50 protein-coding genes, 1 pseudogene and 1 other annotated feature (1 of these 52 only partly in view) are annotated in these 57,671 nt (G+C 46.9%); of the genes and pseudogenes, 47 read left to right on the top strand and 4 right to left on the bottom strand.

Features of this window, described 5'->3' with window-relative positions:
• Positions 1–120 precede the first annotated feature (120 nt).
• The 3 genes from AC58QD_RS12615 (at position 121) to AC58QD_RS12605 (ending at position 3,772) form a co-directional block, all read left to right on the top strand.
• Positions 121–1,095 (top strand): ABC transporter permease, encoded by a 975-nt coding sequence (locus AC58QD_RS12615; RefSeq protein ID WP_497333641.1) that lies wholly within the window; start codon positions 121–123, stop codon positions 1,093–1,095.
• A gap of 21 nt (positions 1,096–1,116) precedes the next feature.
• Complete coding sequence (locus tag AC58QD_RS12610) at positions 1,117–1,998, top strand: carbohydrate ABC transporter permease (RefSeq protein WP_497333639.1); 882 nt, start codon at positions 1,117–1,119, stop codon at positions 1,996–1,998.
• Between the two features lie 88 nt (positions 1,999–2,086).
• Positions 2,087–3,772, top strand: coding sequence for a type 2 periplasmic-binding domain-containing protein (locus AC58QD_RS12605; RefSeq protein ID WP_497333637.1), 1,686 nt, complete (start codon positions 2,087–2,089; stop codon positions 3,770–3,772).
• A gap of 99 nt (positions 3,773–3,871) precedes the next feature.
• Here the strand turns inward: AC58QD_RS12605 and AC58QD_RS12600 are convergent, their stop codons facing one another.
• Positions 3,872–5,077, bottom strand: a complete 1,206-nt coding sequence (locus tag AC58QD_RS12600; RefSeq protein WP_497333635.1) for a right-handed parallel beta-helix repeat-containing protein — start codon at positions 5,075–5,077, stop codon at positions 3,872–3,874.
• 153 nt (positions 5,078–5,230) lie between these two features.
• Between AC58QD_RS12600 and AC58QD_RS12595 the strand changes: the two genes are divergently transcribed.
• The 41 genes and pseudogenes from AC58QD_RS12595 to AC58QD_RS12395 all read left to right on the top strand — a co-directional run bounded on the left by AC58QD_RS12595 (position 5,231) and on the right by AC58QD_RS12395 (position 52,784).
• The gene (locus tag AC58QD_RS12595; protein ID WP_497333633.1) at positions 5,231–7,918 is read left to right on the top strand and encodes a beta-mannosidase; all 2,688 of its coding nucleotides are present in this window, start codon (positions 5,231–5,233) and stop codon (positions 7,916–7,918) included.
• Between the two features lie 15 nt (positions 7,919–7,933).
• Positions 7,934–8,551: pseudogene (locus AC58QD_RS12590) on the top strand (thiamine pyrophosphate-binding protein); the annotation flags it as partial.
• A 15-nt stretch (positions 8,552–8,566) separates the two neighbouring features.
• The gene (locus tag AC58QD_RS12585; RefSeq protein ID WP_497333972.1) at positions 8,567–9,130 is read left to right on the top strand and encodes a thiamine pyrophosphate-dependent enzyme; all 564 of its coding nucleotides are present in this window, start codon (positions 8,567–8,569) and stop codon (positions 9,128–9,130) included.
• Positions 9,120–10,904 (top strand): hypothetical protein, encoded by a 1,785-nt coding sequence (locus AC58QD_RS12580; protein ID WP_497333631.1) that lies wholly within the window; start codon positions 9,120–9,122, stop codon positions 10,902–10,904. Before AC58QD_RS12585 ends, AC58QD_RS12580 begins: the two co-directional genes overlap by 11 nt.
• A gap of 15 nt (positions 10,905–10,919) precedes the next feature.
• Positions 10,920–11,369, top strand: coding sequence for a hypothetical protein (locus AC58QD_RS12575; protein ID WP_497333629.1), 450 nt, complete (start codon positions 10,920–10,922; stop codon positions 11,367–11,369).
• A gap of 294 nt (positions 11,370–11,663) precedes the next feature.
• Positions 11,664–13,307, top strand: coding sequence for a peptide ABC transporter substrate-binding protein (locus tag AC58QD_RS12570; protein ID WP_497333627.1), 1,644 nt, complete (start codon positions 11,664–11,666; stop codon positions 13,305–13,307).
• Between the two features lie 182 nt (positions 13,308–13,489).
• Positions 13,490–14,425, top strand: coding sequence for an ABC transporter permease (locus AC58QD_RS12565; RefSeq protein ID WP_497333625.1), 936 nt, complete (start codon positions 13,490–13,492; stop codon positions 14,423–14,425).
• A complete protein-coding gene (locus tag AC58QD_RS12560) occupies positions 14,425–15,369 on the top strand; it encodes an ABC transporter permease (protein ID WP_497333623.1) in 945 nt (314 codons plus the stop codon). The genes AC58QD_RS12565 and AC58QD_RS12560 overlap by 1 nt, the downstream gene beginning before the upstream one ends.
• 30 nt (positions 15,370–15,399) lie before the next feature.
• Positions 15,400–16,398, top strand: coding sequence for an ABC transporter ATP-binding protein (locus tag AC58QD_RS12555; RefSeq protein ID WP_497333621.1), 999 nt, complete (start codon positions 15,400–15,402; stop codon positions 16,396–16,398).
• Positions 16,395–17,351 (top strand): ABC transporter ATP-binding protein, encoded by a 957-nt coding sequence (locus AC58QD_RS12550; RefSeq protein ID WP_497333619.1) that lies wholly within the window; start codon positions 16,395–16,397, stop codon positions 17,349–17,351. Before AC58QD_RS12555 ends, AC58QD_RS12550 begins: the two co-directional genes overlap by 4 nt.
• Before the next feature lie 163 nt (positions 17,352–17,514).
• Positions 17,515–19,149 carry a bacillithiol biosynthesis cysteine-adding enzyme BshC gene (gene bshC, locus AC58QD_RS12545; protein ID WP_497333617.1) on the top strand — a complete coding sequence of 545 codons (1,635 nt, stop codon included), beginning with the start codon at positions 17,515–17,517 and terminating at the stop codon, positions 19,147–19,149.
• Between the two features lie 41 nt (positions 19,150–19,190).
• Entirely contained in the window at positions 19,191–20,453 is a 1,263-nt protein-coding gene (locus tag AC58QD_RS12540; protein ID WP_497333615.1) for an adenosylhomocysteinase, read from the top strand.
• 176 nt (positions 20,454–20,629) lie between these two features.
• On the top strand, positions 20,630–21,679 hold the full coding sequence (locus AC58QD_RS12535; RefSeq protein WP_497333613.1) for a DUF4349 domain-containing protein: 1,050 nt from the start codon (positions 20,630–20,632) through the stop codon (positions 21,677–21,679).
• 134 nt (positions 21,680–21,813) lie between these two features.
• Entirely contained in the window at positions 21,814–22,251 is a 438-nt protein-coding gene (mraZ, locus tag AC58QD_RS12530; RefSeq protein ID WP_497333611.1) for a division/cell wall cluster transcriptional repressor MraZ, read from the top strand.
• 15 nt (positions 22,252–22,266) lie between these two features.
• Positions 22,267–23,232, top strand: coding sequence for a 16S rRNA (cytosine(1402)-N(4))-methyltransferase RsmH (rsmH, locus tag AC58QD_RS12525; protein ID WP_497333609.1), 966 nt, complete (start codon positions 22,267–22,269; stop codon positions 23,230–23,232).
• Between the two features lie 19 nt (positions 23,233–23,251).
• The gene (gene ftsL, locus AC58QD_RS12520) at positions 23,252–23,689 is read left to right on the top strand and encodes a cell division protein FtsL (protein WP_497333607.1); all 438 of its coding nucleotides are present in this window, start codon (positions 23,252–23,254) and stop codon (positions 23,687–23,689) included.
• A 13-nt stretch (positions 23,690–23,702) separates the two neighbouring features.
• Complete coding sequence (locus tag AC58QD_RS12515) at positions 23,703–26,015, top strand: penicillin-binding transpeptidase domain-containing protein (RefSeq protein WP_497333605.1); 2,313 nt, start codon at positions 23,703–23,705, stop codon at positions 26,013–26,015.
• 129 nt (positions 26,016–26,144) lie between these two features.
• On the top strand, positions 26,145–28,073 hold the full coding sequence (locus AC58QD_RS12510) for a stage V sporulation protein D (protein ID WP_497333603.1): 1,929 nt from the start codon (positions 26,145–26,147) through the stop codon (positions 28,071–28,073).
• An 84-nt stretch (positions 28,074–28,157) separates the two neighbouring features.
• Complete coding sequence (locus AC58QD_RS12505) at positions 28,158–29,648, top strand: UDP-N-acetylmuramoyl-L-alanyl-D-glutamate--2,6-diaminopimelate ligase (RefSeq protein ID WP_497333601.1); 1,491 nt, start codon at positions 28,158–28,160, stop codon at positions 29,646–29,648.
• Positions 29,645–31,039 (top strand): UDP-N-acetylmuramoyl-tripeptide--D-alanyl-D-alanine ligase, encoded by a 1,395-nt coding sequence (locus AC58QD_RS12500; protein WP_497333600.1) that lies wholly within the window; start codon positions 29,645–29,647, stop codon positions 31,037–31,039. The genes AC58QD_RS12505 and AC58QD_RS12500 overlap by 4 nt, the downstream gene beginning before the upstream one ends.
• Positions 31,040–31,063: 24 nt before the next feature.
• Positions 31,064–32,020 (top strand): phospho-N-acetylmuramoyl-pentapeptide-transferase, encoded by a 957-nt coding sequence (gene mraY, locus AC58QD_RS12495; protein ID WP_497333598.1) that lies wholly within the window; start codon positions 31,064–31,066, stop codon positions 32,018–32,020.
• Between the two features lie 10 nt (positions 32,021–32,030).
• Entirely contained in the window at positions 32,031–33,491 is a 1,461-nt protein-coding gene (murD, locus tag AC58QD_RS12490; protein ID WP_497333596.1) for a UDP-N-acetylmuramoyl-L-alanine--D-glutamate ligase, read from the top strand.
• A gap of 50 nt (positions 33,492–33,541) precedes the next feature.
• Positions 33,542–34,639 carry a stage V sporulation protein E gene (gene spoVE / locus AC58QD_RS12485; RefSeq protein WP_497333594.1) on the top strand — a complete coding sequence of 366 codons (1,098 nt, stop codon included), beginning with the start codon at positions 33,542–33,544 and terminating at the stop codon, positions 34,637–34,639.
• A gap of 7 nt (positions 34,640–34,646) precedes the next feature.
• Positions 34,647–35,711 (top strand): undecaprenyldiphospho-muramoylpentapeptide beta-N-acetylglucosaminyltransferase, encoded by a 1,065-nt coding sequence (murG, locus tag AC58QD_RS12480; protein ID WP_497333592.1) that lies wholly within the window; start codon positions 34,647–34,649, stop codon positions 35,709–35,711.
• Positions 35,712–35,930: 219 nt separating this feature from the next.
• The gene (murB, locus tag AC58QD_RS12475; protein WP_497333590.1) at positions 35,931–36,836 is read left to right on the top strand and encodes a UDP-N-acetylmuramate dehydrogenase; all 906 of its coding nucleotides are present in this window, start codon (positions 35,931–35,933) and stop codon (positions 36,834–36,836) included.
• Between the two features lie 56 nt (positions 36,837–36,892).
• Positions 36,893–38,161 (top strand): UDP-N-acetylglucosamine 1-carboxyvinyltransferase, encoded by a 1,269-nt coding sequence (murA, locus tag AC58QD_RS12470; RefSeq protein WP_497333588.1) that lies wholly within the window; start codon positions 36,893–36,895, stop codon positions 38,159–38,161.
• Between the two features lie 319 nt (positions 38,162–38,480).
• Complete coding sequence (locus AC58QD_RS12465) at positions 38,481–39,293, top strand: cell division protein FtsQ/DivIB (RefSeq protein WP_497333586.1); 813 nt, start codon at positions 38,481–38,483, stop codon at positions 39,291–39,293.
• A 202-nt stretch (positions 39,294–39,495) separates the two neighbouring features.
• Positions 39,496–40,734: a cell division protein FtsA gene (gene ftsA / locus AC58QD_RS12460; RefSeq protein ID WP_497333584.1), complete on the top strand. Its 1,239-nt coding sequence runs from the start codon at positions 39,496–39,498 to the stop codon at positions 40,732–40,734.
• Positions 40,735–40,785: 51 nt separating this feature from the next.
• Positions 40,786–41,901: a cell division protein FtsZ gene (ftsZ, locus tag AC58QD_RS12455; RefSeq protein WP_497333582.1), complete on the top strand. Its 1,116-nt coding sequence runs from the start codon at positions 40,786–40,788 to the stop codon at positions 41,899–41,901.
• A gap of 284 nt (positions 41,902–42,185) precedes the next feature.
• Positions 42,186–43,109 (top strand): sigma-E processing peptidase SpoIIGA, encoded by a 924-nt coding sequence (gene spoIIGA, locus AC58QD_RS12450; protein ID WP_497333580.1) that lies wholly within the window; start codon positions 42,186–42,188, stop codon positions 43,107–43,109.
• Between the two features lie 103 nt (positions 43,110–43,212).
• The gene (gene sigE, locus AC58QD_RS12445) at positions 43,213–43,935 is read left to right on the top strand and encodes an RNA polymerase sporulation sigma factor SigE (RefSeq protein ID WP_497333578.1); all 723 of its coding nucleotides are present in this window, start codon (positions 43,213–43,215) and stop codon (positions 43,933–43,935) included.
• Positions 43,936–44,065: 130 nt separating this feature from the next.
• On the top strand, positions 44,066–44,848 hold the full coding sequence (gene sigG / locus AC58QD_RS12440) for an RNA polymerase sporulation sigma factor SigG (RefSeq protein WP_497333576.1): 783 nt from the start codon (positions 44,066–44,068) through the stop codon (positions 44,846–44,848).
• Positions 44,849–45,018: 170 nt separating this feature from the next.
• Positions 45,019–45,318 carry a YlmC/YmxH family sporulation protein gene (locus AC58QD_RS12435; protein WP_497333574.1) on the top strand — a complete coding sequence of 100 codons (300 nt, stop codon included), beginning with the start codon at positions 45,019–45,021 and terminating at the stop codon, positions 45,316–45,318.
• A gap of 94 nt (positions 45,319–45,412) precedes the next feature.
• A complete protein-coding gene (pgeF, locus tag AC58QD_RS12430; protein WP_497333572.1) occupies positions 45,413–46,273 on the top strand; it encodes a peptidoglycan editing factor PgeF in 861 nt (286 codons plus the stop codon).
• A 34-nt stretch (positions 46,274–46,307) separates the two neighbouring features.
• Entirely contained in the window at positions 46,308–46,994 is a 687-nt protein-coding gene (locus tag AC58QD_RS12425; protein WP_497333570.1) for a YggS family pyridoxal phosphate-dependent enzyme, read from the top strand.
• Positions 46,995–47,034: 40 nt separating this feature from the next.
• A complete protein-coding gene (locus AC58QD_RS12420) occupies positions 47,035–47,475 on the top strand; it encodes a cell division protein SepF (protein WP_497333568.1) in 441 nt (146 codons plus the stop codon).
• Between the two features lie 5 nt (positions 47,476–47,480).
• Positions 47,481–47,771 carry a YggT family protein gene (locus tag AC58QD_RS12415; RefSeq protein WP_497333566.1) on the top strand — a complete coding sequence of 97 codons (291 nt, stop codon included), beginning with the start codon at positions 47,481–47,483 and terminating at the stop codon, positions 47,769–47,771.
• Positions 47,772–47,791: 20 nt separating this feature from the next.
• On the top strand, positions 47,792–48,574 hold the full coding sequence (locus AC58QD_RS12410; protein WP_497333564.1) for a YlmH family RNA-binding protein: 783 nt from the start codon (positions 47,792–47,794) through the stop codon (positions 48,572–48,574).
• A 96-nt stretch (positions 48,575–48,670) separates the two neighbouring features.
• Entirely contained in the window at positions 48,671–49,162 is a 492-nt protein-coding gene (locus AC58QD_RS12405) for a DivIVA domain-containing protein (RefSeq protein WP_497333562.1), read from the top strand.
• Positions 49,163–49,280: 118 nt separating this feature from the next.
• Positions 49,281–49,547, top strand: a binding site (T-box leader).
• A 61-nt stretch (positions 49,548–49,608) separates the two neighbouring features.
• Complete coding sequence (ileS, locus tag AC58QD_RS12400) at positions 49,609–52,368, top strand: isoleucine--tRNA ligase (protein WP_497333560.1); 2,760 nt, start codon at positions 49,609–49,611, stop codon at positions 52,366–52,368.
• An 83-nt stretch (positions 52,369–52,451) separates the two neighbouring features.
• Positions 52,452–52,784: a DUF5665 domain-containing protein gene (locus AC58QD_RS12395; protein ID WP_497333558.1), complete on the top strand. Its 333-nt coding sequence runs from the start codon at positions 52,452–52,454 to the stop codon at positions 52,782–52,784.
• Positions 52,785–52,809: 25 nt separating this feature from the next.
• Here the strand turns inward: AC58QD_RS12395 and AC58QD_RS12390 are convergent, their stop codons facing one another.
• Positions 52,810–53,541: a TraR/DksA C4-type zinc finger protein gene (locus AC58QD_RS12390; protein ID WP_497333556.1), complete on the bottom strand. Its 732-nt coding sequence runs from the start codon at positions 53,539–53,541 to the stop codon at positions 52,810–52,812.
• A 123-nt stretch (positions 53,542–53,664) separates the two neighbouring features.
• On the opposite strand from AC58QD_RS12390, the gene lspA reads away from it, so the two are divergent.
• The 3 genes from lspA (at position 53,665) to AC58QD_RS12375 (ending at position 56,346) form a co-directional block, all read left to right on the top strand.
• Complete coding sequence (gene lspA, locus AC58QD_RS12385) at positions 53,665–54,183, top strand: signal peptidase II (RefSeq protein WP_497333554.1); 519 nt, start codon at positions 53,665–53,667, stop codon at positions 54,181–54,183.
• The gene (locus AC58QD_RS12380) at positions 54,152–55,102 is read left to right on the top strand and encodes an RluA family pseudouridine synthase (protein ID WP_497333552.1); all 951 of its coding nucleotides are present in this window, start codon (positions 54,152–54,154) and stop codon (positions 55,100–55,102) included. The genes lspA and AC58QD_RS12380 overlap by 32 nt, the downstream gene beginning before the upstream one ends.
• Before the next feature lie 83 nt (positions 55,103–55,185).
• Positions 55,186–56,346: an aminotransferase A gene (locus AC58QD_RS12375; protein WP_497333550.1), complete on the top strand. Its 1,161-nt coding sequence runs from the start codon at positions 55,186–55,188 to the stop codon at positions 56,344–56,346.
• Positions 56,347–56,421: 75 nt separating this feature from the next.
• Here AC58QD_RS12375 and AC58QD_RS12370 read toward each other — a convergent pair whose 3' ends face one another.
• Together AC58QD_RS12370 and dapD are read right to left on the bottom strand one after the other, a co-directional pair.
• Positions 56,422–57,564 (bottom strand): N-acetyldiaminopimelate deacetylase, encoded by a 1,143-nt coding sequence (locus AC58QD_RS12370; RefSeq protein WP_497333548.1) that lies wholly within the window; start codon positions 57,562–57,564, stop codon positions 56,422–56,424.
• Between the two features lie 27 nt (positions 57,565–57,591).
• Positions 57,592–57,671, bottom strand: the 3' end of a protein-coding gene (gene dapD, locus AC58QD_RS12365; protein WP_497333546.1) for a 2,3,4,5-tetrahydropyridine-2,6-dicarboxylate N-acetyltransferase. Its footprint extends 631 nt past the window's final position; only the last 80 of its 711 coding nucleotides appear in the window; its start codon lies off the right edge, out of view; it ends in the stop codon at positions 57,592–57,594.

Here is a 57,671-nt window from a genome sequence, read left to right as displayed (position 1 = left end):
CTCAGATGCTTTTTTAGTTGCATCTGTTTAATTTCCTCACAGTAAAGAACAACTTTGTTAGATATAAGGCTTGAACCTTGTTGCGATATAATGATGTAAACAGAGCAAAGGAGATTTGATGTGAAGACCAATACTGCTGATCATATGAGACAAGACCAACCTTTGAAGAGAATGAAAGCGCATCAAATAAATAGGATTTGGAAGAGGATTAAGAAGCAGCACATCTTGCTATGGATGTCTGTTCCGATCATCTTGCACCTGATTTTGTTTCAGTTTGTCCCGCTGTGGGGATGGTTGATGGCGTTCAAGGACTACAGTATAGGGCAAAGCTTATGGGAGGCTGAATGGGTAGGGCTTAAACACTTTAAAACATTGATGACGCATGACGATTTTCTTCGGGCCCTGCGCAATAACATCGTGATGAACACGATGCAATTGGCACTGGGTACAGTATGCGCCATAGGCTTGGCAGTTGTGCTGAGCGAATTGAAATCCAAATGGTTCGTACGCACGGTCCAAACGATGACGTATTTGCCCCACTTCGTTTCCATGGTGGTCGTGGCTAACATTGCAGTTATGCTCCTGTCTCCCGACAACGGTGTGATTAATATGCTATTGATCAAACTGGGTTTGATCGATAGTACAATCTTCTTTTTCGGTAAAGCGACATGGTTTTGGGTTATCCATACCCTTGTCCTGACATGGAAAGGGTTCGGCTGGAGTGCCATCATCTATTTGGCGGCAATAGCCGGGATTGATCCGACGCTCTATGATGCGGCGCAGGTGGATGGGGCGAGTCGCTGGCAGCGGATAAAATACATTATTATACCTTGTATTGTACCTACGATCGTACTGCTGTTGTTAATATCAGTTGGGAGTTTGATGACTGGCGGATTTGAATCTCAATTCTTATTAGGAAATGTCATTACCTCGGAATACTCAGAAGTAATCTCGATTGTAGCATTAAGGTTGGGGCTTAACGAAGGCGACTTTTCATTCGGAACCGCAGTCGGGGTGTTCAATTCAGTCGTCGGCGTGACCTTGGTGCTGATGGTCAATGTGATTGCCCGAAGGTATAAAGCGAACCTATTTTAAAGAATGGAGAGATAAAAGACAATGCTTCTTCATAGATCAACAGGCGAACGAATTGTCGATGCCGTGTTATACGTATTACTAGGCATCGTCGCTATATCTACGGTGTACCCTTTTATTTATTTGCTAGTCATATCCCTGAATGAGACATCAGATGCGATGAGAGGTAACTTATATTTCTTTCCCCGTAAGTTTACGTTAGATAATTATCTATATGTTTTTCAAAACGAACAACTGCTGAGAGCATCGATTAACTCTGTAGCGAGAACTGTGATCCAGACGGTATTGAACGTTTTCTTGTGCGGTATGATGGCTTATGTGCTAAGTCGCAGGGAATTCATGTTCCGGAAACTGTTCAACTTTCTTCTCGTCCTCACGATGTACGTAAGCGGCGGACTGATTCCTACTTACTTGCTTATTAAAAGTTTGGGCTTGATGAATACATTCGCCGTCTATATCGTCCCAGGTCTGGTAAGCGCATTTTATGTTTTCGTCATGAGAACGTTTTTCGAGCAACTGCCTGATGGGCTTATTGAATCCGGTTACATCGATGGTGCGAATGATTTTCGGATTTACACGTCCATCATTTTGTTAGTCAGCTTACCCGTCGTCTCAACAATCGCGCTGTTCGTGGCCGTAGCCGAATGGAACTCATGGTTCGACAACTACCTGTACAACAGTCGTAATCAGAATTTGGCCGTATTGCAATATGAATTGCAAAAAATGATTCAAACCGTTGAAGTGAGCACCAACAACGATGATGGCAGTGGCGAGGCTAGAATCATTTCACCTATGACAATCAAGTCGACATTGACCATTCTCGTTACCGTTCCAATCCTGTTTGTTTATCCTTTCCTGCAAAAATATTTTGTAAAGGGTTTGACACTGGGTGCGGTTAAAGATTGATTTTACGCTGTTTCCGACGTACACCCGGGAAGTCGGAAACAGCTTGAAATATATAGCAATATAAACAATTTTGGGAGGTCAAGAGCAAATGAGGAAGCGAATGAACAAGTTCAGCCTGTTAACCGCTCTATTATTAATGAGCATGGTAGTGCTTGCTGCATGCGGAAAAAGTGAATCACCTACTTCATCATCGTCGCCATCACCATCACCGTCCGCAGGGCCATCTAGTGCACCTGCAAAAACGCCTTTCACTTTCACCATGAACATGGATAATCCTAACATTAACTGGACTAGCGAAGTAGCACTGGAAATTACGAAACGTACGGGTGCGACGATCAAGTGGGACATCATTACCGGCGATTTCCGGACCAAAATGAACGTTTGGCTTGCTGCAGGAGACTACCCTGAAGTCATTAATATTCACGATAATACGTTAGAATCGTATGTCAAAGCGGGCGCTGTGTTGGACTTGGCCCCATTGATTAAACAACACGCTCCGAATATTATGAAGGCGTATAATAACGACTTGTCATTACTTCAACACCCGGATGGAAAAGTTTATGGATTACTCCAGCCTCCTACCAATAAAGTAGTTAGCCTTAATCAAACCGGATGGGTTAGTATTCAGGCAGCGGTATTAAAAGATGCCGGTTATCCTGCCATCAAGACACTTGAAGATGTCCGTACTATCGTGAGCAATTACATGAAGAAGTATCCAGAAATTGGTGGTGGCAAAACGATTGGCTTCTCCAATTATGGCGCTGCCAACCAGCTTTATAACATATTCGATACTGCCGCACGCAGCTATGTAGGTTTCCCTATAACAGCGCAATATTTCATCGATGATCAGAAAAATGCCAGACTCCGTTTCTTTGAGCCAGGTTATACGGATGCATTCAAGTTTTTCCAAAAGATCAACGCTGAAGGATTGTTCGATCCTGAATCGTTAGTACAGACGCAAGAACAGTTCACCGCGAAATGTACTCAGGGTCGTGTACTTGTAATATTCGGCGGCGGCGGTAATTGCACCTCTTCCCTTGAAAAGAGTATGATAGATCGCTCCTATATCCCGTTTGATATTGTTGCGCCTGGTAAGACAAAGCTGGTTGTAAAACCTTCCCAAACTGCAAGCAGAGGGGGCGACATGTGGCTTTCGATTACCAAAAATGCGAAGGATCCTGTTCGTATCATCCAGTTTTATGACGACATGTTTAAGCTTGAAAATCAAATTTTAGTGGGTTGGGGTATTGAAGGCAAATACTATAAAGTGGAAAACGGCAAACGGGTAGTAACGGATTGGTTCATGGATCAAATTAAAGCGAACCCAAGCAATTATTATGAAATATTGGGTATTGGATACGCTCGTCCTCTTTCGACCAACTATGCTTCCGGCTTTACATTGAGTGATGGTGATTTTGCGAAATTCGGCGACTCGGAATCCTATATTATGAGAAATTTGAATGCTGTTCATAAAGAAACGCTTGTTAAATACAATGCCAAGACGTTTTCTGATTTACTAATTAAAGGAACTGAAATGGATTATAACTTCAATCCATCAGTTGCGAAATGGACCGATGACATTAAGAAATTCAATACGGAAGCCATTGCAGAGTGGGGTAAGGCGGTCCAAAAGTTTATTTTTGAGAAAGATGCGGCCAAATTGGATGGGGTCTGGAATGACTTTCAGAAGACGCTCAAAGATAAGGGACTTGACAAACAAAATCAGGATGTTACGAAACTGTACAAAGATGACTTAGCTGCAGCGAAAAAATAAGCAACTAAAACCTGCCACGTTACCGTGGCAGGTTTTTTATACAATCCATATTGGTTCGAACTGGATCAGTCTCAACGCTGACCGTATTTCAAGCAGAACTTATTTCGAGTCCTCCATGTGCCAATGGGAATGCATCGTCATCGCACAGTTGGAATATTCGTTACCTTCCATTCGAATGTCACGGGTGTGTTCCTCCAGACAGATGCCGATCGTACGGTCTAGCGGTACTGCTTTGGAGAAGGAGATTTGGTTTGAAATTAGATCGAGATCATGCGTATGGCCGCGTATACGTATTCCAACGTAGCCCATAACATCAGAGCCGTTATCCTCCAGTACGTTGCTTTCAATGCGGTTATAGTTCGCCGCCATCGGATCAGATTCGTTCCGAAAGAAGATGCCGTAAAAGCGGTTATCGGACAGTCGATTGAAGCGAATCAGGTTGTGCGTATCCTTATGGCCGATGGAGAGCCCGCTCATTTGATTGCCGATTGCGACGCAATGCTCGACGATACTGTCCTGCACTCTCCAACAGAGGAAGATCCCGTCCATCCCGTTGTCCACAAATCTGGAATCTTTGATATGCGTTCGCTTCGTACCGCTTCCCGGATGGATCCCTTTCCCTCCGTTGAGGATACATTCACATCCACTAATGCTGATATCGGAACAGTGCTGGTAGCTGATACCGTCCCCGTTATAGTTTCTTACGGTACAGGATTCGATCAGGATATGTTGGGCCCCGAACAGGAAAATTCCCGCGTGTCGGCACCCATTGGCTAGCTGATTTTGGTTGTTTCCCTCTACAGTCAGATTGCAGATCTCCACTTGTTCGCAGTCATAACCGCTTATGACAGGTGTCTGTGTAGAGACGCAACCGTTATCATGAAGCTGGACAGTTGCGTTCATTTCCCGGTCGAGGTGGAGAATGTTCCCTTCCTTCCCGATTACGATTGCGACTGTTTCTCCGAAGCCCATGCTCCCTTGGGCATTTCTTACCGATACAGTTTGTCCAATCGGAAAATAATCGGGATCCCGTACGGTTATTTGGCGTTCATGCTGGTCCGCACTGGTCAATAGAGGGGAGACTCGTTCCGCACTTTGGAGCAGTACGGTTTGGTTGGCAACCCCTTCGAGCCTGACGTTCGAACGAAGATGTATCGTACTTGCAATTTCGTAGGTTCCTGCTCCGATCCTGACTGTTCCGCCGCCGAGTTGAGCGAGATGATCGATAGCGGCTTGGATGACAAGGTTCGTTCGGCCGATCAGATCTCCTGATGTTAGGCCTATGGTTAATACGGATGTTTCCATATGGTCTCCTTTCTTTTTCGCGATAGAGCTATTCATATTCCAGTCTATCACTAGCGTAACGGTGAGAACGATGGGGCAATTCCGTTTTTTACTGGGATGATGTTATTCTCTAAAGTTCGATACCTCCGATGAGTTAGTGCGGCGCTTTAATGTTTGATCAGAAAGGATAAAAGCTCCGCAGTAAAATTTAACATTAACCCGTATATGGAGAAGGCTGTTCGTTCTAACATTAAGGATAGGCGTAAAGGACAGGGCCGCACGGCGATGGAGGCCGGGAAAGGGAATGCTATGACAGAGAAATCAATGAGGCGTATCAGGCTTAGTCGGTATTGGAGAATACGAGGTTTTGACAACAAGGAGGAGATCCCCCATTCCGTTCACAACATCGGGTACGATGAGGCGGGGTGGCTGGAAGCGAATGCGCCGGGTGATGTCCATTCTACACTGCTTGCGCACGGTGTGATCGATGACCCCTACTATTCGACCAATGATCAATCTTGCAGATGGATGGAAAGGAAAGTATGGGTTTATCGAATGGAGTTCGATGTATTGGAGGACATCGTCGATTCACGCGTCTTCTTGAATTTTGAAGGACTAGATACGCTTGCTGAAGTATTCGTTAACGGGCAATCGGTTGCTTATTCGGAGAACATGTTCGTGTCATTGACCTCTGAGCTAACCGGATTGTTGAATGAACGCAGCAATGTGGTCGTCGTCCGTTTCGATCCCGTACTGGAATACGCAAAAACGAAAGACGTCTCGCGATTTTGGTCGAAAGTGAATTATGAACGCATATGGCTTCGCAAGTGTGCTTGCAATTTCTCCTGGGACTGGGGTCCGCGGATCGTGACCGTAGGCATCTGGAAGGACGTGTGGCTGCAAATCGTCGAGAAAGCCAGAATCGACCATCTGTTCTTTCGAACGCTGTCAATCGGGACGGATGGAGCTGAAGTGGAGCTAGATGTTGAGGTCAGCGGATTTGAGGCTGCAATTCCGTTGTGGGCAGAGATTTCTTTGAAGGGTTCTGGCGAAACATTGCGGTATAAATCGTCGGTTGAAGGCGGGAAGACAACGATAAGATTTCATGTAGCCAATCCCGAATTATGGTGGACTTTCGATCAAGGGAACCCTTATTTGTACGAATTGACCGTGCAGCTCCGAGCGGATGAACACATTGTCGATACGGTCATCGAGATGGTCGGGATAAGGACGATTGAAGTCAAACAGCGTTCGGAAAGTGGAAGTCCCCGATTTACATTTGTATTGAACGGCAAAGAACTATATGCGAAAGGCGCAAACTGGATTCCTTCCCATAATTTCATAGGCGCCATCGAAGATGAGCGTTACACGGATCTGATCACTCTCTCCCGTGAAGCGAACATGAATATGCTGCGGGTTTGGGGCGGCGGTATCTACGAGAAAGCGGCGTTCTATCGGGAATGCTCGCGACAAGGGCTGCTCGTTTGGCAAGATTTCATGTTCTCGTGCAGCGAACTGCCTGATTATGACGTGGATTTCATGGCTAATGTAAAAACGGAAATTATTGCGAATGTGAAAATGTTAAGAAACTATCCGTGTATAGCAGTTTGGGCAGGCAACAACGAGAGTCAAGCGATCCACAGCGAGAAAATGTATTACCGCAATGATTATCGTTTCTATGGAGAAAAAATATTCCATGAGCTCATTCCACAGCTGCTGGAAACCCTTGACACTACACGTTTGTATTGGCCAAGTTCTCCTTGGGGCGGAAACGATCCGAACAGCTTCGAGGAAGGGGATACGCATAACTGGGCCGTATGGGCCGGCGATGTATACCCTCGCAGATACGGGGAGAAGTCGAATATGGATGTGTCGCCATATGGAATTTCATACCGAAGGTACGCCGACGATACGTCGAAATTCAGCAGCGAGTTCGGCATTCACGGGAGCACGGTGAAAGAGACACTGAGGCGTAATATCCCTGAATCGGAACTTTACTACGGCAGCTTTGAGCTGGATTACCGCAACAAGGACTATGAACCTGAGAAAGCGGATATTACCATGTCCGGTTATTCGGGAATGCCGGGTGATTTGGATCAATACATCGATTTCTCCATGTTATGCCAAGCTGAAGGGCTCAAATTCGGAGTGGAGCACTTCCGCAGAAGAAAACCGGAGAACAGCGGGGCATTGATCTGGCAGTTGAACGACATTTGGCCCGGGATCAGTTGGAGTCTGATCGACTATTATTTATTTCCCAAAGCGTCCTACTACTATGCCCGTAGATTTTACAACCCTATTCTGCTGTCCTTTAAGGAAGAGTCAGGACGAATCTCGTTATGGGTGACGAATGACAGCTATGAGAGTTTTGAGGATACAGTAACCGTCGGTGTCCAGAACTGCTTCGGCAATCCGACTTATGAGCAATCGTTCACGATCAGAATCGCCCCGAACTCTTCTCGGCTCATTGTGGAATTCGCTCCCGCCGAGGTCGAATGGCGCTTGGGAGTGATCGACCGGAGAAGCCACTTCTTGTACGCACGGAGCGGACGCGAGGATGTGTACGACAATCATTTCTTCTTTGCAGAACACAAGGATCTGCGCTTTCGTCCATGCCACCTGAAAGTCGAGAAGAAGGAGTATGCGGATGCGGTCGAAATTACCTTGGAAACAGACTGTTTCGCACGTTTCGTCAAGCTGGAATGTCCGGTCGATCACACAATGTTTTCCGATAACTACTTCAATCTGCTGCCGGGTGAGAAGAAAACGGTTCTGGCGAGCAACCGTAAAGGTACGGCTATCTCAGCCGCATGTATCAGCGTTAAGGCGTTGAATGCAGGTAAGGGTAGGTTTGGTTTATGAGGAAGGGGGAGTGAGGTGGGTATCGAGAGCGCACCAACGCGGGTTGAACTGCGTGAAAGATTGCTTCGGCCCGATCAAATTTCAGGCTCCGAAATGCTGTTGCGCAGTCTTTTTCTAGAAGGTGTGGAATGTATCTTCGGTTATCCGGGCGGCTCCGTCCTTTTTATCTATGACGCTATTTATGATTTTGCCGGACTCAAGCATTTGCTTGCCCGTCATGAACAGGGTGCGATCCATGCTGCTGATGGATATGCCCGCGCTTCTGGCAAGACAGGGGTCTGTGTAGCCACTTCCGGCCCAGGGGCGACGAATTTAATCACCGGAATCGCAATGGCTTATAAGGATAACGTTCCGTTAGTCGTAATAACAGGTAACGTCCCTCTAAGCAGCAGGGGGACCGATGCCTTCCAGGAAGCGGACGTGATCGGTATGACGTTGCCTATCACCAAGCATAGTTACTACATCACAGATGCGGAACAAATACCGACAACCGTTCGGGCAGCGTTTGAAATCGCCTCCACTGGCCGAAAAGGACCCGTTCTGATCGATATTCCGAAAGACGTATCTTCACATAGGAAAGTGTTTCAGTATCAGGAACAAAGGCCGTTAACCAGATACTATCGGCCCGAGGTACATGTTGAACCGCAAATGCAAAGAGAAGTTGAAAGAGAAGCCTTCCCCGGTCAATTAAGCGATGAAGAAATCTGTTGCAGCGGAATGTTGACAACAAGAGGAACACTGAGCCTAATATCCAAGTCCGCACCAAGTGATGTCATCGTAACGGTGGATGAAAGACGCTATCAAGCAATGATTATCGATTGTTTCCGTTCTGTCACGCAGCGTTCCCTCATTGCTCCTAGTGGGATGGAAGCGCCGGGATTCAGCTTGCCAGCAGCTATTGGCGCCCAAATGGCGTTCCCGGGACGGACAATATTCTCGATCAATGGAGAGGGCGGAATTCAGAAGTGCGCACAAGAAATGGCCGTATGCGCCATCCACAACATCCCATTGAAGATCGTCGTATTTTCCAGTCGGGAATCATCGGAGAAGAAAAGTCCCGATTTTGTGAAATTGGCGGAAGCGTATGGCCTGAAGGGATTCGAGGCAGAACGGTTCGAAGAAGCGCGAGAAATATGGACAGAAGCGATGAAATGGAGCGGACCTGTCCTGGTCGAATTCAAGATTGAAGGAGGAACAGAAAATGAGAAATAGTTGGTTAATTCATGACATGATCCGTATTTGTCCACAAACCGGTAACGTATTAGAAACGGAAGTGGTGCACAATCTCAAGGAGACACCTGAAATTGAATCGCTGCATTTGATTTCTCCGCGAAACGCTTATGTTTCTTTTCAAATTATCGTACAGCTGAACAAGGGTGATTCGAATGAAGTTGACTTCTACCCCGAGGCGCTAAGATCCGATGAAGATGTGATATCGGCTTCTGAATATAACTTGTTTGTGCAATGGTATCATTGGGTAGAAGGGAATTATGTTCCGGATGGGCTCGTTCCATGGAAGTCGGGTCGCACGATTAATAACCCCTTTTCTATGCCAACGAAGCTGAATGCTATTCAGGATCAAGCATACGGCGCGATATGGGTGGATTTGTTCGTCCCTCCAGACGTTAAACCCGGCGAGTATCAAGGGACGTTGTTTGTTAAAAATGGCGGAGACACTGAACAGCACAAAATCGAATTAAAGGTGTTGCAAACGGTCATACCGAACGAATCGACGATCACCGCCGACTTGAATAACTACGCGGACACCATTTCTACCAAATTCACCCATTTGGATGGGCAAGAACAGCGTTACAATGACGGATCGTATTTTGCTGTGGAGAAACAATTTTACCAATTGGCGCACGAGCATCGAGCTCTTTTTCACAATCTGCCTTATCAACATTCAGGTAAGATGCCTGAAAGCTTTGCTCCAACATTGGAAGGGGCCGGAAAATCCATAAGGGTGAAGGACTGGTCTTTGTTTGATGAGCATTTTGGCCCTTATCTGGACGGTTCTGCCTTTAAAGACAGTAAACGGGGAGAAATCCCAATTCCCTACATGTATCTCCCGCAAAACTTTCACTGGCCGGCAGACTATGCCAAGTTCGGACTGAAAGGGTATACGACGGAGTTTAAAACGATTTTACAACAATTTTACGATCATTTTACGAAAAAAGGCTGGTTGTCAACAAAGTTCGAGTTGTTCCTAAACCATAAGAAAAGGTATAAATTGTTTCCCTATGACGGGGATGAGACGCGCTTTATCTGGGATGAGAAGATCAATGATATATTCTATGAAATGAGTCGGGACGTGCTGGAACGCCAAGATGGGGCTAAGTTTGTATTTCGAACAGATTCGAGCTGGTGTTACGGGCTGCACTATAAGAAATATGCAGATATCATTTCCCTATGGGTAGTCAGCGGGCTAATTGTTAACTGGTATGACGGAAGTGTGCCGTATCTGCAGGATCATGGAGCCACTGTTTGGACCTATGGAAGCGCACAAGGGCTTAATACGAATTTGCTCGGCACCGCAATCACACCGCTCGTTTGTGTAGCGCGCGGGGTGAATGGTTTTGATTACTGGAATAACGTCGAATGGGGGAAGAACTGGGCTCAAACTCCGGAAGCAAACGGAAGAACGACTTTGTTTTATCCCGGCGATGAGTTATTCGGCATCTTCGGTCCTATGCCATCGATTCGATTGAAAGTATTGCGGAATTCCATGCAAGTAGCGGAATGTATGGAACAGTGGATCAAGCAGAACGGTAAAGAAAGCCGCATTGAAATGTTGAATTTGGTCGGTTCTATTCTTGACGGGGAGGGTACATTCCATTCTCCGAAGCCGCCGGAATTAATTAATATTCCTCCATATGAATGGACCAACCAATTGCTAAGCGATGCGGCACCGACTGCTTTTCACTTAGGTAAATCGCCAGAACTGTTTAATGAGTTGAAGTATAAACTTTGGAACCTGATCGGTTAGGAGGGCGAATGAAACATGGCTAATTCTTATGAATTAATGGAAATTGCCCGAATCGGCGTGCTTTATTTAAATGGAGACCTTATAGAAGAAGCGATGACCCCGGAACGCCGCGCCTATACAAGCACGGATGATATAGATTTTGAGGAAGTCAGTTATAACGCTTTGAAAAGAACGCTGTTGCTGACCGAACGTATCGACATGACTCGCAACATCATTGCCGTACTTTGGGTCAGACGGCCCGATCAACCTCACAGAGGAGAGGTGCTTGTTGCAGGAAAATCGCTGCCGGAGGAAGGCTACGATGTAGTGGAGTTAAATCCAGCTATGAATCGAGCTTTATCCGGACTGCCAACCCGACGGGTGCGTAAAAACGGTGAAACTGTTTATTACCCCGTACGTGATTCTGACGAAGATATAGTAGGTATGCTTGAAGTTTCCGAGCTGAGAGCAACGTTTTTTATATGATCTCTAAGGTCTAACTCCCTGACAGCCAGCGAACAAGCGGCCCCCGAACGATGTGTCATTCATCGTTCGGGGGCCGCTTTGTTACAAACAGGTCATTTTCGCGAAGGATTGTCCAAGAATTTATTGTCGAACTATGTATAAACTTGCCAAATAAAGACACATTAAAGACGATGACAATATTTTACCCCTAATTGATCAATATATTACGTGTATTTTTTCGTGAAGGGGAAGTATATTAAATTTCGTATGACAGAAGCATAGAGAGAAATAAAATTTCATGAAGGAGGATTTTCCATGTTTAAGGGGTTCAGCAAAAGTGTAATCGTTTTCATGAGTGTTATTCTGCTTGTGGGAATGGTTTTGACCGGCTGTGCAAGCAAATCAGGCAGCGGCGGAAGCGAGCAAGTGTTTCGGATGATTTTGGGGTCTGAGCCTCCATCACTCGATCCAGGTCTTGCGCAAGATAACAATTCATCTACAGTTCTTCGCCCGATCTATGACGGGTTGACAACAAAAGATGAAAAAGGTGAAGTGAAAGGGGCCGCTGCTGAGAAGTGGGAAGTATCGAAAGACGGTCTGAAGTACACGTTCAACCTTCGTAAAGATGCAAAATGGTCGAACGGAGACCCGGTTAAAGCTAGCGACTTCGTATTCGCATGGACTCGCGCTTTGGATCCTGCTTTTGCAGCACCGTATGCATACCAATTGTATTACATCAAGAACGCAGAAGAGTATAACACTAAGAAAATCACCGATGCTAGTCAACTAGGTGTTAAAGCTAAAGATGACTACACGTTAGAAGTGGAGTTGAAAGCACCGACTCCTTATTTTGAAAGCCTGGTTTCTTTCTACACATACTTTCCGTTGAACGAGAAGCATGTAAAAGCAAACCCTAAGTTTGCTGCTGAAGCTAGCACAATGGTAACAAACGGCGCCTTCTTGATTAAAGAATGGAAACATAACGATTCCGTTACCCTAGTTAAGAATGACAACTACCATGCTGCAAAAGATATTAAACTTGCAACTGTAACAATGAAAATTTTGAACGATGCTAACACCCAATTGCAAATGTACAACTCCAATGAAATTGATTGGGTTGGCCGTCCGGTAGGGGAAATTCCGGTTGACAAATTGCCTTCCTTGAAAGCTGATAAGAACTTCGGTCTTCAAGTTAAAGGGATTGCATCGACATACTACTATGAGTTCAACACCAAGCAAGCTCCTTTCGACAATGCTAAGATCCGTAAGGCATTCGCAATGGCGATTGACCGTAAAGCCATTGTTGATAAAGTAACACTTGGCGATCAGATTCCAGCATTCGGATTCGTTCCTCCAGGAATCAAGGGAGAGAGCAAAGAATTCCGCGCAGAAGTGAAAGACACCGAATACTTCAAAGAAGATGTTGCTGAAGCAAAGAAATTGCTTGCTGAAGGTTTGAAAGAAAAAGGCCTGGATAAACTTCCGGTTGTTACATTGATCTACAATACAAGCGAAGGCCACAAGAAAATTGCTGAAGCTGTTGTAGACATGTGGAAGAAAAATCTTGGCGCAGAAATCAAGCTTGAGAACCAAGAGTTCGGTGTATACATCAAGAACCGCCAAACAGGCAACTTCCAAGTTGCTCGTGCAGGTTGGGGAGCCGACTACAATGATCCAATGACTTACGTCGATCTGCTTATGACAGGCGGAGGTAACAACAACTCCAAATACTCGAATGCAGAATACGATAAACTTGTTAAGGAAGCCTTGAGCTCCCAAGACGACAAGAAACGTATGGAAGCAATGGCGAAAGCCGAGAAAATCATGATTAACGAGATGCCAATCATTCCAGTCTATTACTACACTGGAATCTGGGCACAAAAAGCGTACGTGAAAAACGTATTTGTCGATTACAAAGGTGATATTGACTTCACTAGAGGTTACATCGAGAAAAAATAAGGCCAGAGCTAGTAAAAGTTCGGGGTATATATGACCGTATATATACTCCGGGCTTTTTTTAAATTTTCAAAGATAAGTTCACTATTGTTGGGAAATCATACAATTGGACAGTATACGTCGAAATTGTTTACAATAATTAAGGTTATGTTAACTCGTTTTCTTAACTTGTAGGAGGTGCTGCGGTGATTCGCTTCTTGTTGCGAAAGCTGCTGTTTGTTCTCGTTTCTTTGTTTGTACTGGCGACAGCCACTTTTTTTCTGATGAAGGCTATTCCTGGGGACCCTTTTATGTCGGAAAAGATGCCCTCTCCAGAAATTAGAGCTAATCTGATGGCTTATTATGGACTGGACAAACCCATTATGGTTCAGTACTTGAATTATATTAAGCAAGTTATAACTTTGGATTTAGGTGTTTCTATGAAATGGCAGGGCCGAACGGTTAATGGGATCGTAGAAGGCTCTTTTGGTAACTCCTTACGCTTGGGGTTGTGCGCAATCTTGTTCGCGGTATCTGCAGGTGTCACATTAGGTACAGTCGCTGCGTTGCGTCATCGCAAGTTTTTGGACAACCTGGCCATGATCATTGCTGTGTTGGGCGTATCGGTACCTAGCTTTGTAATGGCAACTTTGCTGCAATTCGTGTTTGCCGCTAAGCTGCATTTCTTCGATGTGGCAGGCTTGAATGATCCTTTCGATTACGTGCTGCCCACGCTAGCCTTATCATTTGCTCCGATTGCTTTTATTGCCCGTCTGACGCGCTCGAATATGCTTGAGGTCATGAATTCCGACTATATCAAAACAGCTAAGTCAAAAGGGCTGACAGGTTTCGTTATAACGGTGCGTCATGCATTAAGAAACGCGATTCTTCCTGTTATTACTTATTTGGGACCTTTAACAACCGGTGTAATTACAGGATCAGTCGTTATTGAGAAAATATTTGGTATTCCCGGATTAGGCAAGCATTTCGTCGAAAGTGTCGGGAATCGAGATTATACATTAATTATGGGCTTAACCTTGTTCTACGGCGTTATTCTGATGTCTGCTCGTTTCTTAACAGATGTTGCTTACGTATTCGTAGATCCTCGTATGAAGTTGACCGGCGGAAAGGAGAAGGCATAATGGCTGATCGTAACAAACAACTCTCCGCAGATCATTTGAAGCCATCGAATTTTCGTAAGCTGAACCGGGATGAAGCGGCAGGCGACAAAATTGTTCGACCAAGCTTATCTTCATGGAAAGACGCCTGGCTGCGTCTCAAGTCTAACCGGCTTGCCATGATTGGTCTTGCTATTCTTATTATCCTTGCATTCATGGCCGCATTTGGACAGATGATGACGCCGCACGATTATTTCTCCAATAATCTGGATCAGACGAATCAACCGCCTTCTAAGGAGCACTGGTTCGGTACGGATGATCTTGGACGAGATATGTTCGCCCGAACTTGGATGGGAGCTTCGATCTCTCTGCAAGTAGGCTTGTTCGCGGCGCTGATTGACTTGATCGTTGGTGTAATCTACGGCGGTATTATGGGCTACTTCGGGGGACGTACGGATGAAGTAATGAGCCGAATTTCTGAGGTCCTTTATGCGATTCCTTACCTCCTGATCGTAATTCTGATGGTTGTAGTATTCGAACCTAGTATGATGACTATCATTCTGGCCTTAACCATTACGGGATGGATTAATATGGCTTGGATTGTACGTGGACAAATTATGCAATTGAAGAATCAAGAGTATGTATTAGCCTCTCGTTCTTTGGGTGCAGGCATGTCACGCATTCTGTTCCGTCATCTGATTCCGAATGCATCAGGTCCGATCATCGTTACCTTAACGTTGACGGTACCGTCTGCTATATTCGCTGAAGCTTTCCTAAGCTTTCTCGGTCTCGGTGTAAGCTCGCCGGCCGCATCATGGGGAACGATGATATCAGACGCCATCTCGGCTTGGGATGTATACCCTTGGCGAATGATTTTCCCTGCAGGATTTATTAGCTTGACCATGTTTGCCTTTAACGTATTCGGAGACGGTTTGCGTGATGCATTCGATCCGAAGATGAAGAAATAAGCTAGACGATTTGGGAAGGAGGAACCTGCAATGGAAAAAATATTGGATGTGCAGGACTTACGGGTTTCGTTCCGCGTTCACGGGGGAGAAGTACAGGCTGTGCGCGGCGTCAGTTTTCATGTGAACAAGGGAGAAGCAGTCGGAATTGTTGGTGAGTCCGGTTGCGGTAAAAGCGTGACGGCTCAAACGATTATGCGTCTTATCCCATCTCCTCCCAGCATGATTAAGGGAGGGTCAATCAACTTTTTGGGCCAGGATCTGCTGAAGAAAACCGAGCAGCAAATGCAAGGAGTTCGAGGCAAAGAGATCGGCATGATCTTCCAAGATCCAATGACTTCCCTCAATCCTACTATGACCGTTGGTAAACAAATTTCTGAAGGTCTAATGAAGCATCAGAATTTGTCTGCTAATGCAGCTAAGCGAAAAGCGATCGAAATGCTTGGCCTCGTTGGAATACCTAATCCGGAAGATCGAGTGAAGCAGTACCCGCATGAGTTCTCCGGCGGTATGCGTCAACGGGTGATGATCGCGATTGCTTTAGCTTGTAATCCTGCTCTACTTATTGCTGACGAGCCTACTACGGCTCTTGACGTAACCATTCAGGCGCAAATTCTGAGATTGATGAAGAACTTGCAGCAAGATATGGGGACATCCATCATCCTGATTACCCATGATCTTGGCGTTGTCGCGGATATGTGTGACCGTGTAATCGTAATGTACGCAGGTAAAGTGGTGGAGACAGGGACGAAGATGGAAATATTCAAGAATCCCAAACATCCTTATACAAAGGGCTTGTTACGGTCTATCCCGCGTCTGGATCAGAGGAAAGAGGAACCGTTGATCCCTATTCTCGGAACACCTCCTGACCTCATTAAACCGCCAGTGGGCTGTGCATTCGCCGCTCGCTGCAGTGAAGCGATGGAAGTGTGCTTAAGTATTGATCCGGAGGCTACTCGTTTCAGTGACACCCAGACAGCCCGTTGCTGGATGGCTCACCCGCTTGCTCAGGCTCAGGAGGTGGCGAAATGAGTCGTAACCTGATTGAAATTCGTAATTTAAAGAAATATTTCAATATTGGAAAAGGCCAGTCGCTGAAGGCTGTCAATGATATAAGTCTGGACATTAAACAAGGGGAGACCCTTGGGGTGGTTGGAGAGTCTGGTTGCGGGAAGTCAACAGCTGGAAGAACGATCCTTCGCCTGTATGAACCGACAGAGGGTTCTGTCAACTTCAATGGAACGAATATTTATTCCTTGTCTGGTTCCAAGATGAAGGCGCTCCGCCGCGAGATGCAGATGATCTTCCAGGATCCCTATGCGTCTCTTAATCCGCGGATGACGATCTCTGATATCATCGGAGAAGCGCTTGATGTGCATAAGCTAGTGCATAGCAAAGCGGAGCGTAAGCGCCGCATTGAAGACCTGCTCGATCTGGTCGGCTTGAACCCCGATCACGTGACGCGTTACCCGCACGAATTCTCGGGCGGACAACGTCAACGGATCGGTATAGCCCGTGCGCTTGCTGTTGATCCTAAGTTCATCATCTGCGATGAACCAATCTCCGCGCTTGACGTTTCTATTCAAGCGCAAGTGGTGAACTTGCTGCAGGAATTGCAGAGCAAGATGGGCTTGACGTATTTGTTCATCGCCCATGACTTGTCCATGGTGAAGCATATCAGTGACCGCGTCGCGGTTATGTATCTGGGAAAAGTCGTCGAGATCGCAGAGAGCGGCGAGCTGTATGCGAATCCGAGTCATCCTTACACAAAGGCGTTGCTGTCCGCCATTCCGATTCCGGATCCGGAGGTCGAAGCCACACGCGAACGTATCGTGCTAAAGGGAGACCTGCCAAGTCCGGTCAATCCTCCAAGCGGTTGTCATTTCCGTACGAGATGTCCGCTTGCCTCTGAGAAATGCGCGGCCGTCGAACCGCCTTTGGTAGAGACAAGGCCTGGACACTGGACTGCTTGTCACTTTGCTTGATTTACTTTATGGCCGGCTCCTGTGGGGCCGGTCTTTCTTGTCGCATGAAGCAGCGGATTGCATATGCTTTTGACGAATCCTGCTCATAGATGTAAAATCGGAAATGGTGACAAAATACATATTGCACCGTGTATGCTACTTTGACCAACAAGGAGGGCCATGCATGAGAATCGAAGAATACCCTTGGCTACCGAATCAGCCACTGGCCCGGAATTACATAGAGTCTTTCGATTCTGTGAGCTCCCTGTACACTTACAATCCCCATGATCCGAATAAATTCGCTGCTCGAGCCGAATGGTTAGACCGCGATTTCAGACCGTCATTAGACCGCGGCAAGCTGGCTCGTGTCCTTCGGGACTACAATCAAGCTGTCGGCAATGCACCAGAGGCTATGGAAGCAATCGATGCGCTGCAGGATCCACGAACACTTGTCGTAGTTGGAGGGCAGCAAGCAGGACTGTTCACTGGACCGTTGTTGGTGATTTTCAAGGCTATTACGGTGCTTCAGACAGCGAGATTCGCCTCTGAGCAATTGAACAGACGAGTAGTTCCAGTATTCTGGATTGCGGGAGAAGATCATGATCTGGATGAAGTGAATCAAGTGAATGTATTGACGGATTCGCTTTCTATCCATAAAATCAAACTAGCGACAGTTCCGGAGAAAAGAGGACCAGTCAGTTCGGTCTCCATATCTCAAGAAGAGTGGCAGGAAGTGTTGGAGCAGTTAGAGGCTTCCCTGATGAACACGGAATTCAAGGCTAGTTTGATGGAGCAAGTCAAGGAGGCCTGTCTGAACTCCTCCTCGCTTACGGATAGCTTTGCACGCTTAATGGCGCAATGGTTCGGTTCGTATGGTCTCGTTCTCATTGATTCTGCTGATCCTTCATGGAGACGATTGGAAGCCCCTATGTTCAAGGAGCTTGCTGAGAAGGAACGAGAATTGAATACAGTTCTGCTTAACAGCCAAACTGAATTGCAGCACCTGGGTTTCACGCCTCAAGCTGAGGTACGCTCGGAGCAAGCGAATTTGTTCTTCCTACAAAACGGAGAACGTCTGCTGTTGCAAGTCGACAACGATGGCAACTACTCAGACAAACGAGGCGAGCTGAAGCTGACCCGTGAGGAGCTTATTACTATTGCTAGCACTCGGCCCGAGAAGCTCAGCAATAATGTAATGACACGTCCGCTTATGCAAGATTATATGCTGCCTGTTCTTTCCGTCGTCCTCGGTACCTCGGAGATTGCATACTGGGGTGTACTGAAGAATGCGTTTGAGTATGTGGGTATGCAAATGCCAATTCTTGAGCCGCGGATGGAGTTCTCACTAGTGGAAGGAACGCTCCAGAAGCAGATGGGCAAATATGGGCTTACGTTCGAGGATATTATCTTGCACTTTGATCGCAAGAAGCAGGAGTGGCTGGACAGTCAAGGCTCGCTGCAGCTTAGTGAGACATTTGCCGAGATCAAGCTTCAATTCGCCGATTTGTACAAGCCTGTTATTGATCGGGTTGGTACCATTAATCCCGGAATGCGTAAGCTGGGGGAAACGAATATGGCTAAGATTGTGGAGCAGATTGAATTCCTCGAGTCTCGCTCTAACGAAGCCTTTGAATCTCAGTTTGAATCTGCTCTTCGTCATTGGGAGAGACTTCGCGTGTCACTGTATCCTCAAGCTAAACCTCAGGAAAGAGTGTTCAACGCATTGGCTTACTTCGTCAAGTATGGCGACGGCTGGTTGAAAGAGCTAATCACCACACCTATGCAGCCGAACGGCAACCATCGCATTGTATCGTTTTAACCAATTTTAATGATTCATCATTATAAGGAGGCAACACACAAATGACAGCCAAAGAAAGAAGCATTATCGCAGATCCATCCTCAGCACCAGAAGGTCATTTGAAGATCGATTGGGTAAGAGCCCATATGCCGGTTCTGAACCGAATTCGTGAGCAGTTCGAGAAAGAACAGCCGTTCAAAGGATTAAAAGTAGCGATATCCTTGCACTTGGAAGCCAAGACAGCCTACTTGGCAAAAGTAGTTCAAGCAGGCGGAGCAGAAGTAACGATTACCGGGAGCAACCCTCTCTCCACACAAGACGATGTTTGTGCGGCGCTTGTGGAAGATGGAATAACAGTATTCGCCAAGTACAACCCGTCTCCTGAGGAGTACAAGGAATTGCTGATTCATGCTCTTGAAACGAAGCCTGACCTCATCATTGATGACGGCGGTGACTTGGTTACGATTCTTCACTCTGAGCGTCAAGACTTATTGGCTCAAGTAAGAGGCGGCGCGGAAGAGACCACAACCGGGATTCTGCGGTTGAAGGCGCTTGAGAAGGAAGGCCAATTGAAGTTCCCGATGGTTGCAGTTAATGATGCCTTCTGCAAATACTTGTTCGATAACCGTTATGGTACAGGTCAATCCGTATGGGATGGAATTAATCGCACAACCAACCTTGTAGTTGCTGGTAAAACAGTTGTTGTTGCAGGTTACGGCTGGTGCGGTAAGGGTGTAGCAATGCGTGCCAAAGGTCTTGGCGCAAATGTTATCGTAACCGAGATTGATGCGATTAAGGCTGTTGAAGCTTATATGGACGGTTTTGCTGTAATGCCTATGGTGGAAGCAGCCAAGCTGGGAGATTTCTTCGTAACCGTAACAGGCAACCGGGATATTATTCGCGGAGAGCACTATGATGTAATGAAGGATGGCGCCATTCTTTCCAACGCAGGTCATTTCGATGTAGAAGTGAATAAACCAGAATTGGAATCCAGAAGCTCATCCATGCGTACCGTTCGCCGCAATATCCAGGAATACGCGCTCAAAGATGGCCGCTTGATCTATGTACTGGCAGAAGGCCGCCTTGTTAATCTGGCTGCTGGTGATGGACACCCGGCTGAGATTATGGATATGACGTTCGCTCTTCAAGCCATGTCTCTTAAATTTGTGAATGATCAGTACGAAGCAATCGGTAACAAGGTTGTTAACGTGCCTTACGAGCTGGACGAGCAAGTTGCCCGCTTCAAGCTGCAATCCCTTGGCATGGGTATCGATAATTTGACGAGTGAGCAGAAGTCATACTTGGATAGCTGGGCAGAGCACTAAGAAGCCCGCTCTTCCTTAACCAAGCATGATAACATCCCCGTTCCGACCTTTTTGGTCGGAAGGGGATTTTTTTATTGATTTTTCCAATAACTTGCAACCCAGTGGCTGGAAATTGCGTCTGGTTGTGTAGACGGTTACAAAAGCGATTAGCAGCTTGAAGGGGGCACGGTATAATCATGACAAGCCAATCGAGAAAGTGGGCAAGGAGCTGGAGGCGGGGAGTTATTCTTGCTTTTACGACATTACTGATTATTATCTCATCAGTAGGCTGCAGCAGCGGCAATAAAGATTCAGCAGAATCACTCAATAATCAGAAGATGAACGATTCTGCTGCCTCCGCTCCTCAGAGCATAGCTGCAGCTTCAGGATCAGATGGAAAAGCCAAAACAGAGAGCGCAACATCCTCAGCAGCTACATCACCCGTTAAGCCCAATGGGATGTCGCTGACAAACAGCGCAGGAAGCTATGATCGGAAAATCATTTATAAAGCTAATGTTACGATGGAAGTGTTGAATTATGGGGATGCTCAATCGGAGATCAAGAACCAGACGATGTTAGCGGGCGGTTACCTTGTGCAATTCTCTGAGAATCGGACCGCGTATGAACAGAGCGGGACCTTAACCGTGAAAGTTCCAGCATCCGGATTTACCCAATTTATTACCACACTTGAACAGATGAAACCCAAGACTATTCAACAAAACATTCAAGGGCAGGATGTGACCGAGGAATTCGTCGATTTGACAGCAAGATTAAAGGCAAAACAAGTAGTGGAAGCCAGGTATTTAGACTTTCTAAGTAAATCAGCCAAGACAGAGGAGCTAATCAGCTTCTCCAATGAACTTGCTAAAGTACAAGAAGAGATTGAGAAGATTAAGGGCCGAATGACTTATTTGGAGCAAAATGTGGATTTCTCGACGGTTGAGATTAGATTGTATCAGAAATTGGAAGGGGCTAAGAAGCAAAACGAGCCGGCGGATACATTTGTTAATCAGATTAAACATGCTGCCGTCTCAAGCACTGCCGTTATATTCAACGTACTGCAAGCCTTGCTGCTGTTCGCTGCAGGAGCGCTGCCTGTGCTTGTAGTGCTTTCTATCGCTGGAATCCCTGTGCTGTTCTGGCTCCGCAAGAGAAGACGCGATCTGGCCGCACAACAACAGCGCGCACAGCAGCTGAGACAAGAGAATGCCCTGGCTCTTTCGGCAGAAAACGAACCTTCAAAGTGAAATAATGCTTTTAACCACATAAACTTTTTTAAGAAATCCTGCCCTCAAAAGCAGGATTTCTTGTTGTTGTGGCGAATTTGTTCAAAGCAGTGGTGAAAAGTGGGTGAAAGTGGAGAGAAAGGGGGCGAGTACGGATGTTCATGGGGGAATATCAGCATTCTGTCGACGAAAAGGGTCGAATGATCATTCCTGCCAAGTTCCGTGACGCTCTTGGACCCGAATTCGTAGTAACCCGCGGGCTTGATAATTGTTTGTTCGTTTACCCTAAGGAAGAATGGGCGATTCTCGAACAGAAGTTAAAGGCACTGCCGCTTATGAAGTCTGATGCTCGCGCTTTTACACGGTTTTTTTTCTCCGGTGCAACGGAATGCGAATTGGATAAGCAGGGGCGCATCAACATTCCCAATACACTTTGCGAATATGCCAAACTCGAGAAAGATTGTGTCGTTCTTGGTGTTTCCAATCGAGTTGAGATTTGGAGCAAGCAAGTTTGGGAAAGCTATTTTAAACAGTCTGAATCGTCATTTAACGAAATTGCCGAGAAGCTGGTAGACTTCAACTTTGATTTATAGCGGAGGACATCATCTATGTTTCACCATATAACAGTTTTAAAGGAAGAATCCGTGGACGGCTTGAATGTGAAGCCTGACGGCATCTATGTGGATTGCACGTTAGGAGGAGCAGGACACAGCGCGTTAATTGCGTCCCGATTGAACGAACGCGGCAGATTAATCGCCTTCGATCAGGATGATACCGCGTTAACCCACGCGAGGAATACTTTAGATGCTTATATGGACCGTGTTACATTAGTCCGCTCTAACTTTCGCCATTTACAACAAGAGCTCAGTAAGCTCTCTGTCCCCACTAATGCAGAAGGGCTGCCGCAAGTGGATGGAATATTGTTTGACCTGGGTGTATCCTCTCCTCAATTTGACGACGCCGATCGGGGATTCAGTTACAACCAAGACGCCGAGTTAGATATGAGAATGGACCGTAACGAGCCATTAACGGCCAAGATCATCGTGAATGAATGGAGCGAACAGCAAATCGCGCGAATTCTGCAAGAATACGGGGAGGAGAAATTCGCCCGTCGTATCGCCAGAACGATAATTTCGGCCCGGGAGAATGAACCGATCACGACTACAGGCCAATTGGCTGAGCTTGTGAAGCAGGGCATTCCTGCCGCAACACGTCGTACAGGCGGCCATCCGGCCAAACGCAGCTTTCAAGCGTTAAGGATCGCCGTTAATGATGAGCTTGGAGCATTCGAGGATGCACTGGAGCAGGCTATTCGCTGCTTGGCACCCAATGGAAGAGCTGCAGTAATCACTTTTCACTCGTTGGAAGACCGAATCTGCAAACAGACCTTTGCTAAATATGTAGGGAAATGCACATGTCCAACTGATTTTCCGATGTGTGTGTGCGGGAACACGAACGGGACGCTGCGGCTAGTGAATCGGAAACCGCTCGTACCTACAGATGATGAATTGGAAGTAAACCCAAGGGCTCGATCATCGAAACTAAGAATTGCTGAAAAAATCGAAGTGATTTAACGAAGGAGGTAATAAGAGCGTGTCTGCATACATACATGGGAATTTGGCGTTAGAACCGAATAAGGACAATCGCAAGCCGCAAGTAAAGGAAACGAAGAAGATCGTATATCGGAAGAGGCCAATCCCTGTTCAGGAGAAGTTATTGTATTTATTCACTGTACTTATATGTGTAGTTGTCGCGAGCGTCATTATATGGCGTTATGCACAAATCTATGAGATGAATACTCGGATTCAAATGATAGAGAAGGAAGTCAAGACTTTGCAAGTTGAGAATAACAAGCTTAAGCTTGAAATCAGTAAAGCCCAGGATCCTAAACGTCTTCAGGATTTGGCTAATCAATATGGGTTGGGACCGCATGAGAATCAAGTCAATCAAGTAACCCAATCGAATTCAATTGCAACCAAGAAGGCAGATCCTTCCTCTGGGAAGACGCCCGTTGCAATGAAAACCGAATAGAGAGGTCGGGCCGATGACAAAAAAAACGAAGCTGCGCACCTTATGGATAGGGGGAGTTTTCACCCTATTTTTTGTTGTACTCATATCTAAAATGTATTTTATGCAAGTAGTGGGCGCTACGGACCTGATGGAAAGAGCCCAGGAGATGTGGGAGAAGGACAAAGTGCTTCAACCGGTGCGCGGTTCCATTCTGGATCGCAACAATCATATCCTGGCTGAGGATGGCCCTTCCTACACGGTTATTGTTAATCCCAAAGTCATTAATGTGCTGGGCACGGAGCGTGAAATCGCACGCGGATTATCTTCCATCATTGGGAAGCCCGAGCAAGAAATAATGGAAATGGTTACAAAAAAGAAAGAAAAAGGGGAGTTTTTTACTTGGGTAGAAGTCCGCAGTGAGGGTTGGAAGATTGATAACGATCAGGCGGATGAGATCATGGACTATTTCAAAATGGAGAAGCCGAACGACAATCGTAAAAATTTATCGACCAAAGGAATCAGTCTCGAGGAATCCGCGAAGCGTTACTATCCTTCCAATCAGATGGCTTCTCATATATTAGGTTATTACGATAAGAACGGGAAAGCAGTCGGGGGTCTGGAAAGCAAAAACAATGAACTTCTTAGCGGGAAGGCAGGACGGATTATAACCGAGAAGGATCGGATGGGATACGAGCTGCCTGATGCCAAAACAAGCTATGAACCTGCTGTAGACGGCAAATCGATTCAACTTACGATTGATCAACAGATTCAGTCTTATATGGAAAATGCAATGGAGAAGGCTTTTGTGCAGTTCAAACCGAAGAGCATGTCAGCCATTGCCGTTAATCCAAAAACGATGGAAATATTGGCAATAGCGAATTACCCTAACTTCAATCCAGCGAAGTATTGGGAAACGAAGGATCAGAAAGATTTCTACAATCATGCGATTGCCTCCCAATACGAACCGGGCTCTACCTTTAAGCTGGTTACATTGGCGGGTGCCGTAGAAGAAGGGATTTTCAACCCGAACGAAGTGTTCCAATCGGGCTCCATTTCGGTTCCTGGCCGCACGTTAAGCGACCACAACGGATCCGGCTGGGGAAAGATCACTTACCTGGAAGGACTAAAACGTTCGAGTAACGTTGCTTTTGTCAAGCTGGGGTATGAGAAATTAAAGGAAGAGAAGCTAAAGGAATACATCAAGAAATTCGGATTTGGCGAGGTAACAGGCATTGATCTACCTGGTGAAGCTAAAGGAATGGTCAAATTTCAATACCCTGTAGACTATGCGACTGCTACTTACGGTCAAGGCGGGGTTTCTGTTACTGCAATCCAGCAAGTGGCGGCCTATGCGGCCATTGCCAATGGCGGCAAATTAATGAAGCCTTATATTGTGAAATCCGTAGTGGACAGCAAGAGCGGCGAGGTAATCGAGGCGAAACAACCGCAATTTGTGCGGCAGGTCGTTTCCGAGAGCACAGCGAAGCAAGTAAGTGAGTACCTGGAGCAGGTCGTTTCCGATAAGGTTGCTGGAACAGGCCGATCCGCTGCTATTGACGGTTACCGGGTTGCAGGCAAGACAGGGACGGCACAAATCGTTACAGATGGACAATATTCTAAAGATACATGGCTGATTTCCTTTATTGGTTATGCACCGGTAGAAGACCCACAAATATTGGTGGCCGTAATCGCGGATGAGCCTGATCTGGGGGGCGACTATCATGAGGGTAGCAAAGTAGCGATTCCGGTATTCAAGGATATCGTAACCCAGAGTTTGCGATACTTAGGGGTATCCGCTAAGGTGAAGACCGATGCAGGCACTGCTGTTGAGAAAAAACTCTCTGTGCCTGATATGATGAATCAGACCGCTACTGACGCCAGGAAAACATTGAGTGCACAGAAGCTTAATTATGAGACGATCGGGAACGGCGCTAAAATAATGTCCCAATTTCCGGCGGCAGGCACTGAAATTAGCAGTTCCCAACGAATTTATTTATTAACCGAACCAGTTGAAGCAGCTGAAATCCCGGATCTGCGAGGCAGATCCTTACGAGATGCACTAGAGCTTTGTTCGTATATGAAGGCCGAATGTCAAGCTTCCGGTGAGGGGTATGTTGTCAATCAGACGGGCACGGTTGAAGGGGAGAAGAGGCGAATAAGTCTGGAGCTCAAGCCTTGGACCGAGAATCAAGAAGGAGCTGCAGCAGGCAAACAAACGGCAGCCGCTACTAATACAGGCAAGACATCTAACGGGACATCGGGCAGTCAGACGCTGCAATCTTCAAATTCGAACTCGAAGTCAACAAACAAGATTACGCCAACCCCGACTCCAACGAAAAAACCGTAGACGAGCACACGACAGCTTGTTCTATCCCTTTTATGAATCGAATAGTCATGTTAGGAAAAGGTCTGAGACAAGTTTAACGGATCAGACGTTTCAAGCTTGACGAATCGAAGCGAAGGGGGACGTCCTGTCGTGAAAGTTTCTAACGTAACTGTTCGACGCCGGTTGTTTCTTGCACTAATTATCTGCACTATACTTTTTGCGGCATTGCTCATTCGGTTAGGGTATGTCCAGCTATGGAAAGGTCCTGAGCTTGCTCAGCGGGCTGAAGATTCCTGGAGAAGGAATATTCCCTTTGCAGCCAAACGGGGAGAGCTCTGGGACCGTAACGGGGTTCGGTTAGCCTATAATGTAACCTCGCCATCCATTATGGCGATTCCGGCACAAGTGAAGGATGCGGATACAGCGGCTAAAGAGCTGTCGCGGATTTTGGAAATGGGCGAAGAATCCATCAAGGAATTTATAACGAAAAAAGAAAAGATCATTAAGATCAATCCAGGCGGGCGTAAAATCACCGAAGAAAAGGCTGAAGCTGTTCGACAATTGAAATTGCCTGGTATCATTGTGGCGGAAGATAACAAGCGCTATTATCCATTCGGATCGTTCGCATCTCATATCATGGGATTTACCGGAATTGATAATCAAGGGTTAACTGGCATTGAACTGTCCTTCAATAAAGAATTAAGCGGCATTCAAGGGAATATTGCATATCTGGCTGATGCGCGAGGCGGCACAATGCCGAATTCATCAGATCAATTTATGAAGCCCAGAGACGGACTTAACCTGCAATTGACGATTGACAAACAGATTCAATCTTTCATGGAGCGGGAGCTCGATCAGGCCATGCTGCAGTTTCAAGCGAAACATGTACTAGGCATTGCGATGGACCCGAACACAGGTGAAATATTAGCCATGTCCAGCCGACCAACGTATGATCCGACTAATTTCAGAGACTACCCGACAGAGGTTTATAATCGTAACCTGCCGATCTGGATGACATATGAGCCTGGATCCACGTTCAAGATCATTACTTTGGCAGCGGCAATAGAAGAGAAGAAGGTGGATCTGAAGAATGACAGCTTCTACGATCCGGGATTCATTGAGGTAGGAGGCGCTAAGCTTCGTTGTTGGAAGAGAGGCGGGCACGGCAGTCAGACTTTCCTGCAAGTTGTAGAGAACTCTTGCAACCCGGGCTTTGTGGTCTTAGGTCAGCGGCTAGGTAAGGAAAAGCTGTTCGATTACATTTACAATTTCGGCTTTGGTAAGAAAACAGGAATTGATCTTGGCGGGGAAGAGAACGGGATTATGTTCAAGCCTTCCCGTGTCGGACCGGTTGAGTTAGCTACCACTGCTTTCGGTCAAGGTGTCTCCGTTACTCCCATTCAACAAATAGCGGCTGTTTCGGCAGCTATTAATGGCGGCAAGTTATTTAAGCCCCATGTCGCCAAAGCTTGGGTGAATCCGGAAACAGGGCAGACGGTCGAGACCGTTGAGCCGGAGCTCGTGCGTCAGGTAATCTCGGAGTCTACATCCAAGACGGTTCGGGAGGCGCTCGAAAGTGTCGTGGCCAAAGGAACGGGGCGAAACGCGTTTCTGGATGGCTATCGGGTAGGCGGCAAGACAGGTACAGCGCAGAAAGTTATTGGCGGACGTTATTCCCCGGATGAGCATATAGTATCCTTCGTAGGCTTTGCGCCAGCCGACAACCCAAAGGTTGTCATCTACATTGCGGTTGACGATCCACAAGGGTTACAATTCGGAGGTCTGATTGCAGCTCCTATTGTGCGTAATATTATGGGGGACACATTGCGTTATATGGGTGTGGAACCAAGCAAGGACCAAGTGCCGAAGGATTACAGGTATGGGGAAACTCCGATCGTAGAAGTTCCAGATCTGGTAGGCCGCACGGTAATTGATATTTATGAAGATATGAATGCCGATTTTACACTCGAGAAGTTCGGAAGCGGCTCTCAAGTAGTTAGTCAAGCTCCAAAAGCAGGTCAACGTGTGGACAAAGGGTCAACGATCCGTATTTATTTGTCCAACTCTGAGAATAACTGATTCTTTCCAAACAACTTTTTGTCTATAATAGATAAGGTTGGGTAATAATCTGCTTCTATGACAATACGCAAAGGGGAGAATGGAATGCAACTGCGTGAACTGGCTTCCTTGCTAATGTTATGCAAGCTTGAAGGAGAAGGCACGACAGAGATTACGGGCATACAGACAGACTCTCGCAAAGTATCCTCTGGGGATTTGTTCCTTTGTATCCCTGGACTGGTCCATGATGGCCACGAATTTGCTGCAGCGGCAGCAGAACGAGGAGCAGCCGCCCTTGTTGTTGAGCGCCCGGTAGCTGTAGATTTGCCGATGCTGATTGTGAAGGATGCTAGGCTCGCAATGGCTGTATTGGCTGCTCATTTCTACGGTTATCCCAGTGAACAGATGAAGTTGATAGGAATTACCGGAACGAATGGGAAGACAACGACAAGTTATATTCTTGAGCAAATGTTAAGTGATTGCGGTTGGCGCACTGGACTTATGGGCACGATTGCTATGAAAGTCGGTGAGGAGTGGACCGAAGCAGTCCGTACTACACAGGAAGCTATAGATTTACAACATAATCTCAGTCGGATGGTAGACAAAGACACCGATGCATGTATAATGGAAGTTTCCAGTCATGCGTTAGAGCTTGGTCGTGTCAAGGGTTGTTATTTTCGAACAGCCATATTCACGAATCTGACGCAGGATCACCTGGATTTCCATGGCACAATGGAACGATATCAAGAATCCAAAGGATTATTCTTCGCAAGGATGAGTAATGCTTATCAGGCAAATCCCGATAAAAGGCAGTACGTCATTCTGAACGGGGACGATGCTGCATCGGAATCTTATAGGGCCACTACCGCTGCGCAAGTGATTACCTACGGCCTTAAGTCGGTCCATGATGTGTATGCCGCTAACATTAGGATCACAGCACAGGGTACCGCGTTTCGTCTTTACACATTTGCTGGTGAAACAGATGTGCACATGAGGCTGATTGGCAAGTTCAATGTGTATAACGCACTTGCTGCAGTTGCAGCCATGTTAGTGGAGGCATTCCCTCTGGAACGCATCAAGGAAAGCCTGGAGCGTGTACGCGTCGTTCCCGGCCGGATGGAGTTAGTGGATGGAAGTGATCAGGAATACGCAGTAGTTGTCGATTACGCGCATACCCCTGACGGATTGGAGAATGCTCTGACAACGGTTAAGGAATTCGCGGAAGGTAGAGTTATCACGGTCTTCGGCTGCGGCGGGGAGCGGGACCGCACCAAACGACCAATAATGGGTCGAATTGCTTCCCAATATAGTGATTATGTGATTGTCACTTCCGATAATCCCCGTTCCGAGAATCCGGATGCGATCATACATGATATTGAATCCGGCATTCAAGCAAAAGGTGTAAATAAACAATCCTATATATTGGAAAAAGATCGTAAGCAAGCGATTCAAAAGGCTATTGAAATGGCAAGCTCCACCGATGTAGTATTAATTGCGGGAAAAGGTCATGAGACAACCCAGATTATAAATGGAACAGCGATTTATTTTGACGACCGATTGGTCGCCCAAGAAGCGATAAGGGGAAGAGACCAGTGATTAGACGAACATTCTCACAGATTCAAGAAATGGTGAATGGTACGAATGCTAACGGAACGCATGAAGCATTGTCCATTGCAGGGGTGTCCAAGGATACTCGTACGATCCAACCAGGCAATCTTTATATCCCCATTATTGGGGAGCAATTCGATGGCCATGACTTCGCCGAAGAAGCGGTTCGCCGAGGCGCAGCAGCTGTTCTTTGGCAGGAAGACCATCATCCGGTGCCTACAGGGTTCCCTGTCATCATCGTGGATGACGCTCTCTTGGCGTTGCAGCGGTTAGCTTTTGCCTATCGCAAACAGCTTAACGTAAGAGTAATAGGAATAACGGGCAGCAATGGTAAGACAACTACGAAAGATTTGCTTGCTTCCTTGCTCAGAACAACCTATAAAGTCCACAAGACGTCTGGAAATTTGAACGGGGATATCGGTCTTCCGCTCACCCTTCTGGAGGTTTCTGAAGATACCGAGATGGTTGTGCTAGAGATGGGTATGCGAGCCAGATATGAGATAGAATTATTATCTCGATTGGCGCTTCCGGAAGTAGCCATCGTTACGAATATTGGAGAATCCCACATCCAATTGCTTGGATCACGGGAGGAAATCACTAGAGCGAAGCTTGAGATCTTAAGCGGTCTCAAGGAAGGGGGATTGTTCGTCTATAACGGCGATGAGCCCTTGATTGAACAATTGCTTCCACAGGTTGCGAAGCCTGAAGGGATGCTGCGGTATCGATTCGGTTCAACAGATAGCAGTGATATTTATCCGTCTGGGATGATGATGGATGAATTCGGGACTCATTTTACAATAGAAACAGCGAACGGATTAAGTTATTACATCCCCATACTGGGTCAACATAATGTTATTAATGCTCTGGCTGCCATTACCGTCTCGAAATATATGGGTGTTAGCGATGCGGATGTAATGAAAGGACTTAAGTCCGTTCGATTGACCGGGATGCGAATTGAGCAGCTGCGCGCTCCATCAGGCTTGACGATTCTGAATGATGCCTACAATGCCAGCCCGACTTCGACAAAAGCGGCGATTGAGCTGTTGCAGCAATTGGAAGGCTATCGGCACAAAATTATTGTGTTGGGTGATATGCTCGAGCTTGGAGACAGGGAGAACGAATACCACGAAGAAATCGGGAAACTGTTAAGCTCGGATCAGGTGGATTATGTATACGCCTACGGGCCATTATCGCGGGAACTTGTAAAAGCGGCTGAGAAACGATTCCATCCAGGCAAGGTGAAATGGTTCGAGACGAAGGCCGAGATTGTCCGAGAAATATTACGTGTTACACAACCTGAGGATATTGTTTTGGTTAAGGCTTCACGGGGTATGAAACTAGAAGAAGTAGTGAATGGATTATTGGAGCTTTCCAGTTAATCTAAGAAAGGGAGGAGATGGTAAATGGAACTGAATGTGATCCTGTTTACGCTGGGAGCTGCGTTTGTGCTTGCTCTGATCGCAGGGCCGCTATTTATCCCGCTGCTGAGACGGTTGAAATTCGGTCAGCAAATACGCTCAGACGGACCGCAAGGGCATTTGAAAAAAGCAGGTACACCGACAATGGGCGGCACGATCATCCTGCTGGCCCTCTCCTTGGCTTTCTTGCGGTTCTCCGATAAAACAATTGAGGCTGTCATACTGCTCATTGCTTCGCTCGGCTATGGATTGGTGGGGTTTCTTGACGACTATATCAAGATCCTGTTCAAACGTTCACTTGGTCTTACAGCTCGGCAGAAGCTTGTCGGTCAGTTGCTTATATCAGGAATCGTCTGTTACTTGTTATACCGCGGCGGTCATAACACAGATATAAGCATTCCTTTCACTGACCTGACTCTGACAGTTGGCTGGTGGCTGTATGTTCCGTTTGTGGTGATCATGATGCTAGGAATGTCCAATGCGGTCAATTTCACTGATGGCCTGGATGGATTGCTGGCAGGCACAAGTGCAATTGCTTTCGGAGCGTATACGGTTATTGCAATGATGCATTCCAATATGGAGACTGCTATTTTTTCGGCCGCAATGGTTGGAGCTGTCCTGGGATTCTTAGTATTCAATGCACATCCTGCTAAAGTGTTCATGGGGGATACGGGTTCGTTAGGAATTGGAGGCGGATTAGCTGCTGTTGCGATCCTTACGAAATCTGAATTGTTAATATTGCTTATTGGCGGAGTATTCGTGATTGAAATGCTGTCCGTTGTTATTCAGGTCATCTCGTTCAAGACACGCGGGAAGCGCGTATTCAAGATGAGCCCGATTCACCATCACTACGAGTTGGTGGGGTGGTCTGAATGGAGAATCGTTCTTACATTCTGGTTCGTCGGCCTTGTATTTGCAGGGGCGGCACTTATTAACTTATGAGGTGTAGCAAATGAACCATCCATCACAATATGCCGGGAAAGAAGTTGTGATTCTCGGCCTTGCCCGAAGCGGTGTTGCAGTTGCGAAGCTGCTTCATCAGTTCGGTGCGCGAGTCACCGTAAACGATCAAAAACCGCTTGACCTATGCCCTGAAGCCGAACCTCTAATGGCTCTGGGTATTTCTGTTCTATGCGGAGGACATCCGGATACGTTGATCCACCGTGGTATTTCGCTAGTTGTGAAGAATCCTGGGATTCCTTATTCGATTGCGCCTATTCAGGAAGCACTGCGTCTCGGGATTGAGATTGTAACGGAAGTGGAAGTAGCAAGTCTGATCTGTGAAGCGCCTATCATCGGTATTACCGGATCGAATGGAAAGACAACGACGACGACTTGGGTCGGGGAAATGTTTCGTGAAGCCGGACTGTCCCCGATCATTGCAGGGAACATCGGACGTGCGCTATGTGAAGCTGCCGAGGAAGCATCATCCGAGGATTGGATGGTTGTGGAGCTGAGCAGCTTTCAGTTGAAGGGCACCAGTCATTTCAAACCGCGAATAGCTTGTCTGCTCAACATCTCAGAGGCTCATCTCGATTATCACGGCACGATGGATGATTATGTTCAGTCTAAGTTGAAGCTTTTTGCCAACCAAACTGCTGAAGATGCAGCCGTGTTGAATTGGGATGATGCTGTGTGCCGCGAGCTAATCGAGCGTGGAGGCGTTAAGGCGCAGTTATGGCCCTTCTCGATCAAGGAGAGGCTTAGCAGAGGGATTTATCTGGAACCGCCTCTGAAGGACGGAGAGCGGCTCACAGAAGCACATGAAATCGTATTTTCCCATGGAAGCGATGATCGTGTTCTCGAAGAAGATGCTGCATCAATAGTAACTCCCATCGTTAAAGCACTAGAGCTAGGCATCCCAGGCAAGCATAACGTGCAGAATGCTCTGGCAGCTATCGCGATTGCGTTTGCTGCAAAGGCCAATCAGCCTGCCATAACCGAAGCACTTAGGAAATTCCGCGGAGTTGAACATAGGCTTGAGCTTGTGCGGCAGCATGCCGGTATCACTTTCTACAATAATTCCAAGGCAACAAATTCTCTGGCTACCATAATAGCCTTTGAGTCGTTCGAGCAGCCGATCGTTCTCATAGCCGGAGGCAAGGATAGAGGGACTTCCTACTCGGATCTGCTGCCTTATTTCCAAAAACATGTGAAAGCCGTTGTTACATTGGGGGAAACAAGCGAGAAAATCGCTGAAGTTGCTATTCAAGCGGGGATTTCCGACGTAAAAGTGGTCGATACTGCTAACAGCGCGGCCGATGCCTTACATTCGGCAGTCCAGGAAGCATATAAGTTAGCGGCTTCCGGAGATGTCGTGCTGTTATCACCGGCCTGCGCCAGTTGGGACATGTTCGAGTCTTACGAGGAACGGGGACGCATTTTTAAACAGTCGGTGCATAACCTTGTATAGTAGGGGGGATTGAACAAGCCCCTCAATCTTGTTGCAAGAGGTGTGCGGCGATGTCAAAAGTTCGTTCTTCCCCCGATCCCTGGATTTTGCTCTCTACGTTGTCGATTCTGACAATAGGCGTTGTCATGGTGTACAGCGCCAGCGCCGTTATCGCATTTCATGACTTCGGTGATTATGGGTATTATGTGAAACGTCAGCTCGTGTTCGCAGTGTTAGGTGTAATTGCAATGTATTTTACGATGAACACGGATTATTGGGTATGGAAAAAGTTTGCCAAGCCTGGACTCCTTATTTGTTTCGTCCTGCTGGTAATCGTGCTTATTCCAGGAATCGGTGTTGTTCGCGGCGGAGCGCGCAGCTGGCTTGGTATCGGATCTCTAGGCATACAGCCTTCTGAATTCATGAAGCTAGGTATGATTGTGTTCTTGGCCAAGCTGTTGTCAGAGGAACAGTCGGGGATTACAAGGTTTACGAAAGGCTTACTGCCTCCCTTGCTAATCATGGGAGCCGCTTTCGGAATGATCATGCTGCAGCCTGATTTGGGAACTGGAGCTGTGTTAGTAGGGGCCTCGCTTATTATAATCTATACAGCGGGAGCTAGAATCTCACATCTCCTCATGCTCGCTATGGTAGGTGTGCTAGGCTTAATTGGTTTGATCGTCGCTGCACCATATCGGCTTCTGCGCATCACCGCATTTCTGGATCCATGGCAAGATCCTCTTGGTGCCGGCTATCAAATTATTCAATCGTTGTACGCGATTGGACCTGGGGGCTTAGTTGGACTCGGTTTGGGCATGAGTCGTCAGAAGTACAGCTATTTGCCCGAGCCGCAAACAGACTTTATCTTCTCCATCATTTCGGAGGAGCTTGGCTTTATTGGCGGAGCGGCTGTCCTGCTCTTGTTCCTTCTTCTTGTATGGCGCGGCATGCGTGCTGCGATCACTGCGCCAGATACGTTCGGCAGTCTGCTAGCAGTTGGTATAGTAGGGATGATTGCCGTTCAAGTGATCATTAACATTGGTGTTGTAATCGGCATGTTTCCGGTTACCGGCATCACCCTGCCGCTCATTAGCGCAGGGGGCTCGTCGCTAACGCTTATGCTGACAGCGATCGGGGTGCTTCTTAATATTTCTCGCTATTCGAGGTGAAGACCAAATGACTGACCGCAAGATCGTATTCACCGGAGGAGGATCAGCCGGCCATGTCACGCCGAACTTGGCGCTGATAAGCAGACTCAGAGACTCCGGTTGGAATGTTCAATACATAGGGTCAAGCGAAGGAATTGAACGCGGGATTATCCAAGAGGCGAACATTCCGTTTCATGCGATTTCCTCGGGCAAGCTGCGCCGATATTTCGACCTCAAAAATTTGAAAGACCCGTTCAAAGTTATAAAAGGATTATGGGATGCTTATCGAGTCCTTGGTCGTATCCGCCCGCGTGTTGTGTTCTCCAAGGGAGGATTCGTATCTGTGCCTGTAGTCGTCGCTAGCTGGATGCGTAGAATACCCGTTATTATCCATGAATCGGATATAACGCCAGGTCTCGCCAATAAACTGTCGCTTCCATTCGCTACGAATATCTGTGTTACGTTTCCAGAAACGATGCGGCATGTGCAAAGCGGCAAAGCAATATGCACCGGTCTTCCTATTCGCGATGAGATGTTGGCTGGGAGTGAAGCCAAGGGAAGAGCACTCTGCGACTTCCATAGGCAGAAGCCAGTTCTCTTCATTATGGGAGGCAGCCAAGGGTCGAGGATTATTAATGAGGCTGTACGAGTGGAAGCATCGAGACTGCTTGAACGGTTCCAGATCGTGCACCTATGCGGAAAAGGCAATCTGGATGCTGCAATGGAGGGCGTTCGCGGATACAAACAGTTCGAATATGTGACCCATGAGCTTCCTGATCTTTTGGCCTTGGCTGATGTAGTTGTTTCTCGTGCGGGCTCCACATCCATCTTTGAGTTTCTGGCTTTGCAGAAGCCGATGTTACTAATCCCTCTATCCAAACAAGCCTCGAGGGGAGATCAGATTCTGAATGCAGCATCGTTCCAAGGGAGCGGCTTTAGCGAGGTGCTTCAGGAAGAGGAGCTTACACCTCAGCTTTTATATGATCAAGTGTGCGCCTTATATGATCAGCGCCAAGTGTATATGGACCGTATGAAGGCTCATTCGAGTCGAGACAGCTTGTCCATGATATTGAATATGATTCACAAACTATGAAGTCGAAGTTTATCCCAGTCCCTCATAAGCATTTCTAACCATGACAACTCCCGGAATAATAACTAGGCGTTTGTCACACATGGTTCAGTTTCTCATACTATACACTATAGCCGTGACAGACACCGGGCACACTTATTTATACAACATGAAGCGAGAGAAACGGCCGTTTTCTCCTTCTTGCGTCTGATTAAGTCCCCGTTCTGTAAAGGAGGTTCCACTATGCAATCCATAATATCAGAATTGCAAGCTGCTCAAGTTGGCGACATCTTGCCGAATGAACCGCTTGCGCCTTATACAACTTGGAAGATTGGCGGTCCGGCGGATTTGCTCGTCATTCCTGATAGTAAAGCCCACTTGGTTGATACGATCCGGATTCTGCATCAACATTCGATGCCATTCGTGCCCATAGGTCGAGGTTCGAATATGCTGGTGTCAGATAAGGGAATTCGCGGTGTTGTTATCAAGCTGGGTCAAGGGATGAATGAACTTCGGTTTGAAGGGAACCAAATCCATGTAGGCGGAGGTTATTCGCTTATTACATTGGCCGTCCAAGCGGGCAAGGAAGGTCTGACTGGATTAGAATTTGCCGGGGGTATCCCTGGTACAGTAGGTGGAGCCGTTTTTATGAACGCGGGAGCACACGGTTCGGATATGTCGCGAATTCTCAAAGAAGCTGAAATTGTGCTAGAAACCGGAGAACTGGTTCGACTTCCACAAGAGGACCTGCTATTCGCTTACCGTCATTCCGTACTCCATACGTTGCCGGGCATTGTTACTGAAGCAGTGCTCGAGCTCGTTCCTGGGGACCGCAAAGAAATTGCGGCCACCATGGCGTCCTACAAGGAGCGCCGAATACGCACACAGCCTCTGCATTTGGCAAGCTCAGGCAGCACGTTCCGCAATCCAGACCATCAATTCGCAGCCAAGCTGATCGAAGACGCCGGACTTAAGGGAGCGCGTGAAGGCGGGGCGGAGGTCTCGACTCAACACGCGAACTTTATTATTAATACTGGTGAAGCGACAGCTAATGACGTCCTGCGTTTGATGGAACGGATGCAAAGCGTTGTATTTGAACGCTATGGCGTTCGACTTGTTCCCGAAGTATTGATGGTTGGGGAAAAATGACGGTTGTGACACTTCCGGTTTCTGCTTGCACTGCAAGCTTTCGGGAGGGTGAAACATTGGAAAAATTGGTTATCGAAGGTGGGAGGCCACTGTCCGGAACGATCCGCATCCATGGAGCGAAAAACGCGGCACTTCCCATCCTGGCAGCAAGCATGATGGCGGAGGGCACCCACAGAATCGAAAATGTGCCGGATTTACTCGATATTCATGTGATGTTAAGTATTTTACGCAGCTTGGGCTGCAAGGCGGAGCTGCGTGATGAGACGGTTACGCTTGATACCGGACCCGCTCACTCCTCTCACATTCCTGAAGAACTAATGAAGCAAATGCGTTCCTCAATCTTTCTTATGGGCCCTTTGTTAACCCGTTTCGGTGAAGCGCAGGTATACCAACCTGGAGGCTGCGCAATAGGGGATCGGAAGATCGATCTGCATTTGAAAGGACTACAGGCGCTTGGCGCCGAGATTCAAGAGTCCGGTAATACGATTATTTGCAGGGCTCCCGTTCTGCGAGGAGCCGATATTGTCCTAGATTTCCCGAGTGTAGGCGCAACCGAGAATATTATGATGGCTGCTGCAATGGCTCGAGGCACTACTACGATATACAACGCAGCTAGAGAGCCAGAAATTCAAGATTTGCAAAATTTCTTGAACGCCATGGGTGCTCGTATTATCGGAGCAGGAACAGATACGATCACGATTGAAGGGGTTACTCGTTTAGTGCCATGCGAGTATCGTATTATTCCAGACCGGATTGTAGCAGGTACCATTATGGTAGCTGCGGCCATTACAAGAGGTAACATCCAGTTGACCCATGTTAATCCTGCTCATATGAACTCCGTCAGTCATGTGCTGCGACGAGCGGGTGTTCAAGTACACATTGACGGTGATATAATGAACGTAAGCTGTTCTGGACGCCCTAAGGCGGTGGAACGAATCGTAACGTCACCTCACCCCTCTTTTCCAACCGATTTGCAGTCTCAAGTCATGGTTCTTCTTTCCTTGGCAGATGGACTGAGTATTATTAAAGAAACGATCTTTGAAGGCCGGTTCAAACATGTTGATGAGCTCGGACGAATGGGAGCTGACATCCGTGTGGACTTAAACTCAGCATTCGTTCGCGGGGTTCCTCGGCTTTACGGGGCTACCGTGGAAGCGACGGATCTACGAGCGGGCGCAGCGTTAGTCATAGCGGGACTTGCCGCGGCCGGGACGACGATTGTGGAGCAAATTCATCACATTGATCGAGGTTATGACCGCATTGAACTCATGTTCAGCAGACTGGGTGCCAGAATTGAACGGTTCATGCCAGTCACCAACAAATAGCCCTAGTTGCATGGATTACATGATTCATAGATTTGCTTAGAATGGAATTCAGGCGCCGCACACGTCCCCTTTCTTACTCAGGAAGGGGACCAAAGGCGTATTTATACATCTGCAATACTTTCGAAGTGCGAATGTTTCACATTCGCTAAGCTTATGCTTTCGAAGTGCGAATGTTTCACATTCGCTAAGCTTATGCTTTCGAAGTGCGAATGTTTCACATTCGCTTAGCTTATGCTTTCGAAGTGCGAATGTTTCACATTCGCTAAGCTTATGCTTTCGAAGTGCGAATGTTTCACATTCGCTTAAGGAGGTTACTATATTGTCGCACCCCGTGCAGGAGAAAATGCCCGTACTGAGAGAAGAGAAGCCAAGAAGACGCAGCAGCCGTAAGCTATTATGGTTCCTGTTCTTGTTATTTGTAGTGCTTCTGGCGGTTCTTTTCTTCCGTTCCTCTATTAGCAAGATTGAGAGAATCGAAATTACCGGGCAAGAGCTGCTTCCCGAGGATACGATTAGGAGCTCGCTCGGCATCCAACCAGGGGATCACTTTTTCGGTATTCGCTCAGGGGCTTTAAAGGACAGGGTCAAACAATTGCCTTTAGTGCAAGATGTGGAAGTATCTAAGAAGTTCCCAGGTCTTGTAAAAATTAAAGTCAAAGAATATGCCCGTGTCGCCTTCCAATTTGGTGCTGATGGGAGAATAGAAGCGGTGTTAGCGAATGGATTGACGGTAGCTGCCGGAGTCGGACAAGCTGTGCAATTGGACAAACCCATTCTGACCGGATGGAAGGCTGATGATCCTTGGTTAAGGAAACTTTGTGAAGCATTAGCCAGCATCCCTTCAACGCTGTTGGCTGAGATTTCAGAGATCAAGCCTTCGCCCACTTCGACCTACGAAGACAAAATCAAGATGTACACACGCTCTCCATTTGAAGTATATACAACAGTTGGTTACTTGGCACAAAAAATGACATATTTAGAAGAAATGATTGCTCAAATGAGAGAAAAAGAAGTGGAATCTGGTGTTTTTGAGCTGCTTGAAGTGGATACGCATACACCTTTCGAACAATATTACAACTTGAAGCCTTCGCCAACTCCAAATTCAGGTAAAGATACTAAGAAGAACGGCTAGCATTTTTAAAAGAACACTACTCATTTATTTGAAGAAATGATAGTATTGTAATGATGTAGTATTGCAGTTGCTAATATTTACATTGCAAAAACGTCATAAAAAATTGACGAAAAAAGAGGGAAAATATAAACCGTGTGGAATATGTACAAAAGCAAACTTAGCCATAACAGGTTTATTTCCAGTATACAGGAGGTGCCAAGGGTTGAGCAGCAATGACATCATTGTGAGTTTGGACATCGGTACATCCAAGGTTCGAGCGATCATCGGTGAGTTGAATAATGGAGCCATCAATATAATTGGGGTCGGTTCAGCTGACTCTGAAGGTATTCGTAAAGGTGCTATTGTCGATATTGACCAAACCGTCCAATCCATTCGGAATGCAATAGATCATGCCGAACGGATGGTAGGTATACAGATCTCGGAAGTGTATGTAGGTATTACAGGCAATCATATTGCCTTACAGACGAGTCACGGAGTCGTGGCCGTATCCGATGAAGACCGAGAAATTGGAGAAGTAGATATCGAGCGTGTACTGCAAGCTTCCAAAGTAGTTGCATTACCTCCTGAACGTGAGATTATTGGCGTTGTGCCGAAGCAATATTTAGTAGATGGATTAGAAGGAATTCAAGATCCTCGCGGAATGATAGGCGTTCGTTTGGAAGTAGAGGCATCCATTGTCACAGGTGCCAAGACCTCCATACATAACCTTATTCGCGTCGTGGAGAAGGCGGACTTGAAAGTATCGGGTCTCATTCTCATGTCTCTAGCTGCAGGCCAGATGTGCCTCTCTAAGGATGAGAAAGCGATCGGAACCGTACTTGTTGATATTGGTGCTGGAGCGATCACAGTCGCCATCTACGACGAAGGCAGCTTGATTGCAACATCGACCATTCCGATTGGCGGAGAATATATCACGAATGATATTTCGATTGGGATTCGTACTCAATTGGATATTGCCGAGAAGATCAAGCTTAAATTTGGCTGTGCGATTGTGGAACATGCAGCCGGTGATCAAGTATTCAAAGTAAATCGAATTGGCAGTAACGTCGATAAAGAATTTTCCCAAGTTGATTTGGCGAACATAATTGAGCCGCGCGTGCAGGAAATATTCCAATTAATCCGTGCAGAAGTTGCACGTCTTGGATATCCAGAGCCTGCTGGAGGTTATGTGCTTAGCGGTGGGGCTGTAACAATGCCCGGCATGTTGGAGATTGCACAAATAGAGTTGGAGAATTCCGTCCGTATTGCCGTTCCCGATTTCATCGGAGTCCGCGACCCATCGTACACGAATGGCGTAGGAATTATCCAGTATGTGTACAAGTATTCCAGACAGCGCAGCACATCCGCTGTAAGGAAAACAACGAAGAAGGCAGCAGCACCTGAAAAAACTAAGGTTGGATTGATGGAAAGGTTCAAGAACTGGATTAGTGAGTTTATCTAAAATTCTAGCGGCGCTATGATTATACGGGAACGGTTAGGGGGATTTTGTGGAATGTTTGAATTTGATTTGGATACAGACCAATTAGCCAAAATTAAGGTGATTGGTGTTGGCGGCGGCGGCAGCAATGCGGTGAATCGAATGATCGAGTTCGGTGTAAAAGGTGTTGAATTCATAACCGCTAACACTGATGCACAAGCGTTGCATACAGCCAAGTCGCAAATTAAGCTTCAGTTGGGTGAGAAGCTTACACGCGGATTAGGCGCAGGCGCGAATCCGGATGTAGGTAAGAAAGCAGCCGAAGAATCACGTCAGCAAATTATTGATGCACTGAAAGATTCAGATATGGTATTCGTTACAGCTGGAATGGGTGGAGGTACCGGTACAGGTGCTGCTCCCGTAATTGCTGAGATTGCAAAGGAATGCGGAGCGTTGACAGTAGGTGTCGTCACACGTCCATTTACATTTGAAGGACGCAAGCGTGCTGCACAGGCTGACGCGGGTATTCAAGCTCTTAAGGAAAAAGTGGATACGCTGATTGTCATCCCGAATGACCGCCTGCTTGAGATTATCGATAAGAAAACTCCGATGTTGGAAGCTTTCCGTGAAGCCGATAATGTTCTTCGCCAAGGTGTAAAGGGAATATCTGACTTGATAGCTGTACCAGGACTAATCAACTTGGATTTCGCCGATGTCAAGACGATCATGACAGAACGAGGATCCGCTTTGATGGGAATCGGTGTCGCCAAAGGCGAGAATCGGGCTGCAGAAGCGGCTAAGATGGCGATCATGAGTCCTTTGCTGGAAACCTCGATTGACGGTGCCAGAGGGGTGCTTATGAATATTACAGGCGGTGTTAATCTGAGCTTATACGAGGTTAACGAAGCTGCAGATATCGTCGCTACTGCATCCGATGCTGAAGTGAATATGATCTTTGGTGCAGGAATCGATGAGAATTTAACAGATGAGATAGTGGTAACAGTTATTGCTACGGGCTTCGAACACAAGCCTGCTGCTGTTGCTCCGCCTCGCCGTTCCCCAGGTGCGGTCGAGCCTGCGGAGAAGTATGCTAACCCGCTCAAGCCTTTTGGTACTCAACCATCTAGTGATCAATTAGATATTCCTACATTTTTGCGTAACCGCGGGAAAAACAACCCTGGCGGACGCTAGTATCACTTCATAGAATTAAGTAAATGAAACGCCGCTGCGGCTTGTCCGCATGCGGCGTTTTTGTCTGTTATCCCTCAAAACGAACAGGGTGGGTGTCCAGACCTACCCATAGAACAGCAAATTTCGCTAAAATTAGATGCATTACAGTGACAAGTTTAGACAGACTTTGGAATAGGCTTACTATATACTAAACTCAATCGTTGATCCGGTTGGGCGTTAGTTGCTAGATGGAAGGCAGATAAGGGTTATTACAAGAGTGAAGCAGCAGAAGCGGAGGAATGATTGTGGTCGTCTATCTGGATCTCATCTTCCTCATTAATTTGTTCGTAGACGGAATAGTCTTGTACTTAACGGCTTGGACACGCAAGCTTCCTGTAAAGACTTGGAGAATAGCTCTTTCTGCGACAATAGGCGCTTCGTATGTGCTCATGATGTGGAGCCCTACCTTATCCTTTATGTTTACTATCGTTGTGAAATGCGTACTTTCTTTAATCATGATTGTTGCTGCTTTCGGCTTTGGTGGGATTCAAGCATTTTTACGCAATCTCGGCGCATTCTATCTGATTAACTTTGCAGCAGCAGGAGGCGTATTCGCTCTATACTTTTTTACTCAGTCTTCTAGTGAAGTGATGAATGGGATTCTAGTTACTCGAACTGGAGGAATCGCATTTCAATTGCAGATCGGGTTCTGGTTCACCGTGATCGGACTGACCTTCATGATCTGGTTCTACAAGCTGGTGTTCTCTGCTACCCGAAGACGACAGGCGATGACACAATATTTGGCTCAAGTACGCATTTATATTGGGGACTTCGAATCTCAATGCACAGGGCTTGTTGATACGGGTAATCAACTGTACGATCCTTTGACCCGAACACCTGTCATGGTGCTGGAAGCCGAACAGTGGAGGGAGATGCTCCCGCCGGAATGGATGAAGCGTATTCGAATGTCTGAAGTGGATCAATTGATAGCGACGATTGGCGACGACGAGTGGATTTGGCAGGACCGCCTAAGACTAGTCCCGTATCGGGGAGTTAATCGAGGCACTCAGTTTATGCTGGCTGTGAAGCCTGACAAGGTGGTGGTTAAGTTTGCCGACAACGAGATTGTGAATGCCAAAGTTTTAGTCGGGTTGGACGGAGGCACTCTATGCGCTGACGGATCTTACCACGCCATTATCCATCCTACGCTCGTGCAATTAGAAGCTTGACACTTTTGTTGTGCTTCGAACGCCTTTCAATACAATCACATAACAACAAAATCCAAATCTTAAGCCAACATTGCGGTGGCAATAGTAATCAGGAGGTAACCCCATGCTCTTGAAAGTGAAATTGTTTATGCATCTTTATTATTATCGCCTCTTATTCTTACTTGGCTTGAAGAGTGAGGAGATTTATTACATCGGGGGCAGCGAGGCTCTTCCACCACCTCTTTCACGAGAAGAAGAAGAGTACTTGCTTGAGAAGCTTCCATCCGGCGATTCGGCTATCCGAGCTATGCTGATTGAACGCAATTTGCGCCTTGTCGTGTATATTGCCAGGAAATTCGAGAACACAGGGATCAATATTGAAGATCTTGTCTCCATTGGCGCGATCGGACTGATTAAGGCAGTCAATACGTTTGATCCTGAGAAAAAAATAAAACTGGCTACATACGCTTCTCGCTGTATTGAGAATGAGATCCTTATGTATTTGCGACGCAATAGTAAATTACGCACGGAGGTATCGTTTGATGAGCCTCTTAACATCGACTGGGACGGTAATGAGTTACTTTTGTCAGATGTGTTAGGGACCGAGAATGATACGATTTATCGTAATATTGAAGAGCAAGTAGATCGGAAGCTTTTGCATAAAGCGTTGGATAAGCTCTCCGAGAGAGAACGTATTATTATGGAGCTGCGATTCGGACTTCAAGATGGGGAGGAAAAGACCCAGAAGGACGTCGCCGACATGTTGGGAATATCGCAATCTTACATATCAAGGCTGGAAAAACGAATAATCAAGCGCTTACGCAAGGAATTTAATAAGATGGTTTAAGCTAGACACGGTGCAGAAGACACCGTTTTCATAACAATTTGCCGTTCAGCAATGACCTGCGGGCAGCGCATAAAAAAATCTTCCAAGGAGATAATGTACATTAATGTTTCTCCTTGGGAGGTAGTACACGATGACCCGAAACAAAGTCGAGATCTGTGGTGTTGATACTTCAAAATTGCCTGTACTTACGAACGCTGAGATGCGCGAATTGTTCGTGCGGCTTCAAAAAAACAAGGAGCGGATGGCAAGAGAGAAGCTGGTTAACGGAAACCTGAGGTTAGTGTTAAGCGTAATCCAAAGATTCAACAATCGAGGCGAGTTCGTAGATGATTTATTTCAAGTGGGCTGTATCGGCTTGATGAAGGCGATAGACAATTTCGATCTAGGTCAGAACGTCAAATTTTCCACTTACGCAGTGCCGATGATTATAGGCGAGATTCGCCGCTATCTGCGTGATAACAATCCTATCCGGGTATCTCGCTCGCTGCGCGATATTGCTTACAAGGCTTTGCAGGTCCGGGATAGCCTGACGAACACGAATTCACGTGAACCGTCCATATATGAAATATCTGAAGTTCTGAATGTACCTAAGGAAGATGTTGTGTTTGCCCTAGATGCGATCCAAGATCCCGTTTCTTTGTTTGAACCGATTTATCATGATGGCGGTGACCCCATCTACGTGATGGATCAGATCAGTGATGAACGGAACAAAGATGTTTCCTGGATTGAAGGAATTGCCCTAAGGGAAGCGATGCGTAAGCTGAATGATCGTGAGAAAATGATATTATCCATGCGATTTTTCGAAGGTAAGACGCAGATGGAAGTAGCCGATGAAATTGGTATTTCTCAAGCTCAAGTGTCACGATTGGAGAAATCGGCGATCTCGCAAATGCAGAAGCACGTTAAATCGTAGGGAATGGGACAGCTCCTGTAGAAGGGGCTGTTTGCATTTCCTGAGAAAAAAAGTTGCGCTTCGTCCGACAAGAAGGACATTTCCGAACAGCCCGACATATAATGGACTGTAGGCTTAGGCGCTAAATCCGCGTGCTTGGCCTAACTACAGACGATTCGTGGTGATGCTTCGTGAAAATATCAGATTTTCAATCCAAGGACGTCATCAATATCGTGGATGGGAAAAAGCTGGGGCAAATTAGCGATTTGGAGCTCGATCTTCGACAAGGCAGGATCGATTCGATTGTGGTGCCGAACCAAAGCAAGTTTTTTGGGTTTTTCGGCGGTGGAACAGACGTAGTTATCCCATGGCGCAATATCGTAAAAATCGGCATGGATGTCGTTCTGGTGAAGCTGGACGATGCCCGGGTGTACAGATCGGCAGAAGAAGGAGATGTACCTCAGGACTATAATAATCGTTCCTACCGATAAGAGGATCTCTGAATAGGCGTGCGTCCAATAAGCTGGGCGGAAGCCTTTTTGGTGTTACTATGGTAAGATTAAGGTTGGGGGTGGACGTGATTGTATGACAACAGAACCATTTAAACTAATAGCGGACCAACAAGCAGGTTATCATATAGCAGAGTGGCAGGAGCGATTTCCTTATGTTAGTGCCGGAATCACATCCCGCTCAGGCGGTGTTAGCGAAGCGCATTTGCTGTCGATGAATTGCGCGCTTCATGTTGGAGACGATGAAGATAAAGTATTCGCTAATCGTACTATACTGGCTGATCAGCTGGGTGTTCCTTTCGAAGCTTGGACTTGTGCTGAACAAATACATGGCGATAGAGTAGCGCTAGTGACAGCTAGTGATCGAGGGAAAGGCCGTTTGAGCCGTGAAGACGCTATTCAGAATACGGATGCATTAATTACGAATGAACCAGGAGTGTGGCTCACTGCCTTTTTCGCAGATTGTGTTCCTTTGTACTTCTTTGATCCTGTCCAGAAAGCAGTTGGACTCTCGCATGCTGGTTGGAAAGGGACGGTGCTCCAAATAGCAGAAGCTACTGTCAAGGGGATGGCCGTGCATTTCGGAAGCAAGCCAACTGATCTGATGGCAGCGATTGGTCCTTCAATTGGCGGATGCTGTTATGAGATTGATGAAGCGGTTGCGAATCCGGTGTTAGCGGCCTTGAAGCAGATCGGAATCTCTGAAGCAGATGACAGGTTTCTAGCCTCCAGATCGGATAAGCCAGGTAAATATATGTTGAACTTGCAACAATTAAACAGACAAATTATGATAAAAGCAGGAATTTTGCCGAGTCGTATCGAAATATGTGGCATGTGCACAAGCTGCAGAACAGATTCGTTCTTCTCCCATAGGAAGGAGAAAGGCCGAACCGGGCGGATGACTGCATGGATTGGCATAGACCTTAAGCGCTCCTAGTTGGAGCTGGAGGGTAGAAGGCGGAGGACAGCAAGTGAGCATTCAGCAAAGAATTGAGCAGGTGGAAAGACGGATCCAGGCTGCCTGCTTGCGCAGCGGAAGAAGCCGCGGGGAAGTACAGGAAATAGCCGTTACGAAATATGTTTCCTTAGAGACGACCAGACTGGCGATGCAGCAAGGGCTAATACATATTGGTGAGAATCGCTGGCAAGATGCTCAGGCCAAATGGGAAGCGCTTGGCTCTCAAGGCGTGTGGCATTTTATCGGTCATCTGCAGACGAACAAAGTGAAAGAGGTTATTGATAAATTCACTTATATTCATTCATTGGACCGACTATCTCTTGCCCAGGAATTGGACAAGCAGGCTGCCAAGCGAAATATAGAGGAAGTGCGTTGTCTGATCCAATTGAATGTATCGGGTGAGGAGTCCAAACAAGGCTTGGAACCGGAGGAGCTGCTAACGTTCGCCGAGAAGCTTACCCTTTTCCCGAGACTCAAGATTGCAGGACTTATGACAATGGCCCCCTATGAGATGGAGGCCGAAGCTACACGTCCTGTTTTCCGCGAATTGAGGGAATGGAGGGATAAGCTTAATGCAAGCGGAGTGCTAGGTTATACGGTTTTTCACTTGTCGATGGGCATGTCTAACGATTTTGAGGTGGCCATTGAAGAAGGTGCGACCATGGTCAGATTGGGAACCGTGTTAGTGGGTAAAGAATAGGAGAAGCTATATCATATTGGAATCGAAGGAGGAATATAAGATGGGCGTTATGAATCGTTTTTTGAACTTTGTCGGGCTGCAGGATGAAGAAGAAGTGATTGAACGGGAGAAAATCGTGGATGAAACGGATGAAAATGAAACCTCATCGACAGATCCCCGTAAAAATAAGGGAAACATCGTAAGTATTCATTCTCAACGCAACACGAGAGTTGTGTTAGCCGAACCTCGCTCATATGAAGAAACACAAGAAATTGCAGATCACTTAAGATCCCGCCGTCCTGCAGTTGTTAATCTTCAGAGAGTGCGTCCAGACCAAGCTATCCGTATTGTAGATTTTCTGAGCGGCACGGTTTATGCTTTGAATGGCGGTATTTCGAAGATCGGTCCTAATATTTTTCTATGCACCCCCGATTCGATTGAAATACAAGGCGCTATTTCGGACATGATGGATGAAGAGGAAGAATACAGAAAATCGAGGTGAACACGTTGTCAGAAGTCACAATTCTCAACATCCAACATTATATTTCACAGTTGGGAGTCATATATCAATACCTGGTTATTGCCTATGTTCTTCTCTCATGGCTGCCAAGTGCGAGAGAAAGCTTTATTGGTGAAATCCTAAGCAAGCTGGTGGAGCCTTACTTGAGTCCTTTCCGCAGATTTATTCCGCCGATAGCAGGGATGATAGATATTTCTCCAATAGTCGCGTTAATTGCATTGCGATTTGTAGTAATGGGGATTAATACGGTAGTCGGTTACTTGTTAAGCATGTTTTAATCATAAAAAGGTGATGAACTTTGCAACCTGAAATATACAAGCATTTCCATCCAGATGAACATCATTTTGTCGATAAAGCCTGGGATTGGCTATTCCGTGCAAGCGAGCAGCATGCTGTAAAGCTGACGGATTTTCTTGATCCCAGACAGGCATACATATTCGGTACCCTGGCGGGCCGACACCCGGATGCCGGGGTCCAATTATTCGGCGGGCATGAGCAAGCGGAACGGAAAAGGGCCTGGATTGCTCCAGACTATATGCAGTCTTCGGAGGATAGCTTCCAGCTGTCCGTGCTCGTCATTACTTCGGAGGATGCACAGTTTGGCAAGCTGACACATGGAGATTTCCTTGGATCGTTGCTCGGACTTGGCTTGAAGCGTGATAAGATCGGTGATATTTATGTGTTGGAAGGGCAGTGTCACTGTGTAATTGCGTCGGAGATTGCCGATTACATTCGGCTTCAGCTTCAGCAGGTGAATCGAGTTCATGTTAGGACTGATTTGGTACCCCTCACACAGTTGCAGACCTCCGCACAAACACTTGATGAAATGAATCTCTCTGTGGCCTCTATGCGGATGGATGGAATCGTTAGCGATGTTTATCGATTAAGCCGGGCAAAAGTGCTTCCTCCCATTAAGAACGGACGTTGCAAGGTGAATTGGAAGGTCGAAGAGGATCCCAGTCAGATCTTGAAGGCTGGAGATGTGATTTCATTCCAGGGCTTTGGAAGGTTTCGTATCATCGAGGCCCAGGGCGAGACAAAAAAGGGGCGTATTCGACTGAAAGTCGGGAAATACGTATAGGGCTGATGCAGGATTTTGCATCATTACGTCGAATGGTAAGAAGAGAAGAACGACACGGAACGTGTGGATTCTTCCAAATTTTCAGGAGGTGCACCAATGCCTTTAACGCCATTGGATATACATAATAAAGAATTCGGCCGACGTGTGCGGGGCTATGACGTAGATGAGGTCAATGAATTTTTAGATCAGGTGATTAAGGACTATGAGGCTTTAATCCGTGAGAATAAAGATCTTCAGAATCAGATACATGGTCTTCAGGAGCGGCTAACCCATTTCTCGAATATTGAGGAGACGCTCAGCAAGACTATTATTGTTGCGCAAGAGGCAGCGGATGAGGTGCGCAGCAATTCCAAGAAGGAAGCGCAGCTTATTGTAAAAGAAGCAGAGAAGAATGCCGACCGCATTATCAATGAATCCTTGTCGAAGTCACGTAAAGTATCGATGGAGATTGAAGAATTGAAAAAGCAGGCTTCCATCTACAGAACGAGATTCCGGACCTTGGTCGAAGCTCAACTCGAGATGCTGCGCAATGACCAATGGGATACATTGAACAGTGGCAGCAGGGAGAAAGAATCGATCCTTGAATAAGGACAAGTCACTCATTTGACGAACATTCCACCATTCGCTATACTTCATCATAGTATGATCCATGGGACAAACCGCGATAGCGGTTGTTTTTCTGACATTACAAGAAAGTTATATATAGTTCAAAGCGATGACTGGGACGAGTAGGTTCGATCAGGACGGCATCAGCGAGCCGGGGGCAGTGTGAGCCTGGCAGCCGTAGGCGAATTCCGAATATCACCCAGGAGCGTATCTTGATGACGAGCGCACAATCTACGTTCGTTCTAGAGAGCACCGGGTGGTTCCCGTTATTCAATCGTCGAGTGAGCGTGTTATGCGATCTTCCTGATTCAGAACGATCGTAGACGCTTATTAGGGTGGTACCGCGAGTAAGCTTCTCGTCCCTTGTTGGGATGAGAAGTTTTTTTGTTGGCAATAAACAATAGTTCATTAAGGGGTGAGAGTAATCTATGGATTACAGTAAAACGTTAAATTTGCTGCAGACAGACTTTCCTATGCGAGGCAATCTGCCGCAAGCTGAGCCTAATATGCAACAGCACTGGGATGAAATCGATATCTACACTCAAGTACAGAAGCGTAATGCGGGTAAGCCCAAATTCATTCTGCATGATGGGCCACCATATGCGAATGGAGATATTCATATTGGTCATGCGCTTAATAAAGTGCTTAAAGATTTTATCGTCCGTTACAAATCGATGAATGGATTCGACGCGCCTTATGTTCCGGGCTGGGATACGCATGGTTTACCTATTGAACAGGCCATTGCGAACGGTGGAAAGGTCGATCGCAAGAAGATGACGGTCGACGAATTCCGCAAGTATTGTGAGGAATATGCCTTGCAGTGGGTAGAACGTCAAAAAAGCCAGTTTCAGCGTTTGGGAGTTAGAGGAGACTGGAAGAACCCTTATATCACTTTGCAGCCCCAATATGAGGCCCAGCAAATTCGTGTATTCGGGGATATGGTAGGTAAAGGCTATATTTATAAGGGGCTTAGACCTGTGTATTGGTCTCCTTCTTCCGAGAGTGCGCTAGCCGAAGCTGAGATCGAATACCGCGAGAAGACTTCGGCATCCATTTATGTTTCGTTCGATATCAAGGACGGCAAAGGGATTGTGCCTAATGATGCAGCGATCGTGATCTGGACCACTACACCGTGGACACTGCCTGCTAATCTGGCCATTACGGTGCACCCAGAGTTGGAATATGTAATGGTGGAGACAGGTGGGAACAAGTACATCGTAGCTCAAGGCCTACTTCTTTCCGTTAAGAAGGAGCTTGATTGGAGCGAGGTTACAACCCTTGCAACGGTGAAAGGCTCCGAGTTGGAATTCGTTTCCTGTCAACATCCATTCTATGATCGGGAGTCCCTGGTTATATTAGGCGATCATGTAACGCTCGATGCAGGAACAGGGTGTGTCCACACTGCGCCGGGACATGGGGAAGATGATTTTTACGTCGGTCAGAAATATAATTTGGGTGTATTATGCCCTGTGGATGACCAAGGTCATCTGACCTCGGAAGCGCCGGGCTTCGAAGGGGTATTCTACGACAAGGCGAACAAGCTGATTACGGAGAAGCTGGAGCAGTCCGGGCATTTGCTCAAGTTAAGCTTCATCCAGCATCAATATGCTCATGACTGGAGAACTAAGAAACCTGTAATATATCGAGCAACGGAGCAATGGTTTGCCTCTGTGGACAAATTCCGAGGGGAGATGCTGGAGCAGATTAAACGGGTGAAATGGACACCGAGCTGGGGCGAGATACGTCTGCATAACATGATTGCGGATCGTGGAGACTGGTGTATATCCAGACAGCGTGTATGGGGTGTGCCCATCCCGATCGTATACTGCCGTTCTTGTAATTCTCCGTTAGTGAATGAAGCAACCATTGAACATATAGCTGCCATTTTTGATAATGTTGGCTCAAACGCTTGGTTTGTTCGAGATGCGCAGGAATTATTACCTGCCGGAACGAGTTGTGAGTCATGCGGACATGAGCATTTCCGTAAAGAAACCGATATTATGGATGTCTGGTTTGACTCCGGGTCCAGCCATGTTGCCGTTCTTGAGTCACGTCCAGAGCTTCAGTGGCCTGCTGATCTATACCTCGAGGGATCTGATCAATATCGCGGATGGTACAACTCTTCTTTAATCACTGGAGTTGCGGTTCGCGGTCAATCCCCGTACAAAGGCATTCTAAGCCATGGATTTGCGCTTGATGGTGAAGGCCGCAAAATGTCCAAATCATTGGGGAATACAGTTGATCCGAATCAAGTATGCGGCAAGCTCGGCGCAGACATATTACGTCTATGGGTCGCTTCCGTAGATTATCAGTCCGATGTACGTATATCCGATAACATCTTGACGCAAATTACCGAAGTATACCGCAAAATACGGAATACGCTCCGTTTCTTGCTGGGTAATCTGACGAACTTTGATCCTGCCGAAGACAAAGTCGAGTTTAACCAACTTAATGAGCTGGATCGCGTTGCTGTGCTTCGTCTTAACCGGATGGCTGAGAAAGTGCTCCAGGCTTATGAGAACTATGAATTCCACGTTGTCTACCAAGCAGTTCATCATTTCTGCGCGGTGGAGATGAGTGCGTTCTATCTGGATATTGTCAAAGACCGCTTGTATGTCAGTGCACCTGATGATAAGCAGCGTAAAGCATGTCAATCCGTATTATTCGAGACCTTGACGGTAATAACTAAACTAATCGCACCTATTCTGCCGCATACCGCAGATGAGGTTTGGAAGTTCATTCCAGGTACAGACACTTTAAGTGTCCAATTATCGGATATGCCAGTCATTAATAAGACGCTTTACGATCCTTCCCTCGAACAGAAGTGGGATTCATTTAATGAAGTTCGCGATGAAGTGCTGAAGGCATTAGAAGAGGCGAGGAAGAACAAAGTTATAGGGAACTCGCTTAGCGCAAGCCTGCATTTGTATCCGAACGCAAAGACCGCTGAATTGTTAGCTCAGTTCAATGATCTGGATAACTTGTTCATCGTATCCAAGGTAACGAATCATCCTTCGACTGAAGAAGTTCCGGCAGATGCGGTCAAGTTAGAGCTAGTGTCTGTTTCTGTGAAGCAGGCTGAGGGTGAGAAATGTGAACGTTGCTGGAACGTGACGCCAGAGGTAGGGGAAGACAAGGAACATCCTGCACTTTGTAGACGTTGTTCATCCGTAGTACAATTACTATAATCAGGCTATGCGAACAGGTGGAGAGCCGGCAGTAATCAACCGGTTCTCCCATACAACTAAAGGCAGCAGGGGGCGGCAATTCGATGGATAGTACAACAAGCAGCCAGGAAAATTCCTTGGATTCGAAGCAATTGTCAGCATTAAATGAGCGGTTAATTAAAATTGCCAATCAAATGGAAAAAACCCAAATCGCTGACTATGTGATGCTGTTGAACAAACCTCGAAGGTTAATTGCCATCAATTTGTTGTTCGGAATTGCAAGAGGTGTAGGGATTGCGATTGGATTCACTTTGTTTACTGCTTTGATTCTTTATGGACTTCGTTTATTAGGAGCTCTGAATTTGCCTATAATCGGTGACTTCATTGCGGATATCGTCAAAATAGTGCAGGTGCAATTGGAAGGCAGAGCGTTCTGATGATTGAAAAGGCGTGAAGGCGACCTTAAACATCTTCAATTCGATCTGGCTCTAATAATGGTTCTCCTTCGTGTTGGTCCATATACTGCTTGTATTGTTTGTTGCGAACAACCGTAACATGCTGCCCGTAAATGTCTGTGGCCAAAAAGCTTTCTAATGACTCTACGTAGCCTTCATTCTCATCTGCTTCAATGTACATATCCTTATAGCCATGGATCTCGTTATCTTCGGCCATGGCGGGGGAGTTGGAGGTTCCCCAGCTTTCAACGATTTGCCAGGCGTCTTCACCGTCGAATTCTGTTTCATCATCTCTACCGTCAACACTGGAGCGGCCAAATGCTGGCTCAAGCACTTGCTCCTCTACAGGGCGGTAATCGCTGACCGGTGCCTGCGGGGATGCATGCTCGATGCAGGTGGTAGCGGTTGGAACGGCCTGGAGCCTCTCAAAAGCAATGGGTCGGCCGCACTGTACACATAAACCATAATTACCGGAATCCATTCTGCTAAGAGCATCAAGATTTTGTTCCATATGACGCTCCGCATTGTGATTCAAAGCTATGTCTTTACTGCGCTCGAACATTTCCGAGCCCAGATCAGCCGGGTGGTTGTCGTAAGCAGATAACTCGCCTGTGGACACACTGGTTGAATCGTCAAGCCCGTATTCTTTGCTAAGTTCCTCATGCAGTTTCAGGTCTGATTGCTCTTCCCAAAGCAGTTGCCGAAGCTCATCGAGTTGGTTTTGGTTCAAATGATTCATGTTCCGACTCCTTTTCGAATGCTTAAGATTCATATGCTCATAGGGTTTACGGAGACGTCCATTTTTAGTGAAGGAATAATCAGGGTAATCAGGTTGACTAACAGCGAGTAGGAGGATAATGGAATGATTTATTATTTGTACGCTCTCATTGTGCTCGTACTGGATCAGATCACGAAGTGGCTCATTGTTAAAAATTTGGAGCTTTATGAGACTCGTCCGGTGATAGGGGAGTTTTTTCAGATTACGTCGCATCGCAATAGAGGCGCGGCATTCAGCATATTGCAAGATCAGAGATGGTTTTTCATTATCACAACAACGGTTGTTTTAGCAGGGATATTGTGGTATTTGAACAAAATCCGCAAGGAAAAAAGCAAGAAGCTGCTTGGAGTTGCGTTAGGTTTGCTGCTGGGAGGAGCGCTTGGAAACTTCATTGATCGTCTTCTGTTCGGGCAGGTCGTGGATTTCCTTCAGTTCCATTTCCAAATAGGCGGCGTAATTGATTATATTTATCCTATATTTAACATAGCGGATTCAGCCATAGTCATTGGGGTTATTCTTATATTCTTAGACTCCATACTGGAATGGCGGAAAGAAAGAAGAGGGCAAACACATGAGCTGGACGGAACAGGAAGCGGATCATAATGAAGCTTTGGAATGGGTAATCGAGCAGGAGCATAACGGAGAACGAATCGATAAATTTGTTACGGAATCCTTGGATGAAGAAACATCTAGATCGCAAATTCAGATATGGGTCAAAAGCGGACATGTGAAGGTTAACGGAGCTGCTGTCAAATCGAACCATAAGCTGTCTGTTGGAGATACAGTTGTTCTTGAAGTTCCTGAGCCTGTTGCAAAAGATATAGCGGCAGAGCCGATACCCCTTGATGTCGTGTATGAGGATTCGGATCTGATCGTCGTCAATAAAGTTAGAGGCATGGTCGTTCATCCTGCGCCAGGGCATACTTCGGGGACGCTTGTAAATGCATTTATGCATCATTGTAAAGACTTGTCCGGAATTAATGGAGAGCTGAGACCTGGAATCGTGCATCGCATTGATAAGGATACATCTGGTCTGTTGATGGCAGCAAAAAACGATAAAGCTCATATATCATTGGCACAGCAGCTCAAGGATCATTCTGTTACGAGGGTGTACACGGCTGTTGTTCAAGGAAATGTGGCCCACGATCATGGAACGATTGATGCTCCATTAGGAAGAGATCCGGCTGACCGCAAAATGTTCGCCGTTACGAATCGCAATAGTAAACATGCTGTAACTCATTTTCTGGTTCTTGAGCGTATCGGTAATTTCACGGTATTGCAATTGAAGCTGGAAACGGGTCGGACGCATCAAATACGGGTTCATCTTAAGTTTATTGGTCATCCGTTAGTCGGTGATCCTGTATATGGTCTTCGCAACCGATTCGATAAATGGATGGAAGGACAAGCTCTTCATGCAGGTTCACTTGGATTTCGCCATCCGCGAACAGACGAATATATGGAGTTCGAAGCTCCACTCCCAGACGATATGGTTAAGTTGTTGGAAGTGTTAAAAATGATGTAAGCAGGAGAGATCATGCAGAGAACGGCACATGAAGCGGGGAGCAGAGTGCGCTAATGATAGGCAGGGAGAGGAGTGGGGAACATATGCTTGAGCATCTCGTTAATTCGAGTGTGCAGGGGATTCAAATTTCAGGCATTCGTAAAATATCCAATTTAGTCGCGACCTACAAAGATGCACTGACGCTTACAATCGGCCAGCCAGACTTTCCTACACCCGCGCACATCGTGGAAGCGGGAAAACGGGCATTGGACGACAATCGGACTGTGTACACACCAAATGCTGGGTTGCCGGAGCTCAGAAATGCGGCTGCCCATTTCATTCGGGTGAAGTATGGAATGGACTACAATCCGGATAGCGAGGTTATTGTAACCGCAGGGGCAAGTCAGGCGCTGGATATTACGCTTCGCACGATACTGGAAGCAGGCAGTGAGGTTATATTGCCGGGACCGTTATATCCAGGGTATGAACCGATTATCCGGCTATGCGGCGGGGTGCCCATGTACGTGGATACGACTGGTAACGGCTTCAAACTTACAGCTTCCTTGATCAAGGAGCATCTTACAGAGCGAACGCGTGCGATCGTGCTCTGCTATCCGTCGAACCCGACGGGGCGTGTGATGAATGAGGCTGAGTTGAAGGAAATTGCAGAGCTTGTGCAGGACCGCGAGCTGTTCGTCATCTCCGATGAAATCTACAGTGAGTTAGTTTATGACGGGAGTCATCACTCTATATCAACAATAGGCTCGATGCGCGAGAAAACCATTGTAATTAATGGGCTGTCGAAGTCACATGCTATGACAGGCTGGAGAATCGGGTTCACATTCGCACCCGCCTACCTCACCGCGCATATGGTTAAGGTGCATCAATATAATGTAACCTGCGCCAGTTCTATCAGCCAGTACGCTGCCGTTGAAGCACTGACGAATGGAATCGATGATGCGGAGCCGATGAAGGTGGAATATCGCAAGCGCAGGGACTATGTCCACGCACGTCTGATTGGCTTGGGGTTGCATGTGGAGAAACCAGAAGGCGCCTTCTATTTGTTCCCTTCCATTCAACCATTCGGAATGAGCTCCATGGAGTTTGCGATGAAGCTTCTGGAAGAGGAACGAGTGGCTGTTGTACCAGGGGATGCATTCTCTGGACATGGCGAAGGATACATCCGATTGTCGTATGCTTATTCCATGCAGGTGTTGGAGCAAGCGCTCGATCGATTAGAGCGGTTCGTTAGTCGAGCTAGGTAACAGTACTATTTTCTTCCGTATTTAAATGCAGAAAACCCTCTGGAGTCCGTGATGATCTCCAGAGGGTTTTCTGCATTATTGGGCTGATTTCCAGCGGAAGTATCGGCTGACTGTGTCAATCGCCACATCCATTGCTTGTTCGTTAGGCTCAAGCTTGGCATGGTGCAATCCGTATGGCGTATCCACTCCAAGCCAGAACAGGAAGCCGGGAATTTGCTCAAGGAAGTATCCAAAATCTTCACCTGTCATAGCTTCAGTACAATCAATGAATCGAACCGCACCGTTAGCTTCATCCGTTCGAAGCCATTCTCGGAATTCGAGGGTCAAGGTTTTATTATTATAGACTTGCAAATAATTAGAGCCGTAGTCGATGTCGACCTGACATTCGAATGCCGCTTCAGTGCCTTTGGCAAGTGCTTCAATTCGTGACTTGATGAGCCGCATGGAACGATCCGATAACGTCCGAATCGTGCCTTCCAATCGCGCTTTTTCGGCGATTATGTTCTGGCGTGTGCCGCTTTCGATCCGACCCACTGTAACAACACCAGAGTCAAGCGGATTTATATTGCGTGACACAATGGTTTGCAATTGAGTCAGGAAGTGCGCCGCCGCCACTACCATATCATTGGCGAGATGCGGGAAGGCAGCGTGACCGCCTTTGCCAGTCAAATCGATGAACAGTTCGGATGTGTTCGCGAACAGAATACCAGGCTTCGTCGCGATGGTACCCACCGGATACTCCGGTGCAATATGAAGCGCGACGATCTGTTCCGGCTGCCATTCGCGGAATTCCTCGCTCTCACGCATGGGCAGCGCCCCGCCTGGACCTTCCTCAGCAGGCTGGAAGATGACGACAAGATCGTCCTCCATTGGCTGCTGAGTGAAGCTTGACACTATGCCAAGTCCGATCGTCATGTGCAGGTCATGGCCGCATGCATGCATGTAGCCCTCATGAACAGACTGAAAGTCATATTGAGTGTCTTCGCTGATCGGCAATCCGTCCATATCGGCGCGGAATCCGAAACGCCGTTTCGGATCCGTGCCTTTAATAAGAACAAGGATACCAGTACGCCAAGTCTTGACCTCGAGCCGTTCTTGAGGAAGAGAGGCTATGAACTGCAGCAGGAACTGCTGGGTCTTGAATTCCTGGAAACCCGGTTCGGGGATCCGATGAAGCTGTCTGCGAATGTCGGAATAACTGCCGATCGCGGTCGTCATAAGCTTGTCCCTCCCGGAGATGCTAGATTACAGGGTGCGAAGCTCTTGAAGAATTTCGGTTTTGGATTTGGTTTTGTCATCCACTTGTTTGATTACTCGAGCAGGAG

The organism is Paenibacillus sp. J2R1T-4, from assembly GCF_059692235.1.
This window is presented reverse-complemented; position numbering and strand designations above follow the sequence as displayed.

What these genes read in the sequence shown, in the direction of transcription:
- AC58QD_RS12610 (WP_497333639.1), top strand. Translation starts at nt 1,117, where the DNA reads ATGCTTCTTCATAGATCAACAGGCGAACGAATTGTCGATGCCGTGTTA.
- AC58QD_RS12605 (WP_497333637.1), top strand. Translation starts at nt 2,087, where the DNA reads ATGAGGAAGCGAATGAACAAGTTCAGCCTGTTAACCGCTCTATTATTA.
- AC58QD_RS12600 (WP_497333635.1), bottom strand. Translation starts at nt 5,077, where the DNA reads ATGGAAACATCCGTATTAACCATAGGCCTAACATCAGGAGATCTGATC.
- AC58QD_RS12585 (WP_497333972.1), top strand. Translation starts at nt 8,567, where the DNA reads ATGCAAAGAGAAGTTGAAAGAGAAGCCTTCCCCGGTCAATTAAGCGAT.
- AC58QD_RS12580 (WP_497333631.1), top strand. Translation starts at nt 9,120, where the DNA reads ATGAGAAATAGTTGGTTAATTCATGACATGATCCGTATTTGTCCACAA.
- AC58QD_RS12575 (WP_497333629.1), top strand. Translation starts at nt 10,920, where the DNA reads ATGGCTAATTCTTATGAATTAATGGAAATTGCCCGAATCGGCGTGCTT.
- AC58QD_RS12570 (WP_497333627.1), top strand. Translation starts at nt 11,664, where the DNA reads ATGTTTAAGGGGTTCAGCAAAAGTGTAATCGTTTTCATGAGTGTTATT.
- AC58QD_RS12560 (WP_497333623.1), top strand. Translation starts at nt 14,425, where the DNA reads ATGGCTGATCGTAACAAACAACTCTCCGCAGATCATTTGAAGCCATCG.
- AC58QD_RS12555 (WP_497333621.1), top strand. Translation starts at nt 15,400, where the DNA reads ATGGAAAAAATATTGGATGTGCAGGACTTACGGGTTTCGTTCCGCGTT.
- AC58QD_RS12550 (WP_497333619.1), top strand. Translation starts at nt 16,395, where the DNA reads ATGAGTCGTAACCTGATTGAAATTCGTAATTTAAAGAAATATTTCAAT.
- bshC (WP_497333617.1), top strand. Translation starts at nt 17,515, where the DNA reads ATGAGAATCGAAGAATACCCTTGGCTACCGAATCAGCCACTGGCCCGG.
- AC58QD_RS12540 (WP_497333615.1), top strand. Translation starts at nt 19,191, where the DNA reads ATGACAGCCAAAGAAAGAAGCATTATCGCAGATCCATCCTCAGCACCA.
- AC58QD_RS12535 (WP_497333613.1), top strand. Translation starts at nt 20,630, where the DNA reads ATGACAAGCCAATCGAGAAAGTGGGCAAGGAGCTGGAGGCGGGGAGTT.
- mraZ (WP_497333611.1), top strand. Translation starts at nt 21,814, where the DNA reads ATGTTCATGGGGGAATATCAGCATTCTGTCGACGAAAAGGGTCGAATG.
- rsmH (WP_497333609.1), top strand. Translation starts at nt 22,267, where the DNA reads ATGTTTCACCATATAACAGTTTTAAAGGAAGAATCCGTGGACGGCTTG.
- AC58QD_RS12515 (WP_497333605.1), top strand. Translation starts at nt 23,703, where the DNA reads ATGACAAAAAAAACGAAGCTGCGCACCTTATGGATAGGGGGAGTTTTC.
- AC58QD_RS12505 (WP_497333601.1), top strand. Translation starts at nt 28,158, where the DNA reads ATGCAACTGCGTGAACTGGCTTCCTTGCTAATGTTATGCAAGCTTGAA.
- mraY (WP_497333598.1), top strand. Translation starts at nt 31,064, where the DNA reads ATGGAACTGAATGTGATCCTGTTTACGCTGGGAGCTGCGTTTGTGCTT.
- murD (WP_497333596.1), top strand. Translation starts at nt 32,031, where the DNA reads ATGAACCATCCATCACAATATGCCGGGAAAGAAGTTGTGATTCTCGGC.
- spoVE (WP_497333594.1), top strand. Translation starts at nt 33,542, where the DNA reads ATGTCAAAAGTTCGTTCTTCCCCCGATCCCTGGATTTTGCTCTCTACG.
- murG (WP_497333592.1), top strand. Translation starts at nt 34,647, where the DNA reads ATGACTGACCGCAAGATCGTATTCACCGGAGGAGGATCAGCCGGCCAT.
- murB (WP_497333590.1), top strand. Translation starts at nt 35,931, where the DNA reads ATGCAATCCATAATATCAGAATTGCAAGCTGCTCAAGTTGGCGACATC.
- ftsZ (WP_497333582.1), top strand. Translation starts at nt 40,786, where the DNA reads ATGTTTGAATTTGATTTGGATACAGACCAATTAGCCAAAATTAAGGTG.
- sigE (WP_497333578.1), top strand. Translation starts at nt 43,213, where the DNA reads ATGCTCTTGAAAGTGAAATTGTTTATGCATCTTTATTATTATCGCCTC.
- sigG (WP_497333576.1), top strand. Translation starts at nt 44,066, where the DNA reads ATGACCCGAAACAAAGTCGAGATCTGTGGTGTTGATACTTCAAAATTG.
- pgeF (WP_497333572.1), top strand. Translation starts at nt 45,413, where the DNA reads ATGACAACAGAACCATTTAAACTAATAGCGGACCAACAAGCAGGTTAT.
- AC58QD_RS12420 (WP_497333568.1), top strand. Translation starts at nt 47,035, where the DNA reads ATGGGCGTTATGAATCGTTTTTTGAACTTTGTCGGGCTGCAGGATGAA.
- AC58QD_RS12405 (WP_497333562.1), top strand. Translation starts at nt 48,671, where the DNA reads ATGCCTTTAACGCCATTGGATATACATAATAAAGAATTCGGCCGACGT.
- ileS (WP_497333560.1), top strand. Translation starts at nt 49,609, where the DNA reads ATGGATTACAGTAAAACGTTAAATTTGCTGCAGACAGACTTTCCTATG.
- AC58QD_RS12395 (WP_497333558.1), top strand. Translation starts at nt 52,452, where the DNA reads ATGGATAGTACAACAAGCAGCCAGGAAAATTCCTTGGATTCGAAGCAA.
- AC58QD_RS12390 (WP_497333556.1), bottom strand. Translation starts at nt 53,541, where the DNA reads ATGAATCATTTGAACCAAAACCAACTCGATGAGCTTCGGCAACTGCTT.
- lspA (WP_497333554.1), top strand. Translation starts at nt 53,665, where the DNA reads ATGATTTATTATTTGTACGCTCTCATTGTGCTCGTACTGGATCAGATC.
- AC58QD_RS12380 (WP_497333552.1), top strand. Translation starts at nt 54,152, where the DNA reads ATGAGCTGGACGGAACAGGAAGCGGATCATAATGAAGCTTTGGAATGG.
- AC58QD_RS12375 (WP_497333550.1), top strand. Translation starts at nt 55,186, where the DNA reads ATGCTTGAGCATCTCGTTAATTCGAGTGTGCAGGGGATTCAAATTTCA.
- AC58QD_RS12370 (WP_497333548.1), bottom strand. Translation starts at nt 57,564, where the DNA reads ATGACGACCGCGATCGGCAGTTATTCCGACATTCGCAGACAGCTTCAT.